We start from the raw sequence: 54687 nt of genomic DNA, 5'->3' as shown, positions 1-54687 counted from the left end.
GTGGTTCTGACCCAGGGCCGCAGGCGCTCCATGACCGCTGTGTCGACGGCCTCCAGGCGCATCAGTTCGCTGCTGTCGTTCCAGGCCAGCGGCTTGCCGTCGAAACCACGGACCGGTGGCAAGCGCGTGGGGTCGTGGGGCGGCAGGCCAAGCACCTGCAACAGACGTTGATAACGCAGGCGGCTGATCCGGTCGTTGGGCGTGCGCAGGGTGCCGAGGTTGAAGCGTGCGCTGAGGTCCTGCAGCTGGATGCGGATACGCCCGCCGTCGATGTCGAACACCGGTGTGTTTTGTGCCCAGCGCTGGCCCAGGTGCACGCGCTTGGGCTCCGGTTCATCGCGCCAGTCATCGCGCAGTTGGCCACGGGCCCAGGCTTCGCCACTGAGCGCCAGTTGCCACAGTTGCTGCTGCGACAGCTGGTTGGAACTGCCGATCAGGCTCAGGCGCTGGCGGGCCAGCATGTCGCTGACGATCAGGGTCGCCAGGGAGGTGATCAGCAGCACGCTGATCAGCGCGATGCCCCGTTGTCTACAGGCCTTAACCATGCTCCAGCCCCTTGAAGCCCGGCAGCAGGATCACCCGCCGCAGGCCGGGATAACCGGGGGCGTCGAGCTCCAGTTCGATGGCCTGGGGCAGGCTCAATGGCGCCTGGCCGACGGGCCAGTTGGAGTGGGCCTTACCCTGGTCGTCGATGTAGCGCAGGCGTTCGAGCCGGACACCATCGAGCAGCAATTGCTGCGCGGCAGTGCCGGACAGGTCGGGGCTGTCCATCGGGCTGCGGTATTCGCGCAGCCATTGGCCGTCGTTCCAGCGATAGGTGACCAGCAGCAGGTCATTGCGCGCCTGCTGCAAGGGATTGCTCCAGCCGCCGCGCACCAGCTGGATGCGCCCGGGCTCGCCGATCAGTGCCTGGCGCGCCGAACTGCCGTTGACCGGGTAGGCGATGGCCTGGGTCAGGTCACGCTCGAAGATACCCACCGCACGCTGCAGGCGCCGCAGTTGCAGTTCGTGCTGATGAATCCGCTGGTCGGTATGGATCATGCGTTCGAGCAACTGATAGCAAGCCAGGCCGAGCAGGCTGAACAGGGCCATGGCGATCAGCACTTCGAGCAGGGTGAAGCCCTGCTGCCGGCGTTTCATGGGCGGGCCTCCAGGTAGCCCGCCAGGCGCGCGCGTTGCCGCGGCATGGGCGCGTCGGTGGAGACTTCGAGCACGATCTTCAGCAGGCGCGGGTCGGGTGCCGCGGCGGTTTCGCTGGTCAGCAGCCAGTCGCGCCCGGCGAAGCGGATCGGTTCCTGGCGCTGGCTCTGGGGCTGGCGCATGCCGGCGCGCAGTTCGTTCAGGCGGTTGTCCGCCAGCCATTGCGCCAGGGTCCGCTCGCTGAGGCCACCGTTGTTGCCGATCAGGTGTTCGGTGGCGCTGTAGAGCGACAGCGACAGCACGGCGAAGATGGCCAGGGCGACCATCACTTCCAGCAGGGTGAAGCCCGCCTGTTCATTGCACCGGGGCAAGACGCACCTCCTCGACCCCGTCGCTGGACAGCGACAGCAGCGGCTGCTGGCGGTATTCCAGCAGCAGGCTGAAGGGCGAGATCTGGTCGTTGGCCAGTACCCAGAGTTGTGGTTCCTTGCCCTGCGGTCGTGGATCCTTCAGGTTCAGGCGCAGCTCGCCGGGCAGCCGGTGCTCCTTGAAGCGCTTGTCCGCCTGCCACTGGCCGCCGCGGTCGAGGCTCAGCACTGTGTAATGGTCCGGCTCCAGGCGCAGGCCGTGGTTAATGTTGTTCAACACTGCGTCTTCACGCAGCAGGCCAATGAGGTTCTGCAGGCGCTCGGCCTCGCGCCGGGCCTTCTGCCCGCCCGAGTCGCTCTGGACCAGCCCGACCATGCCGGCCAGCAAGCCGATGATCACCATGACCACCAGCAGCTCCAGCAGGGTGAAACCCGCCATTGGCTTGCGCACTTCAAGGCTCCCAGTTGCCGATGTCGGCATTGGTCCCGTCGCCGCCGTTGCGGCCGTCGGCACCGAAGGAGTACAGGTCGTAGGCCGAGCCTTCGCGACCCGGGGCGAGGAACTGGTAAGGGTTGCCCCAGGGATCCTTGGGCAGGCGCTTGAGGTAGCCGTCGGGGTTCCAGTTGAGGGCCGCCGGCAGGCCGGCCGGTTTTTTCACCAGGGCTTCCAGGCCCTGCTGGGTCGAGGGGTAGTGGTGGTTGTCGAGCTTGTAGATTTCCAGGGCCGTGGCCACCGCCTTGATGTCACTGCGGGCGGCGGTGACCTTGGCCTGGTCCGGACGGCTCATGATCTGCGGGACCACCAGGGCGGCCAGGACACCGAGAATCACCACGACCACCATGATCTCGATCAGGGTGAAGCCGCGTTGGCGGGAAGGGTTGCGCATGTTGTGTGCTCTTCAGGTGATGAGTTGGTTGAGGTTGAGAATGGGCATCAGGATCGCCAGGACGATGACCAGCACGCTGGCGCCCATGAACACCAGCATCGCCGGCTCGAACAGCCCGACCAGCATGGCGATGCCGTTGGACAGCTGGGTCTGCTGCTGGTGGGCGGCGCGTTCGAGCATGCTGTCCAGTTCCCCCGAGCGCTCGCCGCTGGCGATCATGTACAGCATCATCGGCGGGAAATCGCCGCTCTGTTCCAGGGCCCGGGTCAGTCCGCTACCTTCGCGCACGGCACGCGCCACGTCTTTCATACGAGTACGAATCTGCTGGTTGGCGACCACCTCGGCGGAAATCTCCAGGGCATCAACAAGCGGCACGCCGCTGCGCCCGAGAATCGCCAGGGTGCTGACAAAACGGGTGCTGTTGCTGGCCTGGATGACCCGTCCGATCACCGGCAAGCGCAGCTGGACCTGATGCCAGCGCATCGCCAGGGCGGGCTTGCGCAGGGCCACGCGCAGGCCGGTGGCGAGGCTGCCGAGTATCAGCAACAGGACCAGGCCGTAATCTCGGGCGAAGTCGCTGGTGGCGATCAGGCCGCGGGTCAGTACCGGCAGTTGCTGGCCACTGTCGATGAACACCTTGACCACATCCGGCACCACGAAACTGAGCAGAAAACCGACGATGCCGAAGGCCGCCAACAGCAGGATGCTCGGGTACAGCATGGCCAGTTGCAGCTGCTGGCGGGCGGCGTGGCGGGCCTCGGTGTAGTCGGCCAGTTGCATCAGCACCTGGGCCAGGTGGCCAGCGCGTTCGCCGGCGGCCACCGTGGCCCGGTACATCGAGGCGAAGGCGCGCGGGTATTCGCCCATGGCCCGCGCCAGGTCATGGCCTTCCAGCACTCGCGCACGGATCGCCAGCATCATGCTCTGCTGCGCGCGCTTGCTGCATTGTGCGGCGACGGCGGCCAGCACTTCTTCCAGTGGCAGTGAGGCCTGGACCAGGGTCGCCAGCTGGCGGGTCAGCAAGGCCAGTTGCGCCGGGCTGAGGCGCTGGCTGCTGGTCAGCGCGGCGCCGGAACGGTCCTTTTGCCCGCGGGCCGGCTTGACCTGCAGGGCGATCAGATTGCGTTCGCGCAGCAGCTGGCGGACCTGCCGCGCGCTGTCGGCTTCCTGCACGCCGCGGGTCTTGCGCCCGGCGTTGCACATCGCGAGGTATTCGTAGGCGGCCACGGTCAGTGCTCCCGGGTTACGCGTAGCAGTTCTTCGACACTGGTGACGCCTTGCAGCACCTTGTCCCGGCCGTCGGCGAACAGGCTGTGGGCATGCTGGCGCGCGTAGTGGGTCAAGGCGGCCTCGCCAGCCCCTTCATGGATCAGTTGGCGCAGCGGTTCGTCGAACAGCACCAGTTCGTAGATGCCCTGGCGGCCGCGATAGCCGCTGTGCTGGCAGGCCGGGCAGCCGACCGGGTGGTAGAGCACCGGCGCCTGTCGCGGGTCGAGGTTCAACTGCTGGCAGGCCGCGGCATCGGCGGGCGCGGCGCTCTTGCAATCGATGCAGAGCACCCGCACCAGGCGCTGGGCGACCACGCCGAGCAGCGAGGTGCAGAGCAGGAAGGGCTCGATGCCCATGTCCAGCAGGCGGGTGACGGCGCCGATGGCGCTGTTGGTGTGCAGGGTGGACAGCACCAGGTGGCCGGTGAGGGAAGCCTGCACGGCGATGTCGGCGGTTTCCCGGTCGCGGATCTCGCCGACCATGACCACGTCCGGGTCCTGGCGCAGGATGGCGCGCAGGCCACGGGCGAAGGTCATGTCGACCTTGGTGTTGACCTGGGTCTGGCCGATGCCGGCCAGGTGGTATTCCACTGGGTCTTCGATGGTCAGGATGTTGCGGGTCTGGTTGTTCAGGCTGCTGAGCCCGGCGTACAGCGTGGTGGTCTTGCCGGAACCGGTGGGGCCGGTGACCAGCAGGATGCCGTGGGGGCGCAGCAGGGCGTCTTCGAGCTTGCCGCGGATCGCCTCGGCCATGCCCAGCCGGCCCAGGTTCAGGCGCCCGGCCTGTTTGTCGAGCAGGCGCATCACCACCCGCTCGCCGTAGGCCGAAGGCAGGGTGGAGACCCGCACATCCACTTCATGGCCGCCGATGCGCAGGGCGATGCGGCCGTCCTGGGGGATACGCTTTTCAGCGATGTCGAGCTTGGACATGACCTTGATCCGCGACACCAGCAGGCCCGCCAGCTCCCGGCGCGGGCGCAGCACCTCACGCAGCAGGCCGTCGACCCGCAGGCGCACGGACAGGTGCTGCTCGAAGGTTTCCAGGTGGATATCCGACGCCTTGACCTTGACCGCCTCGCCGAGGATCGCGTTGATCAGGCGAATGATCGGTGCGTCGTCTTCCTGCTCCAGCAGGTCGGTGATCTGCGGCAGTTGCTCGGCCAGGCTGGCCAGGTCGTCCTGGCCGGCGATCTGGTCGCCCAGGCCTTCGGCCATCTGCATGGCGTCGTCGCGCCCGTCGCGATACTGCTCGGCCAGCCGCTCGGTGAAACCCTCGGCGTCGAGTATCCGATGGCCCTGCAACGGGCCATGGCAGCGGCGGATCTCGGCGAGGATTTCCACCGGCGTGTCGGCCCGGCAATAAAGCCGCAGGCCGCTCTCCAAGGGCTCCAGCAGGACCCCATGGCGCTTGGCGAAACCAAAGGGCAGGCGCGCGACCGGGCTCATCGGCGTGGCTCGTTGGCGCGCATATCGATGGTCGCCTCCTGCGGCGCGGCATCGAACAGTTGGCGCGAGTCGGCGGGCAAGGCCAGGCCGCTACGGCTGTCACCGTTGGCGCGCAACTTGCGCAGGTCGTTGTACTTGCGCTCGCTGACGTTGACGGCATCGGCGCTGCCCCGCACCAGGGTCGGCCGCAGGAACACCATCAGGTTGGTCTTTTCGGTGACGTCCTTGGTGCTGGTGAACAGCCGGCCGAGCCAGGGAATGCTGCCCAGCACCGGGACCTTGCTGACCTGGGTCTTGACGTTGTCCTTGATCAGGCCGCCGAGCACGATGATCTGGCCGTCGTCGGCGAGGATGGTGCTTTTCACCGAACGCTTGTTGGTGATCACGTCGCTGGTGGTGATGCCGGGCGGGGCGCTGGCCAATTCCGAGCTTTCCTGCTCGACCTTCAGGCGCAGGGTGTTGCCCTCGTTGATGTGCGGCGTCACCTTGAGGGTCACGCCGACGTCCTGGCGTTCCACGGTGGTGAAGGGGTTGCTGGCGCCGGCGGTGTCGGTGGTGTAGGAGCCGGTCTGGAACGGCACGTTCTGGCCGACGAGGATTTCCGCCGCTTCGTTGTCCAGGGTCAGCAGGCTCGGGGTGGACAGCAGGTTGTTCTTGGAGTCGCTGGACAGGGCGGTGACCAGCGCGCCGAAATTGCTCGTGCCGATGCCGATGATGGCGCCGTCCGGCAGGGTGATGTTCTTGTCCTTGCCCTGGCTCAGCAGGGTGCCGATCGACAGGCCGGTGCCGCTGAAATTGGTGCCGCCGGCGACGTTGCCGGCGCGCGCCGCCCATTGCACGCCGAGGGCTTCGTTGATGTCGCCGCTGACCTCGACAATGGCCGCTTCCACCAGCACCTGGGCCCGTGGCTGGTCCAGCTGGGTGATGACTTTATTGAGCATGCTCAGTTGCGCCGGGTCGGCCATCAGCACCAGGGCGTTCTGGCTTTCGTCGGCGCTCACCAGTATCGAGCTACCGCCGCCCTTGCCTTCGCCACCACCGCGGTTGCTGTCTTCCAGGCGCTTGCCGATGCCGTTGAGCAGCTTCGACAGCTGCTTGGCATCGCTGTGGTGCAGGCGCACCACCCGCGCGCTGTCGTTGGCATTGCTCGGCACGTCGATGGCCCTGACCAGATCGGCCATGCGCTGGCGGGCCTGGGCGGAGCCTGCGAGGATCACCCGGTTGCTGCGGGCGTCGCCCACGGCCTTGGCGTCGCTGGGGCCGTTGCCCGTCTGGCTGATGCTCTCGTTCAGGGTCCGAGCCACATCGCTGGCCCAGGCGTGCTTGAGGGCCACGGTACTGAACGAGCGGTTGCCGGCCTGGTCCAGTTCGCTGACCACCTGGCGGATGCGCTCGACGTTGCTGGCGCTGTCGGACACCACCAGGGCATTGGAGCTGGCCGAGGGCGCGACATAGGCATCGTCGCTCACCAGCGGGCGGACCACCCCGGAGATTTCCGCGGCGTTGGCGTTGCGCAGGTCCAGGACCTTGGTCACGAACTCATCGCCCGATTGCTCGCTGGATTTGGTCTTGGCTTCCGCCGCCGGCATGATCAGCACCCGGTCGCCCTGGTCCAGGGCGACGAAACCCTGGCTGCGCAGCACGCTGAGAAACAGCGAGTAAATACCTTCCTTGTCCAGGGCTTTGGACGATTGCACGCTGACCTTGCCTTGCAGCCGGGCATCGACCACCAGGGTCTTGCCGGTGATTTCCCCGACCTCGCTGGCCAGGTCGCGCAGTTCGGCGTCCTTCATGTTCAATGTCCACAGGCGCTGGGTGGTCAGGGCCGCGCTACTGGGCAGGGCATTCAGCAGGAGGCCGAGGCTGAGCACGGCGCCCGCGATCTTGGACAGTTTCATGGTGTGTTCTCTATCGCTCGCAGAAGGGCCGTGGCTTTTCGGTCGGCGACCTCCGGTGGGGTTGTCTGGGGGCTGAGCAGGCGCATCTGGCGCCCGGGCAGCAGCAGGTTCTGTTCACGGCCGTTGCGCAGCACCACCACCTGATCGGCGCTGACGCTCTTGAGCAGCGTGCCGTCGGGCAGGCGTTCGCCCGGGGAGTAGAAGGCCCGGCTGTCGGCGTACTGGATCAGGGCCCTGGATTGCTCGGGCTGGTTGCCCAGCAGGCTGGCGAGCAGGACCAGCGGCAGGCTGGCCTGCGCGCTGTCGAATTCGACCGGCACGGCGCCGAAGACCCTGGCGATGTTGTGATCGTCCAGGGGCGCGGGCAGCAGCTTTTCGGCGCTGGCACTCGGTACCGCAGCCGGCACCGGCTGGCCCGCCAGCACTTGCCGGTAGGTCCAGCTGTCGAGGCTCAACCAGGTCAGCCAGAGGCCGAGGGCGACCAGGCTGACGGGGAGCAGGTAGCGTTGGCCGGAGCCGCGCGGGCGCCATGGGAACATCGTCTTCATGGGCGTTTGGGCAGCATGCGTCTGAGCACGCCATGCCCGCGCAGTTGGTGGAGGATCACCGCGGCGATATGGCCGGCCACCAGCAGGGCCAGGGCCATGCAGCTGTAGTGGTGAATCTCTTCGAAAAAGGTGATGGCCGCCGGGTCCTGCAAGGGTTGCGGCAGCTGCAGGCCGAACAGATCGATCGGGCGCGACATCATCAGCACACCGCTGAACAGCACGGTACCGAGGGTGACCAGCAATGCGCCGTGCCCGGCATGCACCAGGCGGCGTTCGCCCGCGCTCTGATGGGCAGGGGCCGGCGGAGCGGGATGACGCACGAGGTAGAACAGCCGCAGGACGAACAGCGGCACCAGCAGGGTGGTCAGCGAGACGTTGATAAAGGCGATCGCCTGTTGGACCGAGCAGGGTGGCTGCAACAGCGCGCTGGCATAGCCGCTGATCGTGGCCCACAGGACAACGGCGGCGAACAGCCAGTGCAGCAGCCTGCGCGGTCTGGAGTAGTGAGGGTGATTCATGTCGATTCCCAAGGTCCGCAACGCGGTGCCGAGGCACCACGCTGCGGTTGGTCAGGTTATGGATTACTTGCGAATCCAGGCGTCCTTCCAGTTGCTGCCAACGCCAGGCTCGTACTGAGTGGCGCCAGCGTTCCACTGGATGCAGTAGCCGCTGTAAGGGAACGGCTTGCACTCATAGACATTGCCGTCCTTGGCCAAAACCTTGGTGCCGGCCTTGTAGCCGGTCAGGCCTTTGGGGAAGACGAAGTCGTAGTCGCCGCCGCCCACTTCTTCGGCTTTCAGGGTGATGCGCTGGCTTTGTTGCAGCTGCTCGCCTTTTTCCGGCTTGGCCACGACCACCACGTCATAGTCGCCTTCGCTGACGTTACGCAGCGCGATGGAGAAGTGCGGGGTGTTGTTGCCGGCTTCCGCCTGCTGGTGGGCGATGCTTTCGCCTTTGCCGTTGAACACGGTGGAGGCGATGGTGTACTTGCCGCCCTGGGCAATGGCATTGAAGTGCAGGTCGGTGGCGTTGTCCTTCAGGGGGTACTCGGCCTGCAGGCCGGAAAGCTTCAGCTCGCCAGGAATGCTCGGCTGCTCTTTCTGGATTTCCACGCGTACCACGTCGCTGTTGTTCTTGGCATACATGGTGTTCTTGCCGTAGTTGGGCACGACTTCATTATTGGCGTTGAGCTCGCCCATCATGTAGCCGGCATTGGCCTTGTTGACCTGCTGCGCCAACAGGTACGGCCAGGTGTTGGCCTGGGCCTGCTCAGTGGTCTCGATGCTCAGGCGGGTCTGGCGGTTCTGCTGTTCGCCGGCGTTGGTGAACACACGGGTGCTGACCTTGTCGCCGACACGCAGCTGTTCAGGCTGCACCGCGCCGAGGATCTTCCAGTCAGGAATCGGCGCGCCATCGTTGTCGATGTTGACGTCGATGGCCTGATAGAAGGTGGCGGCGGTGTCGGCGATTTTCCAGGTCGCCAGGATCACGTGGTAACCGCTGCGATCGGCAGGAATGTTGACCTTGTGCTTGGTCCTGCCACCGGCTGGCGGACGCGCGCCGTTCGCTTTTTCATCGAGCAGCGGGGTCATCTCGAAGGAGTCGCGGGTCAGCGGCTGGTTCGGGTTCCAGTCTTTCTTGGTGATATAGAACTGGTAGTAGGCGCTGGCGTGACCGGCGGAGTAGTACCAGGTGAATTCATTCATGCCCGGCTTGATTGTGGTTTTCTGCCAGCGGGTCGCCGTCTGCTCGTTGAGCTGGGAGAAGCTGGTGATGCCGCCCGCCGGGATGGTGCCGTTCGCCGGGCCGCATTTGGTGAAGTCGCCCGAGCAGTAATCCTTGGGGTAGTGATGCTGGACCGATGGCGAGTACTCGACACTTTGCGGTTCGTAAGTGACGGGGCCGCAATCGCGGTTGAGGTTGCCGCCGTTCGCGGAGCACATGAAGGCCCGGGACTTCGGACTTTCGATGTAACCGTGGGCGAAGGCTTGTTGGCTGGCCAGCGAAGCCAGGCCGAGGGTGATGGCCAGCGGCAGCTTGCGCATGGCGGTGGCGCGGTTGTTATGAAGCATCGAATCACCTTGATTTAAGTATATGAAGTGGACTTCCTTGAGGTCTTCGATGCCGGCCGCTGCATGACGCGGCCAGGGTTGCCCGTGGCTGGCAGTGCCCGGTAACGAAGGGCTCCTAGGATGCCGAGCAGGCTTGCGGGCTTGTATGAGACGAGTACGAAAGGCGCGAGGAGGGAGTGGAACAAGATGTTTCAGGGCGCCGGCCTGGGCGTCGCCCAGGGCCGGGATGCTGTGCGCAGGGTTGTCCGGAACAGGTCAGCCGTGGCGTTCGATATCGCGCAGCATGCGTTCGATGACGGCCAGCACGGCTTCACGTTGGTCATCCAGATTCTGCGCACCCTGGCGGGCCGCGAGTTGCAGGTCGAGGCAGGCCCGCATCAACGCTGGCGAATCGACGGTGCAGGCCAGCCCGCTGACCCGGTGGACCCACTGTTCGAGGAAGTCCGGTGTGTCGGGCAGAGGGGCGCTCAGCAGCTCGCGCTCCTGTTCCAGGTTGCGGCGCAGCTCCTGGAACAAGCGTCCCTTGAGCTGCGGATCGTTCTGGAAACCCTCCAGGTAGGCCAGGTCGAACGATGCGGCGGCTTCCTCGTCAGGCGCTGGGGCGAGGGGAGGCGTGAGGGGGGCTTTGAGGGATGCATTGGATAGCCCGCCGAGTATTTCCCGCAGGCGTTCGAGGACGATGGGCTTGACCATCAGGTCGTCCATGCCCGCCGCCTGGCAACGCTGCTTTTCATCGGCCAGGGCCCGGGCGGTGTAGCCGATGATCGGCAGCCTTGGCAGGCCGCGCGCCTGTTCCGCGGCGCGGACGTTGCGGGTGAGGGCGTAGCCGTCCATTTCCGGCATGTTGCAGTCGGTGATCAGCACATCGAAGTCGCCCTGTTCCCAGGCCTGCAGGGCCGCCTTGCCGCTACCGACGTAGGTGCCTCGATGGCCGAGCCTGAGCAGTTGTTGCTCGAGCACCAGGCCGTTGGTGGAGACGTCGTCGACGATCAGCACATGCAGCGCGGTGACCGCTACAGGGCCTTGAACGGCCTGCGGCGCTTCGTCCTCGACGACGGGTTGCCAGGGCAGGAGCAATTCGAAGCTGATCCGGCAACCCAGGCCTGGCGCACTGTCGAGCCGGATATTGCCGCCCATGAGTTCGACCAGCTGTTTGCAGATGCTCAGGCCCAGGCCGGAGCCGCCGTGCTGATGGGCAATCTCGGCATAGGCTTGCTGATAAGGCGCGAAGATCTGCGACTGGAGTTCTTCGGCGATACCGACACCGGTGTCGTTGACCTGGAATATCAGCCGGCTCTGGCGTGGGGCCGAGTCGAGTTCCCGGACCTTCAGTTCGACCTGGCCATGAGCGGTGAACTTCAAGGCGTTGGACAGCAGGTTATGGAGGATTTGCGTCAGGCGCATGGCGTCCACCGGATAGTGCCGCCGCGGGGCCAGGTTGTGTTCCAGCTTCAGCTCCAGGTGCTTTTCCCGGGCCTGGACGGCGAACAGTTCAAGGCAGCTTTCCAGTAACGGGGCGAGCGCGGTGGGGCTGGGCGCCAGTTCCATCTGGCCGGTCTCGGCCTTGTCCAGATCGAGAATGTTGCCGATCAGGTCGATCATCGATTGCGCCGACTGCTGGGCGATGCTCAGGTTCTGCGAGGGCGCGGACGAGCCGCTGGTTTCCAGCTCCAGCAGGCCGACCATGGCGTTCAGCGGGGTGCGCAGCTCATGGCTCATGGTCGCGAGGAACTGGCTTTTCGCCGCGCTGGCGTCGAGCGCCTGTTGCTGGGCTTCGAGCAGTTTATTTTCCAGGTGCTTGCGCACGCTGATATCGATCCAGCCCCCCAGCAGACCCTGCTGTTTACCGAGCGCGGTGTAGAAGGGCACCAGCCATTGGTAGATATGGTGGGTCTGGCCGCTGACCTCGATCACGCTGTCGAGGAACTGCGACTGGCGGTTATCCAGCAGCCGCTGGTGCTGTTCCTCCAGCTCCAGGGCCAGCGCGGGCGGGCTTATGCCTTGCTCCTGGGGCGTGGTGCCGCGGATCTCGTCCAGGGATTGGCCGAAGAACTGCTCATAGGCGTGGTTGCAGGTGCTCAGGCGCCCCTGCAGGTCGCGTACGTAAAGGGGAATGGGCAAGCCGTTGAGCAGGGCGAACTGGAAGGCCAGTTGGTCCTTGAGCTGGTTCTGCGCGGCGCGCCGTTTGCGGATCTGAATCCGCAGACGCCAGTTCCAATGCAAGGACAGCAACACCAGCACCAGGACCAGTGCAGCGGTCTGCCACACCCAGCTCGGCAGATAGTCCCAGAGCGAGCCCTTGGTCGCGGGCCGCGCCAGAACGCTGATACGGTCCTGGTTGCCGTCCGAGTTCTTCAACGAGTACAGGAGCTTGTTGAGGATGCTCAGGAGTTCGGGGTGCTTGGCCGAGACGGCGAACACCAGGGGGTCGGGCTGGGCCTGGAACTGCTTGCCGACGCGCAGCCCCGGATTAGTCATTTGCCGGGCATCGGCGGCGCTGTTCAGCATGGCGTCGACCATGCCCTGTTCCACCAATTGCACGGCCTGATCGTAATTGTCAGTAAGCACCAGTTCGATCGTCGGGTAGCGGCTCGCCAGCAGCGACTGCAGCGGGTGCCCGGCCTGGAGTGCCAGGCGCCTGCCGCCCAGGGCCGCCAATGAACTGGGGGAACTGGCGCCTTTGCGGGTAACGAAGGCCCAGTACTCGGTGCCGAAGCCATCGCTGAACAGCAGGCTTTTTTGCAGGGCCGGGGTCGCCGCCAGGGACAGGGCGATCTGGGCTTCGTCATTTTCCAGGCGGCGCTGGTCGATTTCCGGCGACTGGCTGTCGATGATGTTCAGTTGCAGCTGATAGTCGTCGGCCAGGCTGCGCAGCACATTGAATGCCAGCCCGGCCCATTGGCCATCGGCCTTGCGGTACAGGTAATTGGGGATTTGGCGGGCAATCAGGTTCAGCGACGGAAGGCGCTTGAGCCAGCTGTCTTCCGCGCTGTTGAGGGCGAAGGAGTCGGTCGGCGCGAACAGCCAGGGCGAGCGTTCCCAGTGCTGCAATATCTCTTGTTTGCGCTCCCGGGTAACCGTCTTCAGCGAGGCGTTGATCAGGGTGACCAGATTCTCTTCATGCCCCCGTGCGGCGAAGCTGAAGCCCATGGCCGGCAGGTCGGCGACGTATTTGTTCTGCAGCTTGAGGTTGGCCAGGCTGCGCATGTAGAAATTGCTGCGCAGTTGATCGCCGATCAGCGCGTCGGCCTCGCCGTCGGCCAGGCGTTGCAGGCCTTCGACAATGCTTTTGATCACGATCAGTTCGGCCTTGGGGTAGGCCTTGGCGACCGTTTCGGCCTGTACATAGTAGGCCGGGACCAGCACGCGTTTGCCCTCCAGGTCCGGGGGCAGGTCCTTGTCGGCGATGCGGCCGACGATGATCGGCTCGTTGTCCAGGTAGGGCATGCTGTAGATGAACCCGGGTTGCTTCCTTTCGTACTCGGTGGCGCGGGGCATCAGGTCGATGTCCCCGGTGGTCAGCGCGGCGATGGCGGTGTCCACCGTAGGGTAGGGCACGCGCTGGATCGGCAGTTCGAGAAACTGGCTGATGTGTTCCAGGTAGTCGTTGGTGATCTGGTTGAGGACAACGTTGCCGCGAGGCTCGGGTCGCTCGTTGGAGGCGCTCACTTCGGCGACCCGTAGCGGGCGCGGGGGCAGTGTCTGACGCAGGGCCATCAGCGTGGCCAGGGACAGCGGCGCAGGCTCAGGTTCGGTGGCGCCCAGGGAAGCAACGCTGGTCAGCATGAGCGTGATCCAGAGGGTCAGACGCGACAGGCCCGCTAGAGGGTTAGGCATAGTCTCAGGCCAGCCCGACTTCCTGGATGTACAGGTACAGGCTGGCATTGTTATCCAGCCCCAGTTTGCGCATGGCGCTGCTTTTCTGGCTACTGATGGTCTGTTTGGAACGGTTGAGGTGCAGGGCTATTTCATTGACCGAAAGCCCGGCGCCGTACAGGCGCAAGACCTCGACTTCGCGAGGGGACAGTTGCTCGACCTCGGTCACGGGTTGGCCGGGGTTGAGCAGATGCCGGATGGAGGGGGATATGAAGGGCTTGGCCTGGCTGGCGCGAACCGCCATCTGCAGGTCGCCTTGTACCCCGCGCTTGCTGATCAGCCCCTGGACGCCCAGCTTGAGGATCGAGGCCAGCAGCGCCGGGTTGTTGAGCATGGTCACCACTATGACCGCAATGGCCGGATAACGACGGCGCAAGTGTTCGATCAGGCGGATGCCGTCGGCCTGTTGGCTGTGGGGCATCATCAGGTCGGTGATGACCAGGTCACAGGGCTGCTCGGCCAACAGCTGGAAAAGCCCTTCGACATCCTGGGCCTCGCCGACGATCTGCAGCGTGCTGTCATCACTGAGCGACGCCCGAATGCCGATCAGTGTCAGCAGGTGATCGTCGACGACTATTACTTTCCTTTGCATCTGTGGCGGGGCCCTGTCCGTGCGTAGCGTGAGCGAGTGCATAGAGTTAAGCAGAACGCATGCAAGTATCTGCCTGTGTCAGAGGGATGCAGGGTACTCCTGTCGCGTGGCGCGATGAAGTGTCCGTGGCTTTCAGCGGCAGAGTTACCCAAGCCTTCGGTTTTCTATTGAGAAGATGGTGGATCTGGTTTGCGATTTGACGCTTGTCAGGGCTTGGCCTGCAAGAGTGTTATCGAGCGATCCGGAGTTGTCGCTGCGTGATGACGGCAGCCAACCCCTACCCACATAGAGATCGTCCTCGGCTATGTGGGGGGCGATTTAGGACTTTTCCTTTCTGAAATTAGGAATATAGGAATTGCCTTATTGAGAGGGCTGCATTTTCTTTCGGAAAATAGCGACCGCGTTGGGTCTTGTCATCAGACGGGACAAAGCCCTTCTGTTTGGATAAAGAAGCCCGGCCACAAGGGTTGTTGCCCTGGCGATCGATGCAAATTCCCTCTAGATGGTACTGATGACTTTCATATGAAACGCAGCATTTTTATCCCGGTGTTTATTCTGTTTTTTATCTTCTCTGCATTACTACCGAGTCATGTGTTTGCCGCTGGATGGTTCAGTCCACGAACATCCAGTATTTCACTGCCTGCAAACATCGTTGTTCCAGGAAACGCCGACGTCGGGGCGGTGCTGTGGACCTCTACTCGAGAAGAGTCAAAACTGCTGGACGGGACGTTCGCCGAAAACTCTACAATTTGGGGCTCAGTGAGTAATGGAACACTGGCTCCAGGATTTACCGATGTCTACGAGACCAATATTCCTGGCTTGGGCGTCAGGTGGTGGGCTATATGGCGGGCCCGAAATTTTCCCAGTGGGGTCACCACCCCGATCACCAGCCCAGGGACTCACAACGCCGGTGCAACCGGTTGGCAGCTCAATGATTCTCATATGCAAACCATCTGGATAGAGCTGATAAAGACAGGCCCGATTCAGAGCGGGAAGTTATCGGTTGGGACTCTGGTGACAAGCAAATTCAACTGTGCGCAGGGCGGCTGCAGGGACTGGCAGGTTACGGTGGCCGGTCAAAGCAGTATCTCGGCCGGACCAACTTGTAGCGTTTCCACACCGGCAATTCCGGTATCGATGGGCAACATTGCAACCACGACTTTTACGGGCATGGGCGCTACATCTCCTCCCCGCCCTTTTACCATCACCTTGGCTTGCTCGGGGGGAGAGCCGGGTACTACGATCAGTTCCTATGTCACGCTGACGGACGTGTCTCGCCCAGACAATACCTCCACCACGTTGTCGCTCACTTCTGCGTCGACCGCATCCGGGCTAGGTATTCATATTCTCAAAGAGGATGTCGTGCTCGGTTATGGGCCTGACTCCAGTTCTGCAGGGAATATCAATCAATGGAGGGCGGGCACAATCGCGCAAGGCGTGTCGGTGTTTCAGATTCCACTCAGTGCGCGCTATGTGCAGATTGCGCCAAACGTATCGCCTGGCAGTGCAAACGGATTGGCGACTTTCACGCTGAGTTATCAGTGAGCTAAGGCGTGCAGAGAACCGTGAAGAGTTATTTTCAAGGCTGAAGGATTGGACCAGAAGAACAATCAGGCCTGTGCGGGAGCTTGGGAGGGGGAATCGAGGGAGGTTTACTGACTTGATCTTGAACCGGGATACCCCAGTTTTTTGTGGCTGAAAACAATAGGGCCCCATGCGGGGCCCTATTGTTTTCAGCAACTTCTTATTTAAAGAGATCTATTGTCAGTGGCGTTCTAATGGCGCCACTGAGCTTCGGCAAAAACGCGTCAGACGTTGAAGCGGAAGTGCATCACGTCGCCATCCTTGACGATGTATTCCTTGCCTTCCAGGCGCCATTTGCCGGCTTCCTTGGCACCGGCTTCACCCTTGAACTGGATGAAGTCGTTGTAGGCGATCACTTCGGCGCGGATAAAACCTTTCTCGAAGTCGGTGTGGATCACAGCGGCGGCCTGTGGGGCGGTGGCACCCACACGGACGGTCCAAGCGCGAACTTCTTTGACGCCGGCGGTGAAGTAGGTCTGCAGGTGCAGCATTTCGTAACCGGCGCGGATCACGCGGTTCAGGCCTGGTTCTTCGAGACCCAGGGCTTCGAGGAACATGTCTTTCTCTTCGCCGTCTTCAAGTTCGGCGATTTCCGCTTCGATCTTGTTGCAGACCGGCACGACCACGGCGCCTTCTTCTTCGGCGATGGCCTTGACCACGTCAAGGTGCGGGTTGTTTTCGAAACCGTCTTCGGCAACGTTGGCGATGTACATGACCGGCTTGGTGGTCAGCAGGTGGAAGCCTTTGATCACCGCTTTTTCGTCGGTGCTCATGTTCTTCATCAGGCTGCGCGCTGGCTTGCCTTCGGTGAAGTGAGCGATCAGTTGCTCGAGCAGGGCTTTCTGCGCCACGGCGTCCTTGTCACCGCCCTTGGCGTTGCGTGCGACTTTCTGCAGTTGTTTTTCGCAGCTGTCGAGGTCGGCGAAGATCAGTTCCAGGTCGATGATCTCGATGTCGCGTTTCGGGTCGACGCTGTTGGACACGTGGATCACGTTATCGTCTTCGAAGCAGCGGACCACGTGGGCGATGGCATCGGTTTCGCGGATGTTGGCCAGGAACTTGTTACCCAGGCCTTCACCTTTCGAGGCGCCCGCCACCAGGCCGGCGATGTCGACGAATTCCATGGTGGTCGGCAGCACGCGCTCAGGCACCACGATGGCGGCCAGGGCATCCAGGCGCGGATCCGGCATCGGCACGATGCCGCTGTTCGGCTCGATGGTGCAGAAGGGGAAGTTCTCGGCCGCGATACCGGATTTGGTCAGGGCGTTGAACAGGGTGGACTTGCCGACGTTAGGCAGGCCGACGATGCCGCAGTTGAATCCCATGGTGTTTCCCCTCGGATAAGAGTCAGGCCTTCTGGCTGTGCAGGTTTTTCATCGCACGGTTCCATTCACCGGCGAAGATATCCGGCAGCACGCCGAGGGCAAAATCGATGCTGGCATCGAGCTTTTCCTGTTCGGCGCGTGGCGCGCGACCCAGGACAAAGTTCGAGACCATGCTGGCGACGCCTGGGTGGCCGATGCCAAGCCGCAAGCGGTGAAAGGTGTTCTGGTTGCCCAGTTGCGCGATGATGTCGCGCAACCCGTTGTGCCCGCCATGCCCGCCGCCCTGTTTGAGCTTGGCGACGCCGGGTGGCAGGTCGAGCTCGTCATGCGCCACCAGGATTTCTTCGGGCTTGATGCGGAAGAAACCGGCCAATGCCGCCACGGCCTGGCCGCTGCGGTTCATGTAGGTGGTGGGTATCAGCAGACGAATGTCCTGACCCTGGTGCGAAAAGCGCCCGGTCAGGCCGAAATATTTGCGATCGGCCACAAGGTTGACGCCTTGTTTCTCGGCGATGCGCTCAACAAAAAGGGCCCCTGCGTTATGCCGGGTCTGTTCGTATTCGGTGCCTGGATTACCCAGGCCAACGATCAGTTTGATGGCAGTCACGATAGGGGCCCTTCCTTGGAGTTGTGGATAACATCGCCGCGACTGGAGTGTGCGGCGAAAGTGGACGACAAGTGCTCATTTACCATTATGTAAACTCCGCGTTCCCGCCCGCTTTCTCGCTACGTTCCAGTCCGCGATGTTTCCGGTAACTCCGGCAAGCAGAGTGAATTACTCTGCAGCGCCTTCTGCAGCTTCTGGAGCAACACGTGGAGCGTGAACGTTGGCAACAGCCAGGTCGTTACCGTGAGCCAGAGCAACGAACTCAACGCCTTTAGGGGCCTTGATGTTCGACAGGTGAACGATGGTGCCGATTTCAGCGTCAGCCAGGTCGACTTCGATGAACTCAGGCAGGTCTTTCGGCAGGCAGGACACTTCGATTTCAGCAACAACGTGCGAAATCTCGCCGCCTTTCTTGACCGGAGCAGCTTCGTTGATGAAGTGCACTGGAACGATAGCGGTCAGTTTCTGACCAGCAACAACGCGTACGAAGTCAGCGTGCATCACGTGGCCTTTGGCCGGGTGACGTTGCAGCGCCTTGATCACGACGTTTTGCTTGGTGCCGCCAACGTTCAGCTCGATGATGTGGCTGTAAGCCGCTTCGTTTTCGAGCAGTTTGGCAACTTCTTTGGCCAGCATGCTGATGGATTCAGGGGCTTTGTCGCCACCGTAAACTACAGCTGGAACCAGGCTTGCGAGACGACGCAGGCGGCGGCTCGCACCTTTCCCCAGGTCGGAACGCAGTTCAGCATTCAGAGTAAAATCGTTCATGTTGTATCTCCAAAATAACCACACTCGCCCCAGCGTTTGCGACCAGCGCTAAAGGCGATATGGGCAAAAAAGCCCCGCCCCAACAGGAATGCTGGGGCGGGGCGCTTTTCGTCATCGAGATGTAAGGCTAGGGCAGGGCCTTAGCGGAACATCGCGCTGATCGATTCTTCGTTGCTGATACGGCGAACCGCTTCGGCAACAACCGGGGCGATATCCAGTTGACGGATACGCGCACAGGCTTGTGCTGCAGCGGACAGCGGGATGGTGTTGGTCACCACCAGCTCGTCCAGCACGGAATTTTCAATGTTCTCGATTGCTCGACCCGACAGCACAGGGTGTGTGCAGTAGGCAAAGACCTTGGCAGCGCCATGCTCTTTCAGGGCCTTGGCCGCGTGGCACAGGGTGCCGGCGGTATCGACCATGTCGTCAACCAGGATGCAGGTACGGCCTTCAACGTCACCGATGATATGCATCACTTCAGAGTGATTGGCTTTCTCACGGCGCTTGTCGATGATCCCGAGATCCACGCCCAGGGATTTGGCAACGGCACGTGCACGCACGACGCCACCAATGTCCGGGGAGACGATCATCAGGTTTTCGAAACGTTGGTCTTCGATGTCATCCACCAGAACCGGGGAGCCGTAGATGTTATCTACCGGAATATCGAAGAAGCCCTGAATCTGGTCAGCATGCAGATCAACCGTGAGAACACGGTCGATGCCGACTACGGTAAGCATGTCAGCCACGACTTTCGCGCTGATAGCCACACGTGCGGAACGCGGACGGCGATCCTGACGGGCATAACCAAAGTAAGGAATTACAGCAGTGATTCGAGTCGCTGAGGAGCGGCGGAAGGCATCAGCCATCACGACGAGTTCCATCAGGTTATCGTTGGTCGGAGCGCAAGTCGGCTGAATAATGAAGACGTCCTTACCGCGGACATTTTCATTGATCTCAGCGGTAATTTCGCCGTCGGAAAACTTACCGACAGAGATGTCACCGAGAGGGATATGCAGCTGACGTACGACACGCCGAGCCAGATCGGGGTTAGCGTTCCCCGTAAAGACCATCATCTTGGACACGCGCAGTACCTGAAGGCTGAGGGTATACCTGGATGAGTATAAGGAAAATGGCAGGGGCGGCTGGATTCGAACCAACGCATGGCAGGATCAAAACCTGCTGCCTTACCGCTTGGCGACGCCCCTGTATCTGTTGCATCAAGTGCCTGGCACTTGGTTCCTTTTAGAGCAGACTTTGCAGCTTGCGATGCAACATCGAAACGTTGCTTCCTTTCGCTACAAACCCTGTAAGGGTCTCTGTAAGAAGGGCCGAGACTTTATCAGCTTCAGCTTTGCTTGGGAAGCCCCCAAACACACAACTTCCAGTTCCGGTCAGTTTTGCTTCGGTAAATTTACCTAACAAATTCAATGCGTTACGTACATCTGGATAACGCCTTGCAACCACCGGCAAGCAGTCATTTCTGCTGTTTCCCTTGGGAACGGGGCGCACTTTAATGGGCGGAGTGTCACGTGTCAACAGCGGATCTGAAAAAATTTCTGCTGTACTTACAGAGACTTGCGGCACCAGTACGAGATACCAAGGCTCCTCGGGGTCTACCGGGGTGAGTTTTTCTCCCACGCCCTCGGCGAAAGCCGCATGCCCGCGCACGAAAACCGGCACGTCGGCGCCCAGGGAAAGGCCCAGCGTGGCCAGGCGATCTTCGTCCCAGCCCAGTTGCCAGAGATGATTCAGGCCCAGCAGGGTGGTCGCCGCATTGGAGCTGCCGCCACCGATGCCGCCCCCCATGGGCAGGACTTTCTCGATCCAGATATCGATACCCAGTGGGCAAGCGGACTGTTCCTGAAGCTGTTTGGCCGCCCGCACGATCAGATTGCTGTCGTGGGGCACGCCGGCGAATTCCGTATGCAGGCGAATGACGCCGTCATCGCGCACGGCGAAGGTGATTTCATCGCCGTAATCGAGAAACTGAAAGATCGTCTGCAGCTCGTGATAACCGTCTTCACGGCGCCCGAGGATGTGCAGCATCAGATTGAGTTTTGCCGGGGAGGGCAGGGTCAGTCGTGGTGCGTTCATGCTTACTGCCCCAGCTTGCGTGGTTGCCATTCCTTGATCACCAGCGTGACGTCAAGGTCGCGGCCATGCAGCTTGATCCGCTCGGGCAGCCAGTAACCGCTCTGTTGTGCATAACTCAGGTACTCGACCTGCCAGTCGTCCTGTTCGAGATTGGACAAACGGCTGTCGCCATCCAGGGTCAGGCGGCTCTTGCTGTCGGGGGCGGGCAGTCCGCGAACCCACCAGGCCAGATGGGAGACAGGCAGCTTCCAGCCCAGCTGTTCTTCGAGCAGGGCTTCCGGGGTTGGCGCTTCGTAACGTCCCTGGTTGGCGACTTCCAGCGCGACCTGGCCGGGACGGCCGGTCAGGCGGGCGGCACCACGACCCAGCGGGCCGGACAGGCGGATATCGTAGTAGTCCTGGCGTTGCAGCCAGAACAGCGTGCCGCTGCCCGAATCCTTGGGCGCACGAATGCCGATCTTGCCGTTGATCTGCCAGCCGTCGAGGCCGGTCAACTGCTGCTTATGTTCGCGCCATAACGCGGGGCTGCCATGACCCTCGACGGATTCACGGGTACCGAAACCCGAACAGCCGGCGAGCAGAGCGATAAAGCTGAAAACGATAAGGTGGCGCAAAAACATAGTCTTAAAGGGTCTCTGATCCGGTCAGGCGCTTGATGGTGCTGCGCAGGATTGGGCTGTCGGGCTGATCCTTGAGGAACTTGCTCCAGATCTGCCTGGCTTCGCGTTGCTTGCCATTGGCCCAGAGCACTTCGCCCAGGTGCGCGGCGACTTCCTGGTCGGGGAAGCGTTCCAGCGCCTGGCGCAGCAGGCGTTCGGCCTCCGCGAGGTTGCCCAGGCGATAGTTCACCCAGCCCAGGCTATCGAGCACCGCCGGATCGTCCGGGGTCAGCTGATGGGCCTGTTCGATCAGGGCCTTGGCTTCGGCGTAGCGGGTCGTGCGATCCGACAGGGTGTAGCCGAGGGCGTTCAAGGCCATGGCGTTGTCCGGCTCGCGCTTGATGATCAGGCGCAGGTCCTTTTCCATCTGGGCCAGGTCGTTGCGCTTCTCGGCCTGCATCGCACGGGTGTAGAGCAGGTTTACGTCGTCCGGGTATTGCTGCAGGGCTTGCTGGAGAATCTTCCAGGCCTTGTCGCCCTGTTTGTTGGCGGACAGGGTTTCGGCTTCGATCAGGTACAGCTGGATGGCGTAGTCCGGTTGGGTGTCGCGGGCCGCGGCCAGGCGTTTTTCGGCTTCGGCGGTACGGCCGTTGTTCATCAGGATATCGGCCTGACGCAATTGTGCCGGCAGGTAGTCGTTGCCTGGGCCGACCTGGCCGTATTCCACCAGCGCGCCCTGTGGATCATTGAGTTCTTCGGCGATGCGGCCAAGGTTCAGGTGCGCCGAATCGACATGGCTTTCCCGGGCGATCAGGTCTTCCAGGTAACCCTTGGCTTCTGCCCAGTCCTTGGCTTCCAGGCAGACCAGTGCCAGGGAGTAACGCAGCTCGTCGTCTTCCGGATACTGCTGGACCAGGCTGGAGAACTGGGCCTTGGCATCGTCCATGCGATCCTGTTCGACCAGCATGCGCGCGTAAGTCAGGCGCAGGCGCTTGTCGTCCGGGTACTTGCGAATGCTTTTTTCCAGCAGCGGCAGGGCTTCGTCGGCGCGGCTGAGGCTCTGCAGCAGGCGGGCGCGCAGGAGGATCGGCGCGATTTCGCCTTCTTCCGGCGGGTTCTGCTCGAGCAGCTTCAGGGCTTCGCGGGTGTCGCCGTCCTGTTGCAGCAGCAACGCCTTGCCGAAGACCAGTTGGCCGTTGTTCGGGTGTTTTTGCAGCAGGCGGTCGAAACTCTTCATCAGACCGTTGCGGGTGTCCTGGTCGGTGTCGGCGGCCGACAGCGCGAGGAAATCGAAGTGGGTGTCGCCCTTGCCCTGCAGGACTTTCTCCATATAGACCATGGATTCGTCGTAACGCCCGGTGCGGGCCAGCTGGATGGCGGCGGCACGCTGAGCTTCCAGGTCGTCCGGGGCGTTTTTCGCCCAGATCAGCGCCGTGTCCAGCGCGGCCTGGTCGGCGCCCAGGTATTCGGCGATGCGGAACGCCCGCTCGGAGATGCCCGGGTCCTGGGTGTTGATGGCCTGGGTGACATAGTTGTCCAGGGCAATGTCGAAACGATTGCGTTGGCCAGCCAGTTCCGCGCTCAGCAGGCTGAAGATCGTGTCTTCGCTGAACGAGGAGTAAACCTTGGGCTTTTCAGGAGCCGGTGTGCTGTCTTCGACCGGCGGCGTACCGTCCGGTGAAACGGGTGCCAAGGCCTGGCAGCCGCTGAGGAAGACAAAAGCGAGGAGCAACGCGGAAGATCTATTCATATAGGAAGAGGACGACTAACCTGCGGTCGGATCATCATGACACAAGCCTTCGGCCAAACATAACCGAGACTCAGCGGATGCCTTACAGAGGCAGTCTATTGGGACAATAGTCGGCAGTGGTTGTTCTGAATCTTTCGAAGTAGGACAATTGTCGGCTTCTCGACATCATCAGCGACCTTGAATGGCCTTCCTCGCACTCGGTATTAACCACAAGACTGCTTCAGTAGACGTCCGCGAGCGCGTGGCCTTTACCCCTGAGCAGTTGGTTGAGGCCTTGCAGCAGCTCTGCCGCCTCACCGACAGCCGCGAAGCTGCGATCCTCTCCACCTGCAATCGCAGTGAACTCTATATAGAACAGGATCACCTTTCGGCGGATGTCGTGCTGCGCTGGCTGGCCGAGTACCACCATCTGAGCCTCGAAGACCTGCGCGCCAGTGCCTATGTGCACGAAGACGATGCGGCCGTTCGTCACATGATGCGTGTCGCCTCGGGGCTGGATTCGCTGGTGCTGGGCGAACCGCAGATCCTCGGGCAGATGAAATCCGCCTACGCTGTGGCGCGTGAGGCCGGAACCATTGGTCCGCTGCTGGGGCGGCTGTTCCAGGCCACCTTCAGTGCCGCCAAACAGGTGCGCACCGATACCGCCATCGGCGAAAACCCGGTTTCCGTGGCCTTTGCCGCGGTGAGCCTGGCGAAACAGATTTTCAGCGATCTGCAGCGCAGCCAGGCGCTGCTGATCGGCGCCGGCGAGACCATCACCCTGGTCGCCCGCCACCTGCATGACCTGGGGGTCAAGCGCATCGTGGTCGCCAACCGCACCCTGGAGCGCGCCAGCACCCTGGCCGAACAGTTTGGAGCCCATGCCGTGCTGTTGTCGGATATCCCTCAGGAGCTAGTGCACAGCGACATCGTCATCAGTTCCACCGCCAGCCAGTTGCCGATCCTGGGCAAGGGCGCGGTGGAAAGCGCGCTGAAGCTGCGCAAGCACAAGCCGATCTTTATGGTGGATATCGCCGTTCCCCGGGATATTGAGCCGGAAGTCGGCGAGTTGGACGACGTTTACCTCTATACCGTCGACGATCTCCACGAAGTGGTCGCCGAAAACCTCAAGAGCCGTCAAGGCGCGGCGCAGGCGGCGGAAGAGCTGGTGAACATCGGCGCCGAGGACTTCATGGCGCGCCTGCGCGAGCTGGCTGCGGTGGATGTGCTCAAGGCGTATCGTCAGCAGAGCGAGCGCCTGCGCGACGAAGAACTGCAAAAGGCCCAGCGCATGCTGGCCAACGGCAGCAGCGCCGAAGACGTCCTGATGCAACTGGCTCGCGGCCTGACCAACAAATTGCTGCATGCGCCCAGCGTCCAGTTGAAAAAACTGACCGCTGAAGGCCGCCTGGATGCGCTGGCCATGGCCCAGGAACTCTTTGCCCTCGGTGAGGGCGCTTCGGACTCTTCGGATAAAAAACCGCAATGAAAGCGTCACTGCTCAATAAGCTGGATGTCCTCCAGGACCGTTTCGAGGAACTGACCGCGTTGCTTGGCGACGGCGAAGTCATTTCCGATCAGGCCAAGTTCCGCGCCTATTCCAAGGAGTACGCCGAAGTCGAGCCGATCGTCGAGACCTATAAACAGGTGCTCAAGGTCCAGGCCGATCTCGAGGGCGCCCAGGCGCTGCTCAAGGACAGCGATCCGGACATGCGCGAAATGGCGGTGGAAGAAGTCCGCGAGGCCAAGGAGCAACTGGTCGAGCTGGAAAGCACCCTGCAACGCATGCTGTTGCCCAAGGACCCCAACGACGGGCGCAACGTGTTCCTGGAAATCCGCGCCGGCACCGGTGGCGACGAGGCGGCGATCTTCTCCGGCGACCTGTTCCGCATGTATTCGCGTTATGCCGAGCGGCGTGGCTGGCGGCTGGAGATCCTCTCGGAAAACGAGGGCGAGCACGGCGGCTATAAAGAAGTCATCGCCCGGGTCGAAGGCGAGAACGTCTACGGCAAGCTGAAATTCGAATCCGGCGCCCACCGCGTACAGCGGGTGCCGGCCACTGAATCCCAGGGGCGCATCCATACCTCGGCCTGCACCGTGGCGGTATTGCCCGAGCCGGACGAGCAGGAAGCCATCGAGATCAACCCGGCGGACCTGCGGATCGACACCTACCGCTCCTCCGGTGCCGGTGGCCAGCACGTCAACAAGACCGACTCGGCGATCCGCATCACCCACATCCCGTCGGGAATCGTGGTCGAGTGCCAGGAAGAGCGTTCCCAGCACAAGAACCGGGCGCGGGCCATGTCCTGGCTGTCGGCCAAGCTCAACGACCAGCAGACCAGCGCCGCGGCTAATGCGATTGCCAGCGAACGCAAGCTGCTGGTGGGTTCGGGCGACCGCTCCGAGCGTATCCGCACCTACAACTTTCCCCAGGGCCGGGTGACCGATCACCGCGTCAACCTGACCCTCTATTCCCTCGATGAAATCCTCGCCGGTGGCGTCGAGGCCGTGATCGAACCGCTTCTGGCCGAATACCAGGCCGATCAACTTGCGGCACTGGGCGAGTAAACATAAATGACCATCATCGCCAGCCTGCTGCGCGCCGCCCAATTGCCCGATTCGCCCACGGCCCGTCTGGATGCCGAGTTGCTGCTGGCCGCCGCCCTGGGCAAGCCGCGCAGCTTCCTGCACACCTGGCCCGAGCGGATCGTGCCCAGCGAAGCGGCATTGACCTTCGCCAGTTACCTGCAGCGGCGCCGCTCCGGCGAGCCGGTGGCCTATATCCTTGGCCAGCAGGGGTTCTGGAAGCTCGACCTGGAAGTGGCGCCCCACACCCTGATTCCGCGCCCTGACACCGAGTTGCTGGTGGAAGCGGCGCTGGAGCTGCTGGCCGCCACGCCGGCCAAGGTGCTCGACCTGGGCACCGGCAGCGGTGCCATCGCCCTGGCCCTGGCCAGCGAGCGCCCGGCGTGGCGGGTCACCGCGGTCGACCGGGTGCTGGAAGCCGTGGCCCTGGCCGAACGCAACCGCCAGCGCCTGCAACTGGACAATGTCAGGGTGCTGAGCAGCCATTGGTTCAGCGCCCTGCAAGGCGAGCGTTATCAGCTGATCATCAGCAATCCGCCCTATATTGCCGACGCCGACCCGCATCTGGCGGCCGGCGATGTGCGCTTCGAGCCGGAGAGCGCCCTGGTCGCGGGCAAGGACGGGCTGGACGATCTGCGCCTGATCATTGCCCAGGCGCCAGGTCACCTCGAAGCCGGCGGCTGGTTGATGCTGGAGCATGGCTATGATCAAGCGCCGGCTGTACGCGGCCTGTTACTCAGCCAAGGGTTTGCCGAGGTCCACAGCCGTGTCGACCTGGGTGGTCATGAACGCATCAGCTTAGGAAGCCTGCCGTGCTGAACGATCAGGAGTTGTTGCGCTACAGCCGGCAGATTCTGTTGCAGCACGTCGACATCGATGGCCAGTTGCGACTCAAGGCCAGCCGCGTATTGATCGTCGGCCTCGGCGGCCTGGGCGCTCCGGTGGCCTTGTACCTGGCCGCCGCGGGTGTCGGCGAGCTGCACCTGGCCGACTTCGATACGGTCGACCTGACCAACCTGCAACGCCAGATCATCCATGACACCGACAGCGTCGGCCTGAGCAAGGTCGATTCGGCGATGCGTCGCTTGTCCGCGATCAATCCCGAAATCCAGCTGGTGCCCCATCGCGCCGCGCTGGATGCCGACTCCCTGGCGGCCGCGGTCACGGCGGTGGACCTGGTGCTCGATTGCACCGACAACTTCTCCACTCGCGAGGCGGTGAATGCCGCTTGTGTCGCCGTCGGTAAGCCGCTGGTCAGTGGCGCTGCGATTCGCCTGGAAGGGCAGTTGTCGGTGTTCGACCCACGCCGCCCCGAGAGCCCGTGCTACCACTGTTTATATGGGCACGGCAGCGAAGCCGAACTGACCTGCAGCGAAGCCGGTGTGGTCGGGCCGCTAGTAGGGTTGGTGGGCAGCCTGCAGGCCCTCGAGGCCTTGAAGCTGCTGGTGGGGTTCGGCGAGCCGCTGGTGGGCCGCCTGTTGTTGATCGATGCCCTGGGCACGCGCTTTCGCGAACTGCGGGTCAAGCGCGACCCGGGCTGCAGCGTCTGTGGAGACCAGCATGCGTGAAGCGCCGATCGGTGTCTTCGACTCCGGCGTCGGCGGCCTGTCGGTACTGGCGGAAATCCAGCAGCGCCTGCCCCATGAGTCGCTGCTGTATGTAGCCGATTGCGGCAACATTCCCTATGGCGAGAAAACCCCCGAATTCATCCGCCAGCGTTGCAGCCTGGTCGCCGGGTTTTTCCGCGAGCAGGGCGCCAAGGCGCTGGTGCTGGCTTGCAACACCGCGACTGTGGCCGGCGTCGCCGACCTGCGTCGGGACTACCCGGACTGGCCCATCGTCGGCATGGAGCCCGCGGTCAAGCCGGCTGCCGCCGCCACCCGCAGCGGCGTGGTCGGTGTGCTGGCCACCACCGGCACCTTGCAGAGTGCCAAGTTCGCCGCCTTGCTCGATCGTTTCGCCACCGACATCAAGGTCATTACCCGGCCATGCCCGGGCCTGGTGGAACGGATCGAGGCCGGGGATCTGCACAGCCCCGCGTTGCGCCAACTGCTGCAGGGGTATGTCGAGCCGCTGCTGGCGGCCGGCTGCGACACCATCATCCTCGGCTGCACCCACTATCCGTTTCTCAAGCCGTTGCTCAAGTCGATGATCCCCGAGGACATCAGCCTGATCGATACCGGGGCCGCGGTTGCCCGCCAACTGGAGCGCTTGCTCGGCGAGCGCGAGCTGTTGGCCGCGGGGCCGGCACGCCAGGCTCAGTTCTGGACCAGTGGCGATCCGCATCATTTCAGACATATTCTGCCGCTGCTCTGGAAAGAGACGGGAGCGGTGCAAAGCTTCGCTCTATAGAAGAATCACGCAGAAGCGGTGATTTGCGCTGAACTTCTGTTCAAGCGCGGATTTCTACTAACGTGTGTGTGACATCTGTACAACACCATACGAATCGTTTGAAAAGGATGTTCCTGATGAGACGAATGTTTTATTTGGCTGCGCTTGCGGCCGCGCTGTTGGGGCAAAGTCTTTCGGTACAGGCGGCTGGCGTCGAGTTTTCGGTGGGACAGACCAGTGATTCGACCCAGGCTTATCGCCTGGGCATGCAATTCGATTGGGACAAAAGCTGGTTGCAAAGCGATGTCGGTCGTCTGACCGGCTACTGGAGCGGTGCCTATACCTTCTGGGATGGCGACAAGACGTCCAGCAACCACAGTCTGTCGTTCTCGCCGGTACTGGTGTACGAATTTGCCGGGCAGAACATCAAGCCTTACATCGAGGCGGGGATCGGCGTGGCGGTGTTCGCCAACACCGAGGTGGAGGACAACAAGCTCGGTTCGGCGTTCCAGTTCGAGGACCGCTTCGGTTTCGGCCTGCGTTTCAACGGCGGGCATGAAGTCGGTATCCGTGCCACGCACTATTCCAACGCTGGTATTACAACGCCCAACGACGGTGTAGAGAGCTACTCGCTGCATTACACCATGCCGTTGTAAGACCCTTTCAGCGATACGCCGTGGCGATGCCGCGGCGTTCGTTGAGGCAGTCCACTTCCCCCATCTCGAACTCCCGGCAGATCAGGGGCCGTTGTTCGTAGATGCTGCACAGCATGCTGTTGCGATCCAGCGCGGCACACCAACCGTCATCCAGCCGCAGCATGACTTCGCCACCCCAGTCGTCGGTGTCGATAAAGCGTTCGGGCACCCCGGTTTCGGTGATCAGCATCACTTCCAGTTGGCAGCAGCAGGCCGCGCAGCTCGAGCAGGTGACCGCTGTTTCGGCGATCTGGGTGACAGGAATAGTGGTCATAGGCGCGCAGTGTAAGGCAGTGGCCGCAGGCTGTGTGAAACCACTGACGGACGCCTGCCGCTCCCTTATTCCCGATACCCCTCGGCAACCGGCCGCGACGGCAGGTTCTTGAAGGCCGCGAGGGCGCGCTCGCGGGACATCGACAGATCGACCATCGGCGGCGGGTAACCGGCCACGCCGAACAGGCCGCCCATGGCGTTCGGGTTGTGGATATCTTTTTCATTCAACCCCGCCAGCTCCGGCAGCCAGTGCTTGATGAAAGTCCCTTGGCTGTCGAACCTCTGCGACTGGCTCAGCGGATTGAAGATCCGGAAGTAGGGCACCGAATCGGTGCCGGTGGATGAACTCCACTGCCAGCCCCCATTGTTCGCCGACAGGTCGCCGTCGATCAGGTGGCGCATGAAAAAGCGTTCGCCCAGGCGCCAGTCGATCAGCAGGTTCTTGGTCAGGAACATCGCCACGATCATCCGCAGGCGATTGTGCATCCAGCCGGTTTCCAGCAACTGGCGCATGGCGGCGTCGATGATCGGCAGGCCGGTGCGGGCCTGTTGCCAGGCCGCCAGCTCATCGGGGGCATCGCGCCAGGCCACGGCTTCGGTTTCCGGGCGGAAGGCCCGGTGCCGGGACACCCGCGGGTAGCCCACCAGGATGTGTTTGTAGAACTCGCGCCAGAGCAGTTCGTTGATCCAGGTGACGGCGCCGGGGCTGCCGCTGGCGAACTCGCCGCGGTTGTTTTGCAGGGCCGCGTGCAGGCATTGGCGTGGCGACAGCACGCCGGCGGCGAGGTAGGGCGAAAGCTGGCTGGTGCCGGGCTTGGCCGGGAAGTCGCGCTCGGCTTGGTAGTGGTCGAGCTGCGCTTCGGCAAAATGCGCCAGGCGTTGTTGCGCCGCGGTTTCACCGGCTGGCCAGAGCGCTTGCAAGTGCGAGGTGGGTGTGGGGAAACCCTCGACCTGCCGGGGCACCACATCGGCCTTTATCCTCAGCGCGGCTTGCACCCCGGGTATCGCCAGCCGTGGCGGCAGGGCGCTGTGCAACCGGTTGTAGCAGACCTTGCGGAACTGGCTGAAGACCTGGAAATAGCAGCCGCTCCTGGTCAGCACGCTGCCGGGCCGGAACAGCAACTGATCGAGGTAACTGTGGAAATTCACGCTGTGACTCTTCAGCAGGCTGGCCACCGCTGTATCGCGGCGGCTCTCGTGAATGCCGTATTCCTCGTTGACGTGCAGCGCCTCGATGGCTAGCTCCTGACACAGCTGCAACAGTACCTGGGGGGCCTGTTCCCAGCTTGGGGCCTCGCGGATCAGCAGCGGGATGTTCAGCCGGGCCAGGTCACCGCTCAACTGCTCCAGGTTGCGCAGCCAGAAGTCGACCTTGCACGGCGCATCGTCATGCGCCTGCCATTGCGTCGGGCTCAGCAGGTATACGGCCACAGTCGGCCCGCGCTGGGTCGCGGCGCTCAGCGCGGTGTTGTCATGCAGACGCAGGTCGCTGCGTAGCCAGATCAATTGCATGGGGATTCCTGCATTAGCAGGATCAGTGACACCACCAGCAGCGCCAGGCCGTGACGGTACTGGCGCAGTTCCTTGTGCCGGCCGTTGTAACGCACAGGCGCATCCAGCAGACGGGCGCTGATGGCGATTCTCGGTTTGTCGGCCTGGGTCGGACTGTCGGGCATGTGGAGGGCTCTGGGACTTCATGTACAAAAATATGGGTTTGTACAATTTTGCCTCATCATAGAGTCAAAGGTGTGCAAGTTAAATATTTTGTACAAGTTTGTGCTCTGGGACTTTTCGGGCCATTTCCTGCTCATCTAACGGTCGCTGGGCTATGCCCATTCGACTGCTGACTGGCTAACGCATAAGCGCGCGTTTTTCTTCATCGCGGAACAGTCCGATGAGCAGACGTGTGTTTCGGGTTTTGAGCGGAGAAGGCAGGCTGCTGTCCATTGCGACAGCAGCAAAGTTACGCGGGGTGATACGCTTACAGGTTTTCGTGCAACCGGCGGGCGGCCTCCTGCCCGCTGAGCCAGGCCCCTTCGACGCGACCGGACAGGCACCAGTCGCCGCACACATAGAGTCCCAGGTCGACATCCGCCAGGGCTCCCCATTCATGGCTGCTGGCCGGGCGGGCGTAGAGCCAGCGGTGGGCGAGGCTGAAGGTCGGGGCGGGCATGGCGCTGTGCAGCAGTTCGGCGAAAGCGCCGTGCAATTGCTCGATCACTGCCTCTTTCGGCAGGTCGATGTGCTGGCGGCTCCAGGCACTGCTGGCGTGCAGGACCCAGGTGTCGAGGCTGTTGTCGCGCCCTGGCTTGCTGCGGTTGCGGGCCAGCCAGTCCAGCGGGCTGTCCTGTACGAAGCAGCCTTCCACCGGGGTTTCCAGTGCGGTCTCGAATGCCAGGGCAACGGCCCAGGTCGGGTCCATTTTCACCCCGGCGGCGGCACTCGCCAGTTTCGGCGCAGCGGCCAGCAGGGCGGTGGCCTGGGGGGCCGGCGTGGCGATGATCACGTGGCTGAATGGGCCGTGGGTGAAACCTTCGGCATCCTGCAGGTGCCAATGCTGTTCACCGCGGTAGACCTCGGTGATGCGGCAGGCGAAATGCGCTTCCGTATCGCCCAGCAAGCCACGGGTGATGGCACTCATGCGTGGGGTGCCGACCCAGCGGGTCTGTTCGTCCGGCGAAGGGGTGAGCTGGCCGCCATGGAAGTTGTACAGCTGCGGCGCCCATTCGGCGGCCCAGCCATTGGCTTGCCAGCGCTGGACTTCGGTGACGAAGCGCCGGTCGCGGGCCGTGAAATATTGCGCGCCCATGTCCAGCGCGCCGGCGTCGCTGCGCTTGCTGGACATACGCCCGCCGCTGCCGCGGCTCTTGTCGAAGAGTTGCACGACATGCCCGGCGTCTCTCAGCGCCTGGGTCGCGGAGAGTCCGGCGATGCCGGTACCGATGATTGCGATGGGTACGGTCATAGGGGCCTCGTTTACCTTTCTGTGCAGACGCCGTCGTTAAAATCTATACGGTTTTGTTTTTTGGTATAACTTTCGGCGTTATCGGTTTTACAGGGTGTCCTATTGTTAAACACAGAGCCTGCCCGATTGAAAAGATCCCTGCTTATAAAAATAGACTAGTGATCCGGGTAAAACGCCACGCGAGGAAGATGTCATGCACATATTGCTGACCGGCGGTACTGGTTTGATGGGACGTCAGCTCTGCCGTCACTGGCTGACCCAGGGCCATCAGTTGACCGTATGGAGTCGCCGGCCTGCCGAGGTGCCCAAACTGTGTGGCGCCCAGGTCCGCGGCATCGGCCGCCTGGACGAACTCGCAGAGGAGCCGGTCGACGCCATTATCAATCTGGCGGGAGCTCCAATCGCCGATCGGCCCTGGACCCACAAGCGCAAGGCGTTGCTCTGGAGCAGCCGCATTACCCTGACGGAAAAGCTGCTGGCCTGGTTGGAAAGTCGGGGGCAGAAGCCCGGGTTGTTGATCTCCGGGTCGGCCGTGGGCTGGTATGGCGATGGCGGGGAGCGCGAGCTGAACGAGGACTCGCCCCCGGTCAGTGAGGATTTCGCCAGCCAGTTATGTATCGCCTGGGAAGAGACCGCGCAACGTGCCGAGGCCATGGGCATACGTGTGGTGCTGATTCGCACGGGTCTGGTGCTGGCGGCCGAGGGCGGCTTTTTGTCGCGCTTGCTGCTGCCCTTCAAGCTGGCCCTGGGCGGGCCGATCGGCAACGGTCGGCAGTGGATGCCGTGGATTCATATCAAGGATCAAATCGCCCTGATTGATTTTCTTCTGCACCGCAGTGATGCCAGCGGTCCTTATAATGCCTGCGCGCCCACGCCGGTGCGCAATCGCGAGTTCGCCAAGACCCTGGGCAGCATCTTGCACCGACCGGCCATAGTGCCGGTGCCGGCCCTCGTCTTGCGCGTCGGCCTGGGGGAGTTGTCGTTGTTGTTGCTGGGTGGTCAGCGCGCGGTCCCAGCGCGGTTGCAGGCCGCCGGATTCACTTTCCAGTTCACTGATTTGCGCGCGGCCCTGGACGACCTGTCCAGCCGCCTCTGAAATAGGATGTTGCATGACCGATCACGCGTTGCTCCTGGTCAACCTGGGTTCGCCGGCCTCCACCTCGGTGGCGGATGTGCGCAGCTACCTCAATCAATTCCTGATGGACCCTTACGTGATCGATCTGCCATGGCCGGTCCGACGGCTGCTGGTGTCGCTGATCCTGATCAAGCGTCCGGAGCAATCGGCCCATGCCTACGCCTCGATCTGGTGGGAGCAGGGTTCGCCGCTGGTGGTGCTCAGCCGCCGTCTGCAGGAAACCATGACCCGCGAGTGGAAGCATGGCCCGGTGGAACTGGCGATGCGTTATGGCGAGCCGTCCATCGAGTCGGCGTTGCTGCGCCTGGTGGCCCAGGGGCAGAAGAGGATCACCCTGGCGCCGCTCTACCCACAATTCGCCGACAGCACCGTGACCACCGTGGTGGAAGAAGCCCGGCGGGTGATCCGGGACAGGAAGCTGGATGTGCAGCTTTCGGTGCTGCAGCCGTTTTACGATCAGCCGGAGTACCTCGACGCGCTGGTGGCCAGTGCCAGGCCGCACCTGCAACAGGACTTCGATCATCTGCTGCTGAGCTTCCATGGCTTGCCCGAGCGGCACCTGAAAAAGCTCAATCCCGGCCATAGCCTGGAAGGCGATTGCTGCCGCGATGCACCCCCCGAGGTGGCCGCCACCTGTTACCGCGGCCAGTGCCTGAACACGGCCCGGGCATTCGCCGAGCGCATGGGGCTGCCGGACGGCAAGTGGTCGGTGTCGTTCCAGTCCCGCCTGGGGCGTGCCAAATGGATTGAACCCTACACCGAGGCGCGCCTGGATGAGCTGGCCCGACAGGGGGTGAAGAAGATCCTGGTGATGTGCCCGGCGTTCGTCGCCGACTGCATCGAGACCCTGGAAGAGATCGGCGATCGCGGTCGCGAGCAGTTCCGCGAAGCGGGAGGGGAGGAGTTGGTGCTGGTGCCGTGCCTGAACGACGACCCGCAATGGGCCAAGGCATTGAACGCCTTGTGCGAGCGCGCACCTTTGGCGTTGTAAAAGGCATCGCGGGCAAGCCTCGCTCCTACGGTCAATACCGTCTGTAGGAGCGAGGCTTGCCCGCGATAGATTTTCCGGTTGACGCAGATCCTCAGATCAGCGGCTCATCAGCCTTCTTGTTCTTCCAGCCATCGTTGCCCGGCAGGATCAGGTTCAGCGCAATCGCGACGATGGCGCACAGGGCGATTCCTTTCAGGCCGAAGTCGTCCGGGCCGGTACCGGTACCGATCAACACCCCGCCAATCCCGAACACCAGGGTCACCGAAACGATCACCAGGTTGCGGGCTTCGCTCAGGTCGATCTTGTGACGGATCAGGGTGTTCATGCCCACCGCCGCGATCGAACCGAACAACAGGCAGAGAATCCCGCCCATCACCGGTACTGGAATGCTTTGCAGCAGTGCGCCGAACTTGCCGATGAACGCCAGGCTGATGGCGAAGATCGCCGCCCAGGTCATGATTTTCGGGTTGTAGTTCTTGGTCAGCATTACCGCGCCGGTCACTTCGGCGTAGGTGGTGTTGGGCGGACCGCCGAACAGGCCGGCGGCGGTGGTGGCGATGCCGTCACCGAGCAGGGTGCGATGCAGGCCAGGCTTCTTCAGGTAGTCGCGACCAGTCACGCTGCCGACCGCGATCACCCCGCCGATGTGCTCGATGGCGGGTGCCAGGGCCACAGGGACGATGAACAGGATCGCCTGCCAGTTGAACTCCGGCGCGGTGAAGTGCGGCAGGGCCAGCCAGGGCGCCGCGGCGATCTTCGCGGTATCGACCACGCCAAAGTAGAACGACAGGGCAAAACCCACCAGTACACCGGAGATGATCGGCACCAGGCGGAAGATGCCTTTGCCGAACACCGCGACGATCAGGGTGGTCAGCAGCGCCGGCATCGAGATCATCATCGCCGTCTGGTAATGAATCAGCTCGCTGCCGTCGCCGGCCTTGCCCATCGCCATGTTGGCGGCGATCGGCGCCATGGCCAGGCCGATGGAAATGATCACCGGACCGATCACCACCGGCGGCAGCAGCCGGTCGATGAACCCGGTGCCCTTGATCTTCACCGCCAGGCCCAGGAAGGTATAAACGAAACCGGCCGCCATCACGCCGCCCATGGTCGCGGCCAGGCCGAACTGGCCCTTGGCGAGAATGATCGGGGTGATGAAGGCAAAGCTGGAGGCCAGGAATACTGGCACCTGGCGCCCGGTCACGAGTTGGAACAACAGAGTCCCGAGACCCGCCGTGAACAGCGCCACGTTGGGGTCGAGACCGGTAATCAGCGGCATCAACACCAACGCGCCAAAAGCCACGAAGAGCATCTGCGCGCCAGACAGCACCTGGCGCCAGAGCGGATCGTTGAACTCATCCTGCATGCTCAGGCGTCCTTCTGCTTGGTGCCGAAGATCTTGTCGCCGGCATCGCCCAGGCCCGGGATGATGTAGCCGTGCTCGTTGAGTTTCTGATCGATGGAAGCGGTGTAGATAGTCACGTCCGGGTGAGCTTTCTCGACGGCTTCGATGCCTTCGGGGGCGGCGACCAGCACCATGGCGCGGATATCCTTGCAGCCAGCCTTTTTCAGCAGGTCGATGGTCGCGACCATGGAACTGCCGGTGGCGAGCATCGGGTCGATGATCATGGCCAGGCGTTCGTCGATTTCCGGAACCAGTTTTTCCAGGTAGGTGTGCGCCTGCAGGGTTTCCTCGTTGCGGGCCACGCCCACGGCGCTGACCTTGGCGCCCGGGATCAGGCTGAGCACGCCTTCGAGCATGCCGATACCGGCGCGCAGGATAGGCACCACGGTAATCTTCTTGCCTGCGATCTTCTCGACCTGGACAGGGCCGCACCAGCCCGGAATCTCATAGGATTCGAGCGGCAGGTCTTTGGTGGCTTCGTACGTCAGCAGGGCACCGACTTCCTGAGCGAGCTCGCGGAAGTTCTTCGTGCTAATGTCGGCGCGGCGCATAAGGCCAAGTTTGTGTCGGATCAGCGGATGGCGGATCTCACGGATGGGCATAGGGAAAGGCTCCGGCGGCGGGCAAAAAAACCGGCCTAGATTAATCTATCCGAGGGTGTTGTCCTATAGACATCTAAGTACGTTAGTCCAGAAACGCTTGATCTGACCGGGCTGGATGCGTACCTTTGCCCGCTTTTCCGAAACTGCCACCCCCCTGGAGAGCGCCATGTCCGCTGATCTCGAGCATATCCGTCAAATCATGCGCGAGGCTGACTGCCTGTACACCGAAGCTGAGGTCGAGGCGGCCATCGCCCGAGTCGGTGCACAAATCAATGAACAACTGGCGGAGCGCAATCCGGTGGTTTTCTGCGTGATGAACGGTGGCCTGATCTTCTCCGGCAAGTTGCTGACCCACCTCAAATTCCCGCTGGAAGCTTCCTACCTGCACGCCACCCGCTATCGCAACGAAACCAGCGGCGGCGAGCTGTTCTGGAAGTCCAAGCCGGAAGTGTCCTTCATCGACCGTGACGTGCTGATCATCGACGACATCCTCGACGAGGGGCATACCCTGGGCGCGATCATCGACTTCTGCAAACATGCCGGCGCCCGTGCGGTGCACACCGCCGTGCTGATCGACAAGGACCACGACCGCAAGGCCCGTCCCGACCTGAAAGCCGACTACGTTGGCCTGCCATGCGTGGACCGCTACATCTTCGGTTACGGCATGGACTACAAGGGTTACTGGCGTAACGCTGCCGGCATCTTTGCCGTCAAGGGCATGTAAATCATGAGTGAGCCGAGCTTTCTGGATCAGTCGCTGTTTGCCGAGCTGGCTGAAAAGGCCTCGGCCAGCCCCCGTGGTCGCCACCACCACAACTTCCACCAGATGCAAGAGCCTTGTCACCGCATGGCGGTGGGGTTGCAGCCATCCACCTACATTCCGCCTCATCGCCACCTGAGTGACGACAAGGCCGAGACCCTGCTGGTGCTCAAGGGGCGCCTGGGCCTGCTGGTTTTCGACGACGCCGGTCAGGTGCTGGCCAAGCGTGTGCTGCAGGCGGGTGGCGATTGCATGGGCGTCGACCTGCCGGTCGGTGTCTATCACGGCCTGGTGGTGCTTGAGCCCGACAGCCTGATGTTCGAATGCAAGGCCGGGCCTTATCGCCCGGTCGGCGAAGGTGAGTTGGCTGCTTGGGCGCCCCGCGAGGGTGAGCCGGGTGTGGCCGAATACCAGGCCTGGATGCGCGCCCAGTTCGACTGAGCACCATCCTCGCGCTTGAGCTGTAGCCGCGCCTGCAAACATCTGCGCTGACCCATGCTAGAGTGCCAGGCCTTGTGTCCGGAGCCTGTCATGAGCCTTTTGATTCGCAGTTGCGCGGCCTTTCTTCTGATCCTGAGCCTGCCCTTGGCCGCCGCCCCGGCGCCCATGCACGGGCAGTTCCTGCCTCCTGATGACCTGACCCTGCGTGATGCCGCCCCCGAGCAGCAACAGCTGTTGCAGGTCACCGAGTACTCGGTGGTCATCGGCAGCCAGCGCCAGTCCAACCAGCAACCGATTCCGGTCACCTCGCCGCTATTGATCCGCCTCAAGGGCAAGCCGTTGAACAAGGGCGCCACCATCAGCCAGGTGCTGGTGAACTTCGACGGTGAGAGCAAAAGCCTGAAAAAACCGCAGTTCGACGACAAGAGCAAGACCCTCACCCTGTTCTACCCGCTGGCCCAGTATCGGGTGGTGATGGACCTGCTGCGCAACGACACGGTGTATTGCCAGTTCCTCAGCTACGCCAACGGCCACATCTGGGCCGATCTGCACACCGGCGCGGTACGCTCGCGTTGAGGCCTGACGCGGCCTGGGGGTAAACTGCCTGCCCCGTGAAATGTCTGCGAGCTGGAGTCGGCAATGCGTAAAGATAAGAAACAAGTGATTGGTGACGAGATCGGCGATGCGCAGATCAAACTGTTCCTCGATTTCGAGCCGGTCGACGCCACTTCGCCGTCCCTGCACAAGCTGATCAAGGCCTATCGCGGCCTGCGTATCGACGATTTCGAGCGTTTCCTGGCGTTCTTCGTCGAGGCTGGTTACGACCTGGACGGCAAGGACGAACACGGCAAGGATTTCGTGGCCCTGATCCAGGACCAGCGCAACGCCGCCGACTACATCGAACTGATCGAAAAAGCCCGCGGCTGAAAATGCGCCGCCCCGGCTGCGATTGCCTTTAAGCAGCCATAAAAAAACGCCCCGTTCTCCAAGAGAGCGGGGCGTTTTTTCATGAGCGCGGCTTAAGCGTAGCTTTCGGCTTCGCTGCTCTGCTCGACCAGCTCCAGGCTGACGTTGTTCTCGCTGTTGATCTTGCGGTACAGCGCGGCGTCGGTTTCCAGGGCCTTTTCACGGGCTGGGAAGATTTCCTTGAGCTTGCTGGCCCACTCGCCAGCCGCCTTGGTCGGGAAGCAGCGCTCGATCAGTTCCAGCATGATCGAGACGGTCACCGAAGCGCCCGGCGAAGCGCCGAGCAGGGCGGCGAGGGAGCCGTCCTTGGCCGCGACCAGCTCGGTGCCGAACTGCAGCACGCCGCCTTTCTTCGGATCTTTCTTGATGATCTGTACCCGCTGGCCGGCCACTTCCAGGCGCCAGTCTTCGGCTTTGGCTTCAGGGTAGAAGCGACGCAGGGATTCCAGGCGCTGCTCCATGGACTGCATCACTTCACTGACCAGGTACTTGGTCAGGTCCATGTTGTTCTTTGCCACGGCCAGCATCGGGCCGATGTTGCCGGCGCGAACCGACATCGGCAGGTCCATGAAGGAACCGTGCTTGAGGAACTTGGTGGTGAAGCCGGCGTAGGGTCCGAACAGCAGGGACTTCTTGCCATCGACCACGCGGGTGTCCAGGTGCGGCACGGACATCGGTGGCGAACCGACCGCGGCCTGGCTGTAGACCTTGGCCTGGTGGTGCTTGACCACTTCCGGGTTGTCGCAACGCAGCCACTGGCCGCTGATCGGGAAACCGCCGAAGCCTTTGCTCTCTTCGATGCCCGAAGCCTGCAGCAGCGGCAGCGCCGCGCCGCCAGCGCCGAGGAACACGAACTTGGCGTCGACTTCACGGCTGTTGCCGCTGTTGACGTCCTTGATGCTGACGGTCCAGCCGTTGTCCTTGTTGCGTTTCAGACCGGTCACGCGCTTGCAGTACTTGACCTGGGCATCGGGTGCGCTGGTCAGGTGCTTGAGCAACTGGTTGGTCAGGGCGCCGAAGTTGACGTCGGTGCCGTTGATCACGCGGGTGGCGGCGATGGTTTCGTCAGCCGGGCGGCCCGGCATCATCAGCGGCATCCACTCGGCCATCTTGGCCTTGTCTTCGGTGTATTCCATGTCCGCGAAAGCGTGGTGCTTGCTCAGCACTTCAAAGCGCTTCTTCAGGAAGGACACACCGCTGTCGCCCTGGACGAAGCTCAGGTGCGGCACCGGGCTGATAAAGGACTTGGACGAGCCGAAGGTGCCTTTCTTGGTCAGGTAGGACCAGAACTGCTTCGACACCTCGAACTGGGTGTTGATGTGCACGGCTTTCTTGATATCGACGGAACCGTCGGCGGCCTGTGGCGTGTAGTTCAGCTCACAGAGGCCGGCGTGGCCGGTACCGGCGTTGTTCCACGGGTTGGAACTCTCCGCGGCACCCGAATCCATCAGCTCGACGACTTCCAGCTTGATCGCGGGGTCGAGTTCTTTGAGCAGTACAGCGAGGGTGGCACTCATGATGCCGGCCCCAACCAATACGACGTCTACTGCTTCGTTATGCGCCATTAACGCGTCTCCAAAATCTGCAGCACCAAATTGACGGCATAGCTGCCAGGAGTAGGGGGGCGGTTCACGTTATGCCCCGGGTCACTCATGGCCAGGATCGCCATGTCCGAATCTTCGCAATTTTTTGCAACTTCGACGGACGCTACCAACCGGGCCTGATCCGCGTATGAACGCATTTCGGGGCAGGGCAGGCAATTCGACTTATGGTCAAGAGTCCGTTTGTGCAACCAAATCCGTAGCGGACAGGCTTCAAGCGCAAGTATCTGAGGTGTGCTCGGTCCTGTGTAATCGGGCTGTTGTAGACGCTAATGGTGCCAGTACAGACGCAAAACTATTCATTTGCTCGCCACACTCTTGTGAAGTTGTGAAAACCCGTTTTTTCACGCTCTTTTGAAGACGTGAACCTCAAAAAAGGGCTGTCCAAGCCTGGCACCGGCCCGAGGGGTGAATGCCGACATGGAGCACGTGGCATTAACGGGCGAACAGCTCAGTGGCCGAGCAATGGCAGCTCTGCAGATGCGCGAAAAGCGGTGGTTTGCACGATGAACAGCAAGCACGCCGGCTTCACTCGATCTGTGTGGGCGGCTCTCTGTGGGCAATGCGGGGGAGCTGAAGCTGATGCATCAGCGATGCTGCGAGGCCCGATCAGGAGACGTCCTTATAATCGGGGGGAGATTGTAACGAAGAAACGCGCAGAAATGATCCTGTTTAATGACTTTTATTAGGCTTTTGGTCAGGTGGCCATCATCGGTTGTACCCGGGCGCGGGTAATGCGTGGGCTGACCCGGGCGCTGGCGGGCAGTGGTTGGTGCAACCAGTTGAGGCGAATTTCCTGGATTTCCACCCAGCCTTCACCTACCGGGGCCATCAGGCAGTGTTTGAAAGCCTGGCAGCGTCTCTGGCTGTCCAGCAGGGCGAAGCTGCGAAACTGTTGACGCGGGGCGAACAACGAGCGGAGGAAGTTCATGACCAGGTACCTGAATGTGTCATTGACGATAAGAATGCCCTTGAGCCGTTACATCATGATGTATTGCGAGTGAACGGCAGGTTACAGGAGCCCACTTGTACGGGACCTGTCTGAGTCTTGACTAAGTCATGCCTGGCGCTGGTTTGCCGTCCTTGTGCACCGCTATACTGCGAGCCTGTTTGTGCCTGATTTCTGGAGAAATGAGTATGTTGCAACGCCTGTTGTTCGGTTTGATCACTGTGACCAGTTTGACGCTGGCTGGCTGCGCCCATAGTCCGCAACAACTCAGCCCGGAACCGAAGCTCACCACTCAGCTCGCGCCGGTCGGCCATGGCCAGCCCGTAGTAGTGAAAGTGGTCGATGGCCGTCCGTCGCCAACCCTGGGTACCCGTGGCGGGCTGTACCCTGAAACCAGCGCGATCACCGTCCAGGGCGCGCAGATCCTGCCGAAGCTGCAGGCTCAGGCCGAAGCCGCGGTACGCCTGCTGGGCTTTACTCCGACCGCCAACGCGCTGAACGCTCCGCAACTGACCGTGACCCTGGCCGAACTGAAGTATCAGTCGCCCAAGGAAGGCCTGTATGTGACTGAGGCCACCATCGGCGCGACCTTCCGTTCCGATGTGCAGAGCGCCAACCGCCGCTACAGCGGTCGTTACGGCGCGTCCCTGGACCAGCGTTTCGGCATGGCGCCGAACCAGGAAACCAATACCAAGCTGGTCAGCGACGTACTCAGCGATGCCCTGACCCGCCTGTTCAAGGACCCGAGCATCGGCCAGATCCTCGGCGAATGATGTGAGCCCTGTGTAGCCGCTGCCGCAGGCTCGGGCCGCGTTCGGACGATAAGGCCCGAAGGGCCTTGCTTGACGCCCTCGGCGCCGTACACAAAAAAGCCCGGCTTCCACAGAAGCCGGGCTTTTTTATTGGCTGTCGATTTGTTTCGAGCCAGGCCTCACGCCGCCTCGACGTAAAAATCCAGCACGCTGACTCCTGTCAGCAAATCGGTTTCCGGCAGGTCGGCATGCTGGTGCCCGCCGAGGGCGCAATACACCAGCCAGTGGCGGTCCTGGACGTTGAAGGCCAGGCCACCGACCAAGGCTTCCTGTTCGTCGCTGGGGGCGATCAGGTAGAGGCGATCCTGGTTTTCTGCGTGCAGCATGACAAGCTCCGTGTCGGTTTCGAGGGGCGCCAGACTGGCCTGTTTAGATGACGAACGTATGACAGGACGAATTAACCGGCCGGCGGCTTGTTGTCTGTCGGAAAGCCCAGGCAGAAAGTGGGCCTTTAGGTAAAATCCGCGCCGCGAGCCGCCAGGGTTCGTTATCCGGTTTCATTCGAGGTTCGTGATGTCGCTGCAACTGATCTGGTCGCTGTTCAGCGCCCACCCCGCCAAGCTGATCAATATTCTTGCCTTGCTGTTCGCCTTTCCCGGTAGCTGGTTGTTGCACGCCACCCGACGTCGCGAGCAGCGCGCGCTGGCCAATCTGGCCGCCCAGGGCCAATCGCGCTCCCAAGAGCAGCTACCGGCGCAGACGTTGGACGATGCGACCTTGCGCATGAACCGCTTCTTCTACCGCTTCGGTTTCGCCTGCCTGGGGCTGGCGTTGCTGGTGTCGTGGATCAGCACGCGGTTCTGATAGGCCTTGAGATCGCTATCGCGAGCAAGCTAGCTCCTACAAGGGACGTTGTTCGCAATCAAGGTACAGAAACGACAACGGCGCCCGAAGGCGCCGTTGTTGTGTGCGGTAAGCGTTATGGCAAGGCCAGTCCCGCCTTGACCCGATACTGATTGCGTACCGGCGTCGCATATTGCAGCACCAGGTATGGGCGATGCTCCTCCGGGCAGGCGTCCAGGCGTCGTTGCCACTCTTCCTGGGCCTTGGCCAGTTCGTCCGCCGGGAACACCTGGGCCGCGCTCGGAACCTGCAACGCCGGGTCGGCATCGCTCCACTGGGCGTAGGCCAGGTAATGCACCGGGAACAGGCGATAGCCGCCGAGGATCTGCCGGTCCATCTCCACCGCCAATTGCTTGGTGTCCTCGAAGAGCTTGCTGATCGGCGCGGCGAAGTTCACGTGGACCCGGCCTTTATAGCCGGTGATGCCCTTGGCGATGCTGATGTCGTCCTCGCCCGGAGCCTTGGTATAGCTGCCGGTGGTGGCGCGGATATACAGCTCGCGGGCCTTGGCCTGATCGCAAGGGTCGTATTCGTAGCTGATCGACACCGGGGTCAGGTTCAGCGACTGGATGACCTCGCCAAACGGCTCGTCCTTGCGGCTCATGTGGAACATCTTGAGGATCGCCGACTCGGTACGGTCGTCGCCGTCCTTGGCCCGGCCTTCGGCCTGGGCGATCCAGATCGATGCGCAATCGTTGCGGATCGAGTGGTTGATGTAGGCCGACAGCAGCTGATAGGCGGCCATCTTTTCCCGGCGCCCGGTGATCGAACGGTGCACGATGAAGCTCTTGTTCAGGCGCATCAGGTCGCTGACGAAGGGCTTTTGCAGCAGGTTGTCGCCGATGGCGATACGTGGCGTTGGCAACCCGGCGTGGTACACCGCGTAATTGACGAAGGCCGGGTCCATCACGATGTCGCGGTGGTTGGCGATGAACAGGTAGGCGCTGCCGGATTTGAATTGCTCGACCCCGGTGTAGGTCACACCGTCGGTGGCCCGTTCGATGGTGTGGTCGACGTAGAACTCGACCTTGTCCTGCAGGGTCGCCACCGAAGTGACCGCGGCGAACTCTCGACGCAGCCGATGAGCTATAAGGGGTTTGAGCAGCCAGCCGAAAGCGCCGGCAAAGCGCGGGAAGCGGAAGTGGGTGAGGATATCTAGAAACGCCTTGTCGCCGAGCAGTCGAGCCAGCACCGCTGGTACTTCACTGTCGTCGTAAGGTCGGATGGCATCGAATTCGCCCATCATGCTCTCTTGTTGGAAACGGCTAGGTAAGAAAAGGTTTGGATCGAAAAATAGCCGGGCGCGGTCTGAAAAGTAAGCTCAGATCTCAATAGCCCTGCAAATAGACCGGCGATTATACGCACAAGTCACTCCGGAGGCCGCGATGCTGGAAACCGAACGCTATCAATGTCCCTACTGCGGTGAAGAGGCCGAGGCCGTGCTGGACCTGTCCGGGGGCGATCAGCAGTACATCGAGGACTGTCCGGTCTGTTGCCGGCCCATTGTGTTCACGCTGCAGACCGACGGTGAGGAATGGATGCTCGAGGTGCGCAGCGAAAACGAGTGAGGGTGTTATATGCAGCGAGTCTACGAACCGGAAAACCTGCTGGAAGGGGAATTGCTCCAGGGCATGCTGGCCAGCGAGGGGATCGAGGCACACCTGGTGGGGCGGGATTTGCTCGGCGGCACCGGTGAGTTGCCGGCGTTCGGCCTGCTCGGGCTGGCGGTGGATAACGACCAGGCGCAATACGCTCGGGAACTGATCGCCGCGTACAATGCCGCGCTGCCGATGCCCGGCGACGAGCCGGCCAATCATGCCGGTGTGCTGATCTGTTAGGCTGGCCGCCGATTTTCCGAGAGTTGTTTGCCCCATGTGTGGACGTTATGCCCTGTTTCGCTGGAACCAAGCGTTTGCCGCCTTGCCCGGATTTCCGGCGGATCAGCAGGCGCAGTGGAATATTTCGCCCAACGATTCGGTGCTGATCCTGCGCAGCAGCGACGGCCAGCGCAACCTCGCCCGCGCTCGCTGGGGCCTGACGCCGCCCTGGCTGACTGACCTGTCGCGCACCCCCGCCCATGCCCGTGCCGAAACCCTGGCCGAACAGCCGATGTTTCGCGAAGCCTTTCGCCAGCGCCGCTGCCTGCTGCCGGCCAACGGTTTTTACGAATGGCGTGGCGGCACCCGCAAGCGCCCGTACTGGCTGACGCCGGGAGAGGGCTCGTCGCTGTTCTTCGCGGCGATCTGGGAAGCCTATCCGGTGCAGGAACAGGTCTGGCTGAGCACCGCGGTGGTCACTCAGCCGGCGGCCAGTCAGCGTCGGCCATTGATCCTCGATGCCCAGGGCCAGGAAGCCTGGCTCGACCCAGAGACGCCATTGCCGGTGCTGCAAGCCTTGCTGGCCAGCCCACCGGCCGCCTTGCGCGAGCGGGTGCTGGCCAACCTGGTGAACGATCCGAAGCTCAATGCCCCGGAATGCCTGACCCCGGGCTGATCCGCTCGTCTGTAGGCACGAGGCTTGCCCGCGATAAGGTCCGAAGGACCTTTCGCAGATTTCAGACCTTGAACTGATTGATCAGGCGCCGCTGCTGCTCGGCCAGCTTGGTCAGGCCGGCGCTGGCCGCGCTGGACTCGTCGGCGCCGCCCGCCACTTCGTTGGCCACCTGGCCGATATTGATCACATTGCGGTTGATGTCCTCGGCGACGGCGCTCTGCTCTTCGGCGGCGCTGGCGATCTGGGTGTTCATGTCGTTGATCACCGACACCGCCTGCGTGATGGTTTCCAGGGCCTCGGCCGCTTTCGCCGCGTGTTGCACGCTTTCGTCGGTGCGGTTCTGGCTATCCTCCATGACCCGCACCACATCGCGGGTGCCTTGCTGCAGCTGCTGGATCATCGACTGGATTTCTTCGGTCGCCTGCTGGGTCTTCTGTGCCAGGTTGCGCACTTCGTCGGCCACCACGGCAAAACCACGGCCCTGTTCGCCCGCGCGGGCGGCTTCGATGGCGGCGTTGAGGGCCAACAGGTTGGTCTGTTCGGCGATGCCGCGAATGGCGATCAGGATCGCGTTGATGTTCTCGCTGTCCTTGGCCAGGGTCTGCACGACGCCCACCGCCCGGCCGATTTCCACGGCCAGGGCGCCAATGGCGGTCGAGGTGTCGCGCACGATCTGCATGCCCTGGCTGGCGGCCTGGTCGGCATGGTTGGCGGCTTGCGCGGCCTGGGTCGCGTTACGGGCCACGTCCTGGGCGGTGGCGGTCATCTCATGCACGGCGGTGGCCACCTGGTCGATCTCGGCCATCTGCTTGTGCACACCCTGGTTGGTGCGAATGGCGATATCGGCGGTGTGTTCGGAGGAGTCGCTGACGCTCTGCACCGAGGTCACCACCTGGCTGATCATTGCCTGCAGCTTGGCCAGGAAGGTATTGAAGCCCTTGGCGATAGAGCCCAGTTCGTCGGTGCGGTCGCTGCTCAGGCGGCGGGTCAGGTCGCCTTCGCCCTGGGCGATATCGTCGAGCATGGCCACCATCTGCTTGAGCGGACGGGCGATGCCGTGGCCCACCAGCCAGATCACCAGCAGGCCGAGGCCGGCGATGATCAGGCCGACCATGGCCATGCCGAAAGTGTCGGCCTGGCGCTGTTCGGCCAGGTCGTTCTGCAGTTTCTGCAGGTCGGCCATGACGGCATTCAGCGGCAGTTGCAGCATCAGGGTCCAGCGGGCGTCGGTCTGGCCGATGCCGAACGGCAGGTACAGCTCGATCCGCCCGTTGGCCTGATCGACGTTGTAGTTCACTTCGCCGCGCTTGAGGTTGCCCAGCTTGGCGACTTCCTCGCTGTCGAGAATGTCGCTGACCTTTTCGCCGAACTTGCTCGGGTCCTTGGTGTAGGCCACCAGCCGGCCATTGCCACCGATCAGGGCCATTTCGCCCACGCCTTTGTAGAGCTTCTGGTTGGCGCCCAGGAGCATGTCCTGGATGAAGTTCACCGACAGGTCGGCGCCGACTATGCCCTGGAAGGCCCCGTCGAGCAGGATGGGCTCAATAAAGGAGGCGAGCATGACGATCTTGTCGCCGACCTTGTACGGCGCCGGATCGATCACGCAGGACTTCTTGCTTTCCTTGGAACACAGGTAGTACTCGCTGGCGCGTACGCCGGTGGACAGGACTTTCTGGTCGTCTACGTCCACCAGTTTGTCCAGGCCCAGGCTGCCGTCTTCGTTGCGGAACCACCACGGCAGGAAGCGCCCGTTGCTGGCATCGATACCCACCACCTTGGTGTCGACATAGGCGCTGTCGTTATGGTCGATGGCGTTCTTTTCCCAGCCTATATAGGCACCGAGAATCTTCGGGTTCTGCGTGACGTTTTCCTTGATCAGGTTGATCAACTGTTCACGGCTGAGATTGAGCTGTGGGTTGCCGTCCGCGCCCTTGCTGCCGATCAGCGCGTTGACCCGTACCAGCCCGCCGGCGATCAGCAGGGGCGCCTCGAGTTCGCGTTGGATCTGGCTGACCTGGGTCTGTGCCAGCCCGACCAGCCGCTGCTCGATGACTTGCTCGAACTGGGCCTGGGTTTGCTGCTGCACCATCTCCTGGGTCCGGGCGCCGGCGAACAGGGCGTACAGCACCAGGGCAACGACCACACTGAGGACGATGGCACCGGCCAGGGCGGCCACGGAAAACTGAATCGACTTGAATTTCATAAGGGCTCCGGACGCAGGAATGACGTCTGCCCCGCTGTATCGGCAAGGCCCTCGCCGACCATGAGCGAGGATCGGAAAAATGACTGTTTTGTGGGCGGGCATGTCGCAAATGGACAGCTGCCGGCCGTTGTCGGGCGCGGCGGGGAGGGCTCTGTGAATTTTTTCCTACGCTGCTCCGTAGCTGAAAACAGCGTGCTACACGTCCGTTGTATCTGGCGTCGATACACAACTGAGCCTAGGATACGCGCCATGTTTTCAGGGAGTGTTTTCATGAGCAAGAAACAGGTTTTGGGTGCACTGGTTGCCGCGTTGCTGCTGTCGGGTTGCCAGTCGGTCAACACCACTAACGGTGGCGCTGTCGGGGTCGATCGCAAGCAGTACATGTTCAGCATGCTGTCGAGCGATGAGGTCAATCAGTCCTACGCGCAGTCCTATCAGCAGACGATCGGCCAAGCGAGCAGCAAGAACGTGCTGGACAAGTCCAGTGCCAATGCCAGGCGCATCCAGGCGATCGCCAATCGGTTGATTGCCCAGGCCCCGGTCTTCCGCCCGGATTCCGCGCAGTGGAACTGGGAAGTCAACCTGATCAAGAGCGATGAACTCAACGCCAACTGCGGTCCTGGCGGCAAGATCATTTTCTACAGCGGCCTGATCGAGAAGCTGCAACTGACCGACGATGAGATCGCCGCGGTCATGGGCCATGAAATCGCCCACGCCCTGCGCGAGCATGGTCGTGAAGCGATGTCCAAGGCCTATGGTGTCAGCGCGTTGAAGCAGATCGCCCTGATCGCCGGCGCACCGCAGGAAGCAGTCGCCGTGGGCGATAACGGGGTCAACCTGTTGATGACCCTGCCCAACAGTCGCGGCAATGAAAACGAAGCCGACCTGATCGGTCTGGAGCTGGCGGCCCGCGCCGGCTACAACCCGAACGCGGCCATCACCCTGTGGAACAAGATGAGCAAGGCTTCGGAAGGTGCGCCACCTGAATTCCTCAGTACTCACCCGGCCTCCGACAGTCGTATTTCCTCCTTGGAAGCGGCGATTCCGAAGGTGATGCCGTTGTACCAGCAGGCCAAGAAACCCTGATCGTCTGGCGTCGTTGCTGACGACAGTGTCGTGAGCAAGCCGGCCCCTGCAAAAAGCCCCGACTGGTTCGGGGCTTTTTTGTGCTCGCAGGTTTGCCTGGAGGCGTGCCTGCTGGTGGTGCTCTTACAACCAGCCGCTGCTCTGCATGGCCTTGTACACCGCGACAATGGCCAGGATGAAGAACGCCGAAGCCGCGAGGCGACGGATCAGGGTCAGGGGCAGTTTCTCCGCCGCGAAGTTGCCGGCCAGTACCACCGGGACGTTGGCGATCAACATGCCGGCGGTGGTGCCGATGATCACCAGCCACAGTTCCGGATATTGCGCCGCGAGCATGACGGTGGCGATCTGGGTCTTGTCGCCGATTTCAGCGAGGAAGAACGCGATCAGCGTGGTCAGGAAGGGGCCGAACTTGCGGGCGGTGCTGGCTTCGTCGTCGTCCATCTTGTCCGGCACCAGGGTCCAGAGCGCGGTCGCGGTAAAGCTCGCGGCGAGGATCCAGTGCAAGGTTGCATCCGAGAAGAAACTGCCGAACCAGGCGCCTACCGCACCGGCTGCCGCATGGTTGGCCAGGGTCGCGGCGACGATGCCGGCGATGATCGGCCAGGGTTTGCGAAAGCGCGCGGCGAGAATGAGGGCAAGCAGTTGCGTCTTGTCGCCGATTTCGGCCAAGGCAACGATCGCTGTGGGAACAAGTAGAGAATCCAGCATCAGGGCATTCCTAAGGGGCGGGTCGACACGGCTATGACACGTACAGCCTTCCCGCCCCGGGTAAGGTGTGCGTGTCATAGGTCTTGTCAAACCCTGCGGTCCGTCTGTGCGGACTCTTGGGTCGCATGCGCCATGATCTGAGGATCAAGTATGTTGACGCATGCCGGGCGAGCGTGGCGCTCGCGGGAGACTACTCCCCTAGGACGGAGCGGATTCTGCCTAGGCAAAATCCATTCGGCAAGCGTTCTTTTGCAAAAAGATTTTCAGCCGCGCTTGGCGCTGTAGATGCGAAAACCCTGGCCTTCGGCCTTGATCGAACAGGGGCCGAGATGCTCTTCGATCAGCGGTTGATAGCGCAGGAAGCTGTTGGCTACCAGCCGGAGTTCGCCACCCGTTTTCAGATGTTTGGCTGCTTTTCGCAGCAGGTTCTCTGTGGCTTGGTAGTCCGTGTGGACCCCGACATGGAACGGCGGATTGGTCAGGATGGTGTTCAAACCCATGGGCGCGGCATCGATGCCGTCGCCGGTCAGGACCTCGGCTTCCAGGCCGTTGGCGGCCAGGGTCAGGCGACTGCTGGCAGCAGCGAAGGCATCGACGTCGAGCAGGGTCACGTTGTTATGCGGGTAACGGCGTTTGATCGCCGCCCCCAGAACCCCGGCGCCGCAACCGAAATCCAGCAGGTGGCCGCTGGGCAGTTTGTCCAGGTGTTCCAGCAACAGGGCGCTGCCGCGATCCAGGCGGCCATGGCTGAACACCCCTGGCAGGCTGACCACTTTCAGCGGTCCTTCGGTCAACGGCAGTTCATATTCCTGGGCCAGGCTTTCCAGGCTGACGGCTTGCGGCGCGTTGTCTACCGTCACTTGCCACAGCTGGCAGTGCCGAGCGCTGTCGAGCTTGCGCGGTTTGCCGAAGGGGTTGAGCTGCTTGGCCGCGCGTTCGATGCCGCTGCGTTTTTCCCCGACCAGATACAGCTCGCGCCCGGCCAGGCGCGAGGCGAGGGCGTTGAGCAGGTAGTCGGTCAGTTCCTTGGACTTGGGCAGGAACAGCACGGCGTTGGCAAAGCCTTGCTCGGGTGCGGTCACGCCGAAGTGGCTGCGCCCGGCGAAGCGTGCATCCAGGGCGGCCTGATCGCCGGCATGCCAGCACCAGCCATGAGCGGCCGGCAGGCGGCCGAGCAGGTCATCGGCGGGCAGGCCGGCCAGCAGCAGCGAGCCTTGAAACAAGTCAGCCTGACGAAGCAGTACTTCACTGCGCGGATCCATAATCTGCTCCTGGGAAAAAAGTGGCGCAGTTTATCAACTGACGACCCGCAGCGCTGTACCGCTGAAAAACGCCTGGGCGTTTTCCGCCAGCTGGCCGACGATGCGCTGCCGGGCTTCGCGGCTGCCCCAGGCGTTGTGTGGGGTCACGATCAGCCGCGGGATGTCATGGGCCAGCAGCGGGTTGCCTGCGGTCGGCGGCTCGACGCTCAACACGTCGGTGGCCGCGCCGCCCAGGTGACCACTGCGCAGGGCGTCGGCCAGGGCCTGTTCGTCGATCAGGCCGCCACGGGCGGTGTTGACCACAAAGGCCTGGGGCTTGAGCAGGGCCAGCTCCCGGGCGCCGATAAAGTGCCGGGTATGTTCGTTGAGCGGGCAGTGCAAGGTCAGTGCATCGACCTGGGGCAGCAATTCATCCAGCGGTAAGCGATCAGGTCGGGCTGGGCGGCCGGGAATCTGCCCCAGCAGCACGCGCATGCCGAAGGCTTCGGCCAGGCGGGCGACGGCGCCACCCAGTTCTCCATGGCCCAGCAGGCCCAGGGTCTTGCCCTGCAGTTCGACGATCGGGAAATCCAGCAGGCAGAACTGCCGGGCCTGCTGCCAGCGACCGTCACTGACCGCCTGGCGGTAATCGCCGAGGCGGGTGGCGAGGTTGAGCAGCAGCATGAGGGTGTGCTGGGCCACCGATGGCGTGCCGTAGCCCTGGCAGTTGGCGACTGTGATGCCTCGGGAGCGGGCGGCGGCCAGATCGACATTGTTGGTGCCGGTGGCCGCCACCAGGATCAGTTTCAGCTCGGGGCAGGCGGCCAGGGTTTCGGCATTGAGCAGCACTTTGTTGCTGATCGCCACCTGGGCTTCCTGCAGGCGCTCGACCACCTGTTCGGGGTTGGTCCGGTCATGCAGTTGCAGTTCGCCGAAGCTGTGGCGCAGCACGCCGAGGTCGAGGTCGCCGAGGTCCAGGGAGCTGTGGTCGAGGAAGACGGCGCGGCGATTGTTAGTCATCAACTGTACCTTTTGCACGAGGGTCTGAAGGCGTAATCTGCCGAGCCTAACAGATGAAATAATTAGATACACAGGAGTGTCCATGTACCTCGCCGAGTTCTTGACCGTCGCCCTTATTCACCTGCTTGCCGTGGCCAGCCCGGGTCCGGATTTCGCCGTCGTGGTGCGCGAAAGCGTGACCCACGGTCGCCGCGCCGGCACCTGGACGGCATTGGGCGTTGGCACCGCGATCTTCCTGCATGTGGGCTATTCGCTGCTGGGTATCGGCCTGATCGTGTCGCAGTCGATCGTGCTGTTCAATGCGTTGAAATGGGCCGCCGCCGCTTACCTGCTGTACATCGGCTACAAGGCGCTGCGGGCGCAGCCGGCCAAACCCGCTACCGAGAACCTGCACCTGGAAGCCGGCGAGCGCACCGCGCGTGGCGCCTTCACTTCCGGTTTCGTGACCAACGGCCTGAACCCGAAAGCGACGCTGTTTTTCCTGTCGCTGTTCACCGTGGTCATCAATCCGCACACGCCTCTGGCCATCCAGGCCGGTTATGGCGTGTACCTGGCGGCGGCGACGGCTATCTGGTTCTGCCTGGTGGCGCTGCTGTTCAGCCAGCAGAAAGTCCGCGCCGGTTTTGCCCGCATGGGCCACTGGTTCGACCGCACCATGGGCGCGGTGCTGATTGCCATCGGGGTGAAGCTGGCCTTTACCGAGATGCATTGAGGTTGCGGGTTTGCACCCAATTGCTCAGATTTTTCTGATTAGAATTTACGATTAATCGTACAATCGTCCGCTTTATGCCCCCTTCGACCGTCTGGAGGGTTGCGAGAGCGGACGTTTGATGACGATACAAAAAGTACCGCAGCAGTTGCTCTATCTGGTTTATGGCGACAAAGAGGTTTATCGCCATGAAGCAAAATTCAGCATCCTGACGGCCCTCGACCAGAGCAAGAATGCCGATGCCCTGGTGATCCGGGTGATGACCGATCGCCCGGAGGATTACCGCGGCTGGCCGGTACAAGTGGTGCCATTGAGCGCGCAGACACTGTTCGAGTGGCAGGGCGACCAGGGCTACTACCATCGCCGCAAGGCCTGCGCCTTTGCCGCGGGCCTCGAGCTGGCGGACAAGACCCTGTTCGTCGATACCGACACCCTGTTCGAGGCCGATCCGCGGCGCCTGTTCGAACGTATCGCTCCGGGCCAGTACCTGATCGATGAAGTCGAATTTCGCTGGTCCGAAGTCCGCGCCCGCCCGCAGTTCGTCAAGCTCGACCGCTACTTGCAGGCCAGCGGTCATGTGGTGCCGAAGGAGCAGCGCCTGTTCAACAGCGGCGTCTGTGGCCTGACGGCCGGCGATGGTCCCTTGATGCAGGCCTCGATCGCCCTGATCGATGATTGGAGCGCCCACATCAAGGACCTGCACACCCTGGAACAGATCGCCCTGTCATTTGCCCTGGGCAGCCAGGCCGTGGGCGAGAGCAAGAGCTGCATCTATCACTACTTCTCCGACAAGGCCTTCTTCCACGCGATGCAGGCGCTGTTCTTCCAGCGTCACGGCGAAGCCTTTCGCCCGGAGTTGCTGCGTAGGCAGCGTGAGGTGCCACGGCGCAAGCCTGTTCCGTCGCTGTTCCAGCGCTCGCGGATAAAGTTCTACTTGAGCCGGCAGAACAAGGACCTGCAAAAAGTCGGACGCGATCTCCTGTACGGCAGCAACTGTCCGGTTTCGCCCTATATCGACGCTTGCCGCCACGTCTGGTGGGATCAGGGGCTGCGCCAGATCCAGCGCCGGGGCATGAGCCAGCTGGCGCCGATCCGTGCCCTGGCGCAGGGCGAATGGCCGTCTGGCTGGCCGCGGCCGCGTAATCGCGACTTGGAAAAACACCTGCGCAGCTATCTGCAACGGCACCTGCAACCGCACGGGGCCAACCCCGGGGCTAAGTGATGGGCCCCAGTGCCTTGAGCTGGTTCAGGGCACCGAGATATTCCCGCGGATGGTTGCCGAGCAAGCGGCAGAACATCGCGCTGAAGGCCCGGGCGCTGCCATAACCCAACGCCGTCGCTACTTGTTGCACGCTCTCGCCGGCGATCAAACGTGGCAGGGCTTCCATCAGGCGCAGTTGCTGGCGCCAGGCATTGAAGCTCATTTGCAATTCCTGCTGAAACAGCCGCGCCAGGGTTCGTGAACTGGCGCCGACCTGCTGTGCCCAGTCTTCCAGGGTATTGGCATGATCCGGCGTTTGCAGCAGTGCCTGGCAAATGGCTTGCAGGCGCCGGTCGTGAGGCATGGGGATATGCAGCGGCAGGTTCTCCAGGTGAGCAACTTCTTCCAGCATCAGTTGCTGGATCAGAGGGTTTTCCGCGTGTTCGCGCCCCTGCACGGCCCGCAGGATCAGCTCGCGCAGCAGCGGCGTGACCGCCAGCACGCAACATTGCTGCAACGAGGGCGGCGACAGCTCGGGGGCGATGAACAGCGAACGCATGTGCACATCGCCGGCCATGAAGATTTCATGTTCCACCAGGGGCGGAATCCACACCGCGCGGGTCGGTGGCAGGACCCATGCGCCCTGGTCCGTTACCACGCGCATGGTCCCGCGCACCGCGTACAGCAGCTGTGCCTCGCGATGCCGGTGCAGCTCCTGGTGGGCGCCGTCGAGATAGTCGCGTGGGTAGGCGCTGATCGGGCCGTGTTGAAAGTGGCTGATTAACATGTCTGATTCGATGACTTTATTGTCAGGAGTACGTTTTGTAGCCAACCTAGCATAACGGCATACCTACAACGAAACAGCGTGCCGTCATGAATCAGTCTCGAAACGTAATCCGCTACATCAATGCCGCCCATGTGATCGATCACATGTTCATGCTGATCTTCCCCGCCGCCGTGCTCGGTATGACACAGGCCTTCGACCTGGACTATGCCGCGCTGATCGGTTTTTCCCTGGGCGGCTTCATTGCCTTCGGCGCCTGTTCGCTGCCGGCCGGCTGGCTGGGCGACCACTGGAGCCGGCGGCAGATGATGCTGCTGTTCTTCTTCGGTATCGGCGCTTCGGCGATTCTCACCGGCCTGAGTAGCAGCCCGGCGATGCTGGTGGTCGGCCTGACGCTGATGGGCGTGTTTGCCGCGATCTATCACCCGGTGGGCACGGCGATGCTGGTGGCCTATGCGCAGAACCGCGGGCGGGAGATTGGCATCAACGGCATGTGGGGCAATCTCGGCGTGGCCTTTTCGGCATTGGTCACCGGGCTGCTGGTGGCGTATTTCGGCTGGCGTTCGGCGTTCATCCTGCCGGGCGTGGTGGCGATTGCCCTGGGCCTGGGGTTTGCCTGGCAGGTGCGTGAAGAGCCCATCCCGGCACGGCCCCATGTGCCGCTCAAGGGCGCAGGCGGCCAGCGTATTTCCATGGCCATGGTGTTTGGCGTCCTGGCCCTGGCAACCGCGACCGGTGGGGTGGTGTTCAACGCCACCACCATGACCTACCCGAAGCTGTTCCAGGAGCGCCTGCAAGACCTGTTCGCTTCGCCGCAGACCCTGGGCCTGGTGGTCAGCCTGGCGTATGCCTTCGGCGCCGTGGCGCAACTGAGCATTGGCCGGGTGCTGCATCGCTTCAGTCTGAAATGGCCCTTTATTCTCTTGACCCTGTGCCAGGCGCCGCTGCTGTTCGGCCTGGCCGAGGTCGAGGGCTGGGCGGTCATTGTGCTGGGGGCGGCCTTTATGTTCGTGGTGTTCGGGCAGGTCACGGTGAACGATGCGATGGTCGCCAACTTCGTTGCCCCGCAGTGGCAGTCCCGGGTGT

General features: G+C 62.5%; 57 protein-coding genes, 1 tRNA gene, 1 pseudogene and 1 riboswitch (2 of these 60 only partly in view). Of the genes and pseudogenes, 22 read left to right on the top strand and 37 right to left on the bottom strand.

From position 1 onward, the window contains the following. From gspK to C4K38_RS26755, 13 genes are all read right to left on the bottom strand, one after another. A protein-coding gene (gene gspK / locus C4K38_RS26815; RefSeq protein ID WP_053280863.1) for a type II secretion system minor pseudopilin GspK crosses the window boundary here: on the bottom strand, positions 1–545 show its 5' portion. Its footprint begins 328 nt before the window's first position; only the first 545 of its 873 coding nucleotides appear in the window; the start codon lies at positions 543–545; its stop codon lies beyond the left edge, outside the window. Then, positions 538–1140 (bottom strand): type II secretion system minor pseudopilin GspJ, encoded by a 603-nt coding sequence (gene gspJ, locus C4K38_RS26810; RefSeq protein ID WP_053280862.1) that lies wholly within the window; start codon positions 1138–1140, stop codon positions 538–540. Before gspJ ends, gspK begins: the two co-directional genes overlap by 8 nt. Further along, positions 1137–1511, bottom strand: a complete 375-nt coding sequence (gene gspI, locus C4K38_RS26805; RefSeq protein WP_053280861.1) for a type II secretion system minor pseudopilin GspI — start codon at positions 1509–1511, stop codon at positions 1137–1139. The genes gspJ and gspI overlap by 4 nt, the downstream gene beginning before the upstream one ends. Continuing rightward, positions 1495–1959, bottom strand: coding sequence for a type II secretion system minor pseudopilin GspH (gene gspH, locus C4K38_RS26800; RefSeq protein ID WP_053280860.1), 465 nt, complete (start codon positions 1957–1959; stop codon positions 1495–1497). The genes gspI and gspH overlap by 17 nt, the downstream gene beginning before the upstream one ends. A gap of 1 nt (position 1960) precedes the next feature. Next, complete coding sequence (gspG, locus tag C4K38_RS26795) at positions 1961–2395, bottom strand: type II secretion system major pseudopilin GspG (RefSeq protein ID WP_009050803.1); 435 nt, start codon at positions 2393–2395, stop codon at positions 1961–1963. Positions 2396–2407: 12 nt separating this feature from the next. Then, the gene (gene gspF / locus C4K38_RS26790) at positions 2408–3622 is read right to left on the bottom strand and encodes a type II secretion system inner membrane protein GspF (RefSeq protein WP_053280859.1); all 1215 of its coding nucleotides are present in this window, start codon (positions 3620–3622) and stop codon (positions 2408–2410) included. A gap of 2 nt (positions 3623–3624) precedes the next feature. Next, entirely contained in the window at positions 3625–5109 is a 1485-nt protein-coding gene (gene gspE / locus C4K38_RS26785) for a type II secretion system ATPase GspE (RefSeq protein ID WP_053280858.1), read from the bottom strand. Next, positions 5106–7007 (bottom strand): type II secretion system secretin GspD, encoded by a 1902-nt coding sequence (gene gspD, locus C4K38_RS26780; RefSeq protein ID WP_053280857.1) that lies wholly within the window; start codon positions 7005–7007, stop codon positions 5106–5108. Before gspD ends, gspE begins: the two co-directional genes overlap by 4 nt. Then, positions 7004–7555: a type II secretion system protein N gene (locus C4K38_RS26775; RefSeq protein ID WP_053280856.1), complete on the bottom strand. Its 552-nt coding sequence runs from the start codon at positions 7553–7555 to the stop codon at positions 7004–7006. The genes gspD and C4K38_RS26775 overlap by 4 nt, the downstream gene beginning before the upstream one ends. Then, positions 7552–8073: a cytochrome b gene (locus C4K38_RS26770; RefSeq protein ID WP_053280855.1), complete on the bottom strand. Its 522-nt coding sequence runs from the start codon at positions 8071–8073 to the stop codon at positions 7552–7554. The genes C4K38_RS26775 and C4K38_RS26770 overlap by 4 nt, the downstream gene beginning before the upstream one ends. Before the next feature lie 63 nt (positions 8074–8136). After that, the gene (gene gbpA, locus C4K38_RS26765; RefSeq protein ID WP_053280854.1) at positions 8137–9627 is read right to left on the bottom strand and encodes an N-acetylglucosamine-binding protein GbpA; all 1491 of its coding nucleotides are present in this window, start codon (positions 9625–9627) and stop codon (positions 8137–8139) included. A 255-nt stretch (positions 9628–9882) separates the two neighbouring features. Next, complete coding sequence (locus C4K38_RS26760) at positions 9883–13413, bottom strand: ATP-binding protein (protein WP_231998591.1); 3531 nt, start codon at positions 13411–13413, stop codon at positions 9883–9885. 55 nt (positions 13414–13468) lie between these two features. Then, on the bottom strand, positions 13469–14095 hold the full coding sequence (locus C4K38_RS26755) for a response regulator (protein ID WP_053280852.1): 627 nt from the start codon (positions 14093–14095) through the stop codon (positions 13469–13471). Between the two features lie 522 nt (positions 14096–14617). On the opposite strand from C4K38_RS26755, the gene C4K38_RS26750 reads away from it, so the two are divergent. Beyond that, entirely contained in the window at positions 14618–15640 is a 1023-nt protein-coding gene (locus C4K38_RS26750) for a fimbrial protein (protein WP_081001590.1), read from the top strand. A gap of 263 nt (positions 15641–15903) precedes the next feature. On the opposite strand, the gene ychF is transcribed toward C4K38_RS26750, so the two are convergent. The 8 genes from ychF to C4K38_RS26710 form a co-directional block, all read right to left on the bottom strand. Continuing rightward, entirely contained in the window at positions 15904–17004 is a 1101-nt protein-coding gene (gene ychF, locus C4K38_RS26745; RefSeq protein ID WP_053280851.1) for a redox-regulated ATPase YchF, read from the bottom strand. Between the two features lie 22 nt (positions 17005–17026). Then, a complete protein-coding gene (gene pth, locus C4K38_RS26740; protein ID WP_053280850.1) occupies positions 17027–17611 on the bottom strand; it encodes an aminoacyl-tRNA hydrolase in 585 nt (194 codons plus the stop codon). A gap of 168 nt (positions 17612–17779) precedes the next feature. Further along, positions 17780–18379, bottom strand: a complete 600-nt coding sequence (locus C4K38_RS26735) for a 50S ribosomal protein L25/general stress protein Ctc (RefSeq protein WP_053280849.1) — start codon at positions 18377–18379, stop codon at positions 17780–17782. Positions 18380–18519: 140 nt separating this feature from the next. Next, positions 18520–19461 (bottom strand): ribose-phosphate pyrophosphokinase, encoded by a 942-nt coding sequence (locus C4K38_RS26730; protein ID WP_003171603.1) that lies wholly within the window; start codon positions 19459–19461, stop codon positions 18520–18522. Positions 19462–19509: 48 nt separating this feature from the next. Next, a tRNA-Gln gene (locus tag C4K38_RS26725) sits at positions 19510–19584 on the bottom strand. Positions 19585–19621: 37 nt separating this feature from the next. Continuing rightward, positions 19622–20473: a 4-(cytidine 5'-diphospho)-2-C-methyl-D-erythritol kinase gene (gene ispE, locus C4K38_RS26720; protein WP_053280848.1), complete on the bottom strand. Its 852-nt coding sequence runs from the start codon at positions 20471–20473 to the stop codon at positions 19622–19624. A 2-nt stretch (positions 20474–20475) separates the two neighbouring features. Further along, entirely contained in the window at positions 20476–21093 is a 618-nt protein-coding gene (gene lolB, locus C4K38_RS26715; protein WP_053280847.1) for a lipoprotein insertase outer membrane protein LolB, read from the bottom strand. Positions 21094–21097: 4 nt separating this feature from the next. Further along, a complete protein-coding gene (locus C4K38_RS26710) occupies positions 21098–22822 on the bottom strand; it encodes a tetratricopeptide repeat protein (RefSeq protein WP_053280846.1) in 1725 nt (574 codons plus the stop codon). A 181-nt stretch (positions 22823–23003) separates the two neighbouring features. Between C4K38_RS26710 and hemA the strand changes: the two genes are divergently transcribed. The 6 genes from hemA (at position 23004) to C4K38_RS26680 (ending at position 28374) form a co-directional block, all read left to right on the top strand. After that, positions 23004–24290: a glutamyl-tRNA reductase gene (hemA, locus tag C4K38_RS26705; protein WP_053280845.1), complete on the top strand. Its 1287-nt coding sequence runs from the start codon at positions 23004–23006 to the stop codon at positions 24288–24290. Continuing rightward, positions 24287–25369 (top strand): peptide chain release factor 1, encoded by a 1083-nt coding sequence (gene prfA, locus C4K38_RS26700; RefSeq protein WP_007928353.1) that lies wholly within the window; start codon positions 24287–24289, stop codon positions 25367–25369. The genes hemA and prfA overlap by 4 nt, the downstream gene beginning before the upstream one ends. A gap of 6 nt (positions 25370–25375) precedes the next feature. Beyond that, positions 25376–26206: a peptide chain release factor N(5)-glutamine methyltransferase gene (gene prmC, locus C4K38_RS26695; protein WP_053280844.1), complete on the top strand. Its 831-nt coding sequence runs from the start codon at positions 25376–25378 to the stop codon at positions 26204–26206. Beyond that, positions 26200–26955, top strand: coding sequence for a molybdopterin-synthase adenylyltransferase MoeB (locus tag C4K38_RS26690; RefSeq protein WP_053280843.1), 756 nt, complete (start codon positions 26200–26202; stop codon positions 26953–26955). Before prmC ends, C4K38_RS26690 begins: the two co-directional genes overlap by 7 nt. After that, positions 26948–27739, top strand: a complete 792-nt coding sequence (gene murI, locus C4K38_RS26685) for a glutamate racemase (RefSeq protein WP_053280842.1) — start codon at positions 26948–26950, stop codon at positions 27737–27739. The genes C4K38_RS26690 and murI overlap by 8 nt, the downstream gene beginning before the upstream one ends. 116 nt (positions 27740–27855) lie before the next feature. After that, positions 27856–28374, top strand: a complete 519-nt coding sequence (locus C4K38_RS26680; RefSeq protein ID WP_025806239.1) for an acyloxyacyl hydrolase — start codon at positions 27856–27858, stop codon at positions 28372–28374. 7 nt (positions 28375–28381) lie between these two features. Here the strand turns inward: C4K38_RS26680 and C4K38_RS26675 are convergent, their stop codons facing one another. The 4 genes from C4K38_RS26675 to C4K38_RS26665 all read right to left on the bottom strand — a co-directional run bounded on the left by C4K38_RS26675 (position 28382) and on the right by C4K38_RS26665 (position 31651). Continuing rightward, positions 28382–28687, bottom strand: a complete 306-nt coding sequence (locus C4K38_RS26675; protein ID WP_023967381.1) for a YkgJ family cysteine cluster protein — start codon at positions 28685–28687, stop codon at positions 28382–28384. 65 nt (positions 28688–28752) lie between these two features. Further along, positions 28753–30198 (bottom strand): deoxyribodipyrimidine photo-lyase, encoded by a 1446-nt coding sequence (gene phrB, locus C4K38_RS26670; RefSeq protein ID WP_053280841.1) that lies wholly within the window; start codon positions 30196–30198, stop codon positions 28753–28755. Beyond that, positions 30189–30362 carry a hypothetical protein gene (locus tag C4K38_RS32450; protein ID WP_155772907.1) on the bottom strand — a complete coding sequence of 58 codons (174 nt, stop codon included), beginning with the start codon at positions 30360–30362 and terminating at the stop codon, positions 30189–30191. Before C4K38_RS32450 ends, phrB begins: the two co-directional genes overlap by 10 nt. A 305-nt stretch (positions 30363–30667) precedes the next feature. Continuing rightward, positions 30668–31651 (bottom strand): NAD(P)/FAD-dependent oxidoreductase, encoded by a 984-nt coding sequence (locus C4K38_RS26665; protein ID WP_025806237.1) that lies wholly within the window; start codon positions 31649–31651, stop codon positions 30668–30670. Positions 31652–31844: 193 nt separating this feature from the next. Here C4K38_RS26665 and C4K38_RS26660 point away from each other — a divergent pair, with 193 nt between their 5' ends. Beyond that, the gene (locus C4K38_RS26660) at positions 31845–32747 is read left to right on the top strand and encodes a TIGR01777 family oxidoreductase (RefSeq protein ID WP_053280840.1); all 903 of its coding nucleotides are present in this window, start codon (positions 31845–31847) and stop codon (positions 32745–32747) included. A gap of 13 nt (positions 32748–32760) precedes the next feature. Further along, positions 32761–33777, top strand: a complete 1017-nt coding sequence (gene hemH / locus C4K38_RS26655) for a ferrochelatase (RefSeq protein ID WP_053280839.1) — start codon at positions 32761–32763, stop codon at positions 33775–33777. A 91-nt stretch (positions 33778–33868) separates the two neighbouring features. On the opposite strand, the gene C4K38_RS26650 is transcribed toward hemH, so the two are convergent. Both C4K38_RS26650 and upp read right to left on the bottom strand, forming a co-directional pair. After that, positions 33869–35143 carry a uracil-xanthine permease family protein gene (locus tag C4K38_RS26650; RefSeq protein WP_053280838.1) on the bottom strand — a complete coding sequence of 425 codons (1275 nt, stop codon included), beginning with the start codon at positions 35141–35143 and terminating at the stop codon, positions 33869–33871. Positions 35144–35145: 2 nt separating this feature from the next. Further along, complete coding sequence (upp, locus tag C4K38_RS26645; protein ID WP_007928379.1) at positions 35146–35784, bottom strand: uracil phosphoribosyltransferase; 639 nt, start codon at positions 35782–35784, stop codon at positions 35146–35148. Between the two features lie 166 nt (positions 35785–35950). On the opposite strand from upp, the gene C4K38_RS26640 reads away from it, so the two are divergent. The 4 genes from C4K38_RS26640 (at position 35951) to C4K38_RS26625 (ending at position 37912) form a co-directional block, all read left to right on the top strand. After that, complete coding sequence (locus C4K38_RS26640) at positions 35951–36508, top strand: hypoxanthine-guanine phosphoribosyltransferase (RefSeq protein ID WP_007928381.1); 558 nt, start codon at positions 35951–35953, stop codon at positions 36506–36508. 3 nt (positions 36509–36511) lie between these two features. Continuing rightward, entirely contained in the window at positions 36512–36985 is a 474-nt protein-coding gene (locus C4K38_RS26635) for a WbuC family cupin fold metalloprotein (RefSeq protein ID WP_053280837.1), read from the top strand. A gap of 90 nt (positions 36986–37075) precedes the next feature. Next, positions 37076–37561 carry a hypothetical protein gene (locus C4K38_RS26630; protein ID WP_025806230.1) on the top strand — a complete coding sequence of 162 codons (486 nt, stop codon included), beginning with the start codon at positions 37076–37078 and terminating at the stop codon, positions 37559–37561. A gap of 63 nt (positions 37562–37624) precedes the next feature. Further along, positions 37625–37912: a PA4642 family protein gene (locus C4K38_RS26625; RefSeq protein WP_053280836.1), complete on the top strand. Its 288-nt coding sequence runs from the start codon at positions 37625–37627 to the stop codon at positions 37910–37912. Positions 37913–38004: 92 nt separating this feature from the next. On the opposite strand, the gene mqo is transcribed toward C4K38_RS26625, so the two are convergent. Together mqo and C4K38_RS26615 are read right to left on the bottom strand one after the other, a co-directional pair. Further along, positions 38005–39516: a malate dehydrogenase (quinone) gene (gene mqo / locus C4K38_RS26620; protein WP_053280835.1), complete on the bottom strand. Its 1512-nt coding sequence runs from the start codon at positions 39514–39516 to the stop codon at positions 38005–38007. 733 nt (positions 39517–40249) lie between these two features. Beyond that, on the bottom strand, positions 40250–40483 hold the full coding sequence (locus C4K38_RS26615) for a hypothetical protein (protein ID WP_053280834.1): 234 nt from the start codon (positions 40481–40483) through the stop codon (positions 40250–40252). Positions 40484–40689: 206 nt separating this feature from the next. Here C4K38_RS26615 and C4K38_RS26610 point away from each other — a divergent pair, with 206 nt between their 5' ends. Continuing rightward, complete coding sequence (locus C4K38_RS26610) at positions 40690–41274, top strand: YajG family lipoprotein (protein WP_007928390.1); 585 nt, start codon at positions 40690–40692, stop codon at positions 41272–41274. A gap of 158 nt (positions 41275–41432) precedes the next feature. Here C4K38_RS26610 and C4K38_RS26605 read toward each other — a convergent pair whose 3' ends face one another. Further along, the gene (locus C4K38_RS26605) at positions 41433–41639 is read right to left on the bottom strand and encodes a hypothetical protein (protein ID WP_009050770.1); all 207 of its coding nucleotides are present in this window, start codon (positions 41637–41639) and stop codon (positions 41433–41435) included. A gap of 187 nt (positions 41640–41826) precedes the next feature. Between C4K38_RS26605 and C4K38_RS26600 the strand changes: the two genes are divergently transcribed. Then, the gene (locus tag C4K38_RS26600) at positions 41827–42117 is read left to right on the top strand and encodes a hypothetical protein (protein ID WP_053280833.1); all 291 of its coding nucleotides are present in this window, start codon (positions 41827–41829) and stop codon (positions 42115–42117) included. A 115-nt stretch (positions 42118–42232) separates the two neighbouring features. Here the strand turns inward: C4K38_RS26600 and C4K38_RS26595 are convergent, their stop codons facing one another. Then, positions 42233–43402, bottom strand: coding sequence for a 1-acyl-sn-glycerol-3-phosphate acyltransferase (locus tag C4K38_RS26595; RefSeq protein WP_053280832.1), 1170 nt, complete (start codon positions 43400–43402; stop codon positions 42233–42235). Between the two features lie 139 nt (positions 43403–43541). On the opposite strand from C4K38_RS26595, the gene C4K38_RS26590 reads away from it, so the two are divergent. The 3 genes from C4K38_RS26590 to C4K38_RS26580 are packed head-to-tail and all read left to right on the top strand — an operon-like array spanning position 43542 to position 44649. Continuing rightward, positions 43542–43724, top strand: a complete 183-nt coding sequence (locus C4K38_RS26590; RefSeq protein WP_025806222.1) for a CPXCG motif-containing cysteine-rich protein — start codon at positions 43542–43544, stop codon at positions 43722–43724. 9 nt (positions 43725–43733) lie between these two features. After that, positions 43734–43994: a putative signal transducing protein gene (locus C4K38_RS26585; RefSeq protein WP_009050766.1), complete on the top strand. Its 261-nt coding sequence runs from the start codon at positions 43734–43736 to the stop codon at positions 43992–43994. Positions 43995–44028: 34 nt separating this feature from the next. Further along, a complete protein-coding gene (locus C4K38_RS26580; RefSeq protein WP_053280831.1) occupies positions 44029–44649 on the top strand; it encodes an SOS response-associated peptidase in 621 nt (206 codons plus the stop codon). A gap of 61 nt (positions 44650–44710) precedes the next feature. Here C4K38_RS26580 and C4K38_RS33035 read toward each other — a convergent pair whose 3' ends face one another. Together C4K38_RS33035 and C4K38_RS33030 are read right to left on the bottom strand one after the other, a co-directional pair. Next, positions 44711–45415, bottom strand: coding sequence for a methyl-accepting chemotaxis protein (locus C4K38_RS33035; protein WP_371877881.1), 705 nt, complete (start codon positions 45413–45415; stop codon positions 44711–44713). 198 nt (positions 45416–45613) lie between these two features. Further along, positions 45614–45673 (bottom strand): annotated as a pseudogene (locus C4K38_RS33030) (hypothetical protein); the annotation flags it as partial. Between the two features lie 1449 nt (positions 45674–47122). On the opposite strand from C4K38_RS33030, the gene C4K38_RS26570 reads away from it, so the two are divergent. Beyond that, a complete protein-coding gene (locus C4K38_RS26570) occupies positions 47123–47938 on the top strand; it encodes a M48 family metallopeptidase (RefSeq protein ID WP_053280829.1) in 816 nt (271 codons plus the stop codon). Between the two features lie 123 nt (positions 47939–48061). Here C4K38_RS26570 and C4K38_RS26565 read toward each other — a convergent pair whose 3' ends face one another. From C4K38_RS26565 to C4K38_RS26555, 3 genes are all read right to left on the bottom strand, one after another. After that, entirely contained in the window at positions 48062–48646 is a 585-nt protein-coding gene (locus tag C4K38_RS26565) for a TMEM165/GDT1 family protein (protein ID WP_009045541.1), read from the bottom strand. Positions 48647–48734: 88 nt separating this feature from the next. After that, a riboswitch (yybP-ykoY riboswitch) is annotated at positions 48735–48858 on the bottom strand. A 51-nt stretch (positions 48859–48909) separates the two neighbouring features. Beyond that, positions 48910–49908 carry a methyltransferase gene (locus tag C4K38_RS26560; RefSeq protein ID WP_053280828.1) on the bottom strand — a complete coding sequence of 333 codons (999 nt, stop codon included), beginning with the start codon at positions 49906–49908 and terminating at the stop codon, positions 48910–48912. A gap of 33 nt (positions 49909–49941) precedes the next feature. After that, complete coding sequence (locus C4K38_RS26555) at positions 49942–50907, bottom strand: 2-hydroxyacid dehydrogenase (protein WP_053280827.1); 966 nt, start codon at positions 50905–50907, stop codon at positions 49942–49944. A gap of 82 nt (positions 50908–50989) precedes the next feature. On the opposite strand from C4K38_RS26555, the gene C4K38_RS26550 reads away from it, so the two are divergent. Together C4K38_RS26550 and C4K38_RS26545 are read left to right on the top strand one after the other, a co-directional pair. Continuing rightward, a complete protein-coding gene (locus C4K38_RS26550) occupies positions 50990–51619 on the top strand; it encodes a LysE family translocator (protein WP_025806216.1) in 630 nt (209 codons plus the stop codon). A 118-nt stretch (positions 51620–51737) separates the two neighbouring features. Next, positions 51738–52838, top strand: a complete 1101-nt coding sequence (locus C4K38_RS26545) for a hypothetical protein (RefSeq protein WP_053280826.1) — start codon at positions 51738–51740, stop codon at positions 52836–52838. On the opposite strand, the gene C4K38_RS26540 is transcribed toward C4K38_RS26545, so the two are convergent. Next, positions 52831–53604, bottom strand: a complete 774-nt coding sequence (locus tag C4K38_RS26540; protein ID WP_053280825.1) for an AraC family transcriptional regulator — start codon at positions 53602–53604, stop codon at positions 52831–52833. The two genes, C4K38_RS26545 and C4K38_RS26540, sit on opposite strands and share 8 nt — an antisense overlap. 86 nt (positions 53605–53690) lie before the next feature. Here C4K38_RS26540 and C4K38_RS26535 point away from each other — a divergent pair, with 86 nt between their 5' ends. Then, positions 53691–54687, top strand: the 5' portion of a protein-coding gene (locus C4K38_RS26535) for an MFS transporter (RefSeq protein WP_053280824.1). It continues 188 nt past the right edge of the window; 997 of the gene's 1185 nt are visible here — the first part of the coding sequence; its start codon is at positions 53691–53693; its stop codon lies beyond the right edge, outside the window.

The sequence above is a fragment of the Pseudomonas chlororaphis subsp. piscium genome (assembly GCF_003850345.1).
Taxonomy (GTDB): Bacteria; Pseudomonadota; Gammaproteobacteria; order Pseudomonadales; family Pseudomonadaceae; genus Aquipseudomonas; species Aquipseudomonas piscium.
The sequence above is the reverse complement of the archived record's forward strand: the minus strand, read 5'-3'. Positions and strand labels throughout refer to the sequence as shown.

Excerpts from the sequence above, each read along its gene's own strand:
- C4K38_RS26680 (WP_025806239.1), top strand. The coding sequence starts at position 27,856 with ATGAGACGAATGTTTTATTTGGCTGCGCTTGCGGCCGCGCTGTTGGGG.
- C4K38_RS26625 (WP_053280836.1), top strand. The coding sequence starts at position 37,625 with ATGCGTAAAGATAAGAAACAAGTGATTGGTGACGAGATCGGCGATGCG.
- hemA (WP_053280845.1), top strand. The coding sequence starts at position 23,004 with ATGGCCTTCCTCGCACTCGGTATTAACCACAAGACTGCTTCAGTAGAC.
- murI (WP_053280842.1), top strand. The coding sequence starts at position 26,948 with ATGCGTGAAGCGCCGATCGGTGTCTTCGACTCCGGCGTCGGCGGCCTG.
- C4K38_RS26595 (WP_053280832.1), bottom strand. The coding sequence starts at position 43,402 with ATGATGGGCGAATTCGATGCCATCCGACCTTACGACGACAGTGAAGTA.
- mqo (WP_053280835.1), bottom strand. The coding sequence starts at position 39,516 with ATGGCGCATAACGAAGCAGTAGACGTCGTATTGGTTGGGGCCGGCATC.
- C4K38_RS26580 (WP_053280831.1), top strand. The coding sequence starts at position 44,029 with ATGTGTGGACGTTATGCCCTGTTTCGCTGGAACCAAGCGTTTGCCGCC.
- C4K38_RS26770 (WP_053280855.1), bottom strand. The coding sequence starts at position 8,073 with ATGAATCACCCTCACTACTCCAGACCGCGCAGGCTGCTGCACTGGCTG.
- C4K38_RS26545 (WP_053280826.1), top strand. The coding sequence starts at position 51,738 with ATGACGATACAAAAAGTACCGCAGCAGTTGCTCTATCTGGTTTATGGC.
- C4K38_RS26630 (WP_025806230.1), top strand. The coding sequence starts at position 37,076 with ATGAGCCTTTTGATTCGCAGTTGCGCGGCCTTTCTTCTGATCCTGAGC.
- C4K38_RS26710 (WP_053280846.1), bottom strand. The coding sequence starts at position 22,822 with ATGAATAGATCTTCCGCGTTGCTCCTCGCTTTTGTCTTCCTCAGCGGC.
- C4K38_RS26560 (WP_053280828.1), bottom strand. The coding sequence starts at position 49,908 with ATGGATCCGCGCAGTGAAGTACTGCTTCGTCAGGCTGACTTGTTTCAA.
- C4K38_RS26565 (WP_009045541.1), bottom strand. The coding sequence starts at position 48,646 with ATGCTGGATTCTCTACTTGTTCCCACAGCGATCGTTGCCTTGGCCGAA.
- C4K38_RS26600 (WP_053280833.1), top strand. The coding sequence starts at position 41,827 with ATGTCGCTGCAACTGATCTGGTCGCTGTTCAGCGCCCACCCCGCCAAG.
- C4K38_RS26585 (WP_009050766.1), top strand. The coding sequence starts at position 43,734 with ATGCAGCGAGTCTACGAACCGGAAAACCTGCTGGAAGGGGAATTGCTC.
- hemH (WP_053280839.1), top strand. The coding sequence starts at position 32,761 with ATGACCGATCACGCGTTGCTCCTGGTCAACCTGGGTTCGCCGGCCTCC.
- upp (WP_007928379.1), bottom strand. The coding sequence starts at position 35,784 with ATGCCCATCCGTGAGATCCGCCATCCGCTGATCCGACACAAACTTGGC.
- gspG (WP_009050803.1), bottom strand. The coding sequence starts at position 2,395 with ATGCGCAACCCTTCCCGCCAACGCGGCTTCACCCTGATCGAGATCATG.
- ychF (WP_053280851.1), bottom strand. The coding sequence starts at position 17,004 with ATGGGATTCAACTGCGGCATCGTCGGCCTGCCTAACGTCGGCAAGTCC.
- C4K38_RS26660 (WP_053280840.1), top strand. The coding sequence starts at position 31,845 with ATGCACATATTGCTGACCGGCGGTACTGGTTTGATGGGACGTCAGCTC.
- C4K38_RS26665 (WP_025806237.1), bottom strand. The coding sequence starts at position 31,651 with ATGACCGTACCCATCGCAATCATCGGTACCGGCATCGCCGGACTCTCC.
- C4K38_RS26555 (WP_053280827.1), bottom strand. The coding sequence starts at position 50,907 with ATGACTAACAATCGCCGCGCCGTCTTCCTCGACCACAGCTCCCTGGAC.
- C4K38_RS26675 (WP_023967381.1), bottom strand. The coding sequence starts at position 28,687 with ATGACCACTATTCCTGTCACCCAGATCGCCGAAACAGCGGTCACCTGC.
- lolB (WP_053280847.1), bottom strand. The coding sequence starts at position 21,093 with ATGTTTTTGCGCCACCTTATCGTTTTCAGCTTTATCGCTCTGCTCGCC.
- C4K38_RS26590 (WP_025806222.1), top strand. The coding sequence starts at position 43,542 with ATGCTGGAAACCGAACGCTATCAATGTCCCTACTGCGGTGAAGAGGCC.
- C4K38_RS26635 (WP_053280837.1), top strand. The coding sequence starts at position 36,512 with ATGAGTGAGCCGAGCTTTCTGGATCAGTCGCTGTTTGCCGAGCTGGCT.
- C4K38_RS26755 (WP_053280852.1), bottom strand. The coding sequence starts at position 14,095 with ATGCAAAGGAAAGTAATAGTCGTCGACGATCACCTGCTGACACTGATC.
- C4K38_RS26570 (WP_053280829.1), top strand. The coding sequence starts at position 47,123 with ATGAGCAAGAAACAGGTTTTGGGTGCACTGGTTGCCGCGTTGCTGCTG.
- gspJ (WP_053280862.1), bottom strand. The coding sequence starts at position 1,140 with ATGAAACGCCGGCAGCAGGGCTTCACCCTGCTCGAAGTGCTGATCGCC.
- C4K38_RS26605 (WP_009050770.1), bottom strand. The coding sequence starts at position 41,639 with ATGCTGCACGCAGAAAACCAGGATCGCCTCTACCTGATCGCCCCCAGC.
- C4K38_RS26650 (WP_053280838.1), bottom strand. The coding sequence starts at position 35,143 with ATGCAGGATGAGTTCAACGATCCGCTCTGGCGCCAGGTGCTGTCTGGC.
- C4K38_RS26615 (WP_053280834.1), bottom strand. The coding sequence starts at position 40,483 with ATGAACTTCCTCCGCTCGTTGTTCGCCCCGCGTCAACAGTTTCGCAGC.
- C4K38_RS26540 (WP_053280825.1), bottom strand. The coding sequence starts at position 53,604 with ATGTTAATCAGCCACTTTCAACACGGCCCGATCAGCGCCTACCCACGC.
- C4K38_RS33035 (WP_371877881.1), bottom strand. The coding sequence starts at position 45,415 with ATGACCGCCACCGCCCAGGACGTGGCCCGTAACGCGACCCAGGCCGCG.
- C4K38_RS26640 (WP_007928381.1), top strand. The coding sequence starts at position 35,951 with ATGTCCGCTGATCTCGAGCATATCCGTCAAATCATGCGCGAGGCTGAC.
- gspE (WP_053280858.1), bottom strand. The coding sequence starts at position 5,109 with ATGAGCCCGGTCGCGCGCCTGCCCTTTGGTTTCGCCAAGCGCCATGGG.
- phrB (WP_053280841.1), bottom strand. The coding sequence starts at position 30,198 with ATGCAATTGATCTGGCTACGCAGCGACCTGCGTCTGCATGACAACACC.
- C4K38_RS26750 (WP_081001590.1), top strand. The coding sequence starts at position 14,618 with ATGAAACGCAGCATTTTTATCCCGGTGTTTATTCTGTTTTTTATCTTC.
- C4K38_RS26610 (WP_007928390.1), top strand. The coding sequence starts at position 40,690 with ATGTTGCAACGCCTGTTGTTCGGTTTGATCACTGTGACCAGTTTGACG.
- prfA (WP_007928353.1), top strand. The coding sequence starts at position 24,287 with ATGAAAGCGTCACTGCTCAATAAGCTGGATGTCCTCCAGGACCGTTTC.
- prmC (WP_053280844.1), top strand. The coding sequence starts at position 25,376 with ATGACCATCATCGCCAGCCTGCTGCGCGCCGCCCAATTGCCCGATTCG.
- ispE (WP_053280848.1), bottom strand. The coding sequence starts at position 20,473 with ATGAACGCACCACGACTGACCCTGCCCTCCCCGGCAAAACTCAATCTG.
- gspD (WP_053280857.1), bottom strand. The coding sequence starts at position 7,007 with ATGAAACTGTCCAAGATCGCGGGCGCCGTGCTCAGCCTCGGCCTCCTG.
- C4K38_RS26550 (WP_025806216.1), top strand. The coding sequence starts at position 50,990 with ATGTACCTCGCCGAGTTCTTGACCGTCGCCCTTATTCACCTGCTTGCC.
- C4K38_RS32450 (WP_155772907.1), bottom strand. The coding sequence starts at position 30,362 with ATGCCCGACAGTCCGACCCAGGCCGACAAACCGAGAATCGCCATCAGC.
- C4K38_RS26735 (WP_053280849.1), bottom strand. The coding sequence starts at position 18,379 with ATGAACGATTTTACTCTGAATGCTGAACTGCGTTCCGACCTGGGGAAA.
- gbpA (WP_053280854.1), bottom strand. The coding sequence starts at position 9,627 with ATGCTTCATAACAACCGCGCCACCGCCATGCGCAAGCTGCCGCTGGCC.
- C4K38_RS26775 (WP_053280856.1), bottom strand. The coding sequence starts at position 7,555 with ATGAAGACGATGTTCCCATGGCGCCCGCGCGGCTCCGGCCAACGCTAC.
- C4K38_RS26760 (WP_231998591.1), bottom strand. The coding sequence starts at position 13,413 with ATGCTGACCAGCGTTGCTTCCCTGGGCGCCACCGAACCTGAGCCTGCG.